This window comes from Buttiauxella sp. BIGb0471 (assembly GCF_024807715.1).
In the GTDB taxonomy this organism is placed as follows: Bacteria; Pseudomonadota; Gammaproteobacteria; order Enterobacterales; family Enterobacteriaceae; genus Buttiauxella; species Buttiauxella agrestis.
In genome coordinates, this window is record NZ_JANUEU010000001.1 from 691580 (window position 1) to 749250 (window position 57671).

At 51.4% G+C, this 57671-nt stretch carries 54 protein-coding genes (2 of these 54 running past the window's edge); 44 read left to right on the forward strand and 10 right to left on the reverse strand.

Annotation, left to right across the window (positions count from 1 at the left end):
* The 3 genes in view from M2371_RS03240 to M2371_RS03250 are tightly spaced (each overlapping or abutting the next) and all read left to right on the forward strand, a layout consistent with a single transcriptional unit that may run on beyond the window.
* A protein-coding gene (locus tag M2371_RS03240) for an ABC transporter permease (protein WP_115628091.1) crosses the window boundary here: on the forward strand, positions 1-586 show its 3' portion. 260 nt of this gene lie to the left of the window's left edge; the window shows 586 of its 846 coding nt (coding positions 261-846); its start codon lies beyond the left edge, outside the window; it ends in the stop codon at positions 584-586.
* Positions 579-1562: an ABC transporter ATP-binding protein gene (locus M2371_RS03245; RefSeq protein ID WP_172893838.1), complete on the forward strand. Its 984-nt coding sequence runs from the start codon at positions 579-581 to the stop codon at positions 1560-1562. Before M2371_RS03240 ends, M2371_RS03245 begins: the two co-directional genes overlap by 8 nt.
* Positions 1549-2535: an ABC transporter ATP-binding protein gene (locus tag M2371_RS03250; protein ID WP_259266875.1), complete on the forward strand. Its 987-nt coding sequence runs from the start codon at positions 1549-1551 to the stop codon at positions 2533-2535. Before M2371_RS03245 ends, M2371_RS03250 begins: the two co-directional genes overlap by 14 nt.
* Here M2371_RS03250 and nadS read toward each other — a convergent pair.
* Together nadS and M2371_RS03260 are read right to left on the reverse strand one after the other, a co-directional pair.
* The gene (gene nadS / locus M2371_RS03255) at positions 2532-2825 is read right to left on the reverse strand and encodes a NadS family protein (RefSeq protein WP_259266876.1); all 294 of its coding nucleotides are present in this window, start codon (positions 2823-2825) and stop codon (positions 2532-2534) included. The genes M2371_RS03250 and nadS overlap by 4 nt on opposite strands.
* Positions 2826-3137 carry a type II toxin-antitoxin system RelE/ParE family toxin gene (locus tag M2371_RS03260; protein ID WP_259267260.1) on the reverse strand — a complete coding sequence of 104 codons (312 nt, stop codon included), beginning with the start codon at positions 3135-3137 and terminating at the stop codon, positions 2826-2828. It lies immediately after the preceding gene.
* Positions 3138-3345: 208 nt separating this feature from the next.
* Here M2371_RS03260 and M2371_RS03265 point away from each other — a divergent pair, with 208 nt between their 5' ends.
* Positions 3346-3597 carry a DUF2766 family protein gene (locus M2371_RS03265; protein WP_034496127.1) on the forward strand — a complete coding sequence of 84 codons (252 nt, stop codon included), beginning with the start codon at positions 3346-3348 and terminating at the stop codon, positions 3595-3597.
* A gap of 58 nt (positions 3598-3655) precedes the next feature.
* Here the strand turns inward: M2371_RS03265 and M2371_RS03270 are convergent, their stop codons facing one another.
* The 3 genes from M2371_RS03270 to M2371_RS03280 form a co-directional block, all read right to left on the reverse strand.
* A complete protein-coding gene (locus M2371_RS03270; protein WP_172893841.1) occupies positions 3656-4999 on the reverse strand; it encodes an anaerobic C4-dicarboxylate transporter in 1344 nt (447 codons plus the stop codon).
* A gap of 145 nt (positions 5000-5144) precedes the next feature.
* Complete coding sequence (locus M2371_RS03275; RefSeq protein WP_259266877.1) at positions 5145-7163, reverse strand: heparinase II/III-family protein; 2019 nt, start codon at positions 7161-7163, stop codon at positions 5145-5147.
* Between the two features lie 20 nt (positions 7164-7183).
* Positions 7184-8398 carry an alginate lyase family protein gene (locus M2371_RS03280; protein WP_404979379.1) on the reverse strand — a complete coding sequence of 405 codons (1215 nt, stop codon included), beginning with the start codon at positions 8396-8398 and terminating at the stop codon, positions 7184-7186.
* A gap of 520 nt (positions 8399-8918) precedes the next feature.
* Here M2371_RS03280 and M2371_RS03285 point away from each other — a divergent pair.
* From M2371_RS03285 to M2371_RS03305, 5 genes are all read left to right on the forward strand, one after another.
* A complete protein-coding gene (locus tag M2371_RS03285; RefSeq protein ID WP_259266879.1) occupies positions 8919-10214 on the forward strand; it encodes a sugar ABC transporter substrate-binding protein in 1296 nt (431 codons plus the stop codon).
* Between the two features lie 114 nt (positions 10215-10328).
* Positions 10329-11207: a carbohydrate ABC transporter permease gene (locus M2371_RS03290; protein WP_034496117.1), complete on the forward strand. Its 879-nt coding sequence runs from the start codon at positions 10329-10331 to the stop codon at positions 11205-11207.
* Positions 11208-11217: 10 nt separating this feature from the next.
* The gene (locus M2371_RS03295) at positions 11218-12057 is read left to right on the forward strand and encodes a carbohydrate ABC transporter permease (RefSeq protein ID WP_172893845.1); all 840 of its coding nucleotides are present in this window, start codon (positions 11218-11220) and stop codon (positions 12055-12057) included.
* A 10-nt stretch (positions 12058-12067) separates the two neighbouring features.
* Entirely contained in the window at positions 12068-13156 is a 1089-nt protein-coding gene (locus M2371_RS03300) for an ABC transporter ATP-binding protein (RefSeq protein WP_259266880.1), read from the forward strand.
* A gap of 13 nt (positions 13157-13169) precedes the next feature.
* On the forward strand, positions 13170-14306 hold the full coding sequence (locus M2371_RS03305; RefSeq protein WP_172893847.1) for an alginate lyase family protein: 1137 nt from the start codon (positions 13170-13172) through the stop codon (positions 14304-14306).
* 84 nt (positions 14307-14390) lie between these two features.
* Here M2371_RS03305 and M2371_RS03310 read toward each other — a convergent pair whose 3' ends face one another.
* Positions 14391-14894, reverse strand: coding sequence for a non-heme ferritin-like protein (locus tag M2371_RS03310; protein WP_034496110.1), 504 nt, complete (start codon positions 14892-14894; stop codon positions 14391-14393).
* Between the two features lie 256 nt (positions 14895-15150).
* Positions 15151-16020, reverse strand: a complete 870-nt coding sequence (locus tag M2371_RS03315; protein WP_172893848.1) for an AraC family transcriptional regulator — start codon at positions 16018-16020, stop codon at positions 15151-15153.
* Between the two features lie 228 nt (positions 16021-16248).
* On the opposite strand from M2371_RS03315, the gene M2371_RS03320 reads away from it, so the two are divergent.
* The 6 genes from M2371_RS03320 to M2371_RS03345 all read left to right on the forward strand — a co-directional run bounded on the left by M2371_RS03320 (position 16249) and on the right by M2371_RS03345 (position 22730).
* The gene (locus M2371_RS03320) at positions 16249-18084 is read left to right on the forward strand and encodes a DUF2264 domain-containing protein (RefSeq protein ID WP_259266881.1); all 1836 of its coding nucleotides are present in this window, start codon (positions 16249-16251) and stop codon (positions 18082-18084) included.
* Positions 18081-19361 carry an oligosaccharide MFS transporter gene (locus M2371_RS03325; protein ID WP_259266882.1) on the forward strand — a complete coding sequence of 427 codons (1281 nt, stop codon included), beginning with the start codon at positions 18081-18083 and terminating at the stop codon, positions 19359-19361. Before M2371_RS03320 ends, M2371_RS03325 begins: the two co-directional genes overlap by 4 nt.
* Before the next feature lie 14 nt (positions 19362-19375).
* Positions 19376-20581 carry a glycoside hydrolase family 88 protein gene (locus M2371_RS03330; RefSeq protein ID WP_259266883.1) on the forward strand — a complete coding sequence of 402 codons (1206 nt, stop codon included), beginning with the start codon at positions 19376-19378 and terminating at the stop codon, positions 20579-20581.
* A 45-nt stretch (positions 20582-20626) separates the two neighbouring features.
* Positions 20627-21184, forward strand: coding sequence for a DJ-1 family glyoxalase III (locus tag M2371_RS03335; RefSeq protein ID WP_172893851.1), 558 nt, complete (start codon positions 20627-20629; stop codon positions 21182-21184).
* Between the two features lie 230 nt (positions 21185-21414).
* Entirely contained in the window at positions 21415-21894 is a 480-nt protein-coding gene (locus M2371_RS03340) for an Hcp family type VI secretion system effector (protein ID WP_172893852.1), read from the forward strand.
* Positions 21894-22730, forward strand: coding sequence for a DUF4225 domain-containing protein (locus M2371_RS03345; RefSeq protein ID WP_259266884.1), 837 nt, complete (start codon positions 21894-21896; stop codon positions 22728-22730). Before M2371_RS03340 ends, M2371_RS03345 begins: the two co-directional genes overlap by 1 nt.
* A gap of 33 nt (positions 22731-22763) precedes the next feature.
* On the opposite strand, the gene M2371_RS03350 is transcribed toward M2371_RS03345, so the two are convergent.
* Entirely contained in the window at positions 22764-23174 is a 411-nt protein-coding gene (locus M2371_RS03350; protein WP_259266885.1) for a hypothetical protein, read from the reverse strand.
* Between the two features lie 231 nt (positions 23175-23405).
* Between M2371_RS03350 and M2371_RS03355 the strand changes: the two genes are divergently transcribed.
* From M2371_RS03355 to otsA, 6 genes are all read left to right on the forward strand, one after another.
* The gene (locus M2371_RS03355; RefSeq protein ID WP_259266886.1) at positions 23406-23906 is read left to right on the forward strand and encodes a cupin; all 501 of its coding nucleotides are present in this window, start codon (positions 23406-23408) and stop codon (positions 23904-23906) included.
* 273 nt (positions 23907-24179) lie between these two features.
* Positions 24180-25169: an arabinose ABC transporter substrate-binding protein gene (locus M2371_RS03360; protein ID WP_034496091.1), complete on the forward strand. Its 990-nt coding sequence runs from the start codon at positions 24180-24182 to the stop codon at positions 25167-25169.
* A 95-nt stretch (positions 25170-25264) separates the two neighbouring features.
* Positions 25265-26779, forward strand: a complete 1515-nt coding sequence (gene araG, locus M2371_RS03365) for an L-arabinose ABC transporter ATP-binding protein AraG (protein ID WP_259266887.1) — start codon at positions 25265-25267, stop codon at positions 26777-26779.
* 14 nt (positions 26780-26793) lie between these two features.
* On the forward strand, positions 26794-27828 hold the full coding sequence (gene araH, locus M2371_RS03370; protein WP_259266888.1) for an L-arabinose ABC transporter permease AraH: 1035 nt from the start codon (positions 26794-26796) through the stop codon (positions 27826-27828).
* A gap of 164 nt (positions 27829-27992) precedes the next feature.
* Positions 27993-28796: a trehalose-phosphatase gene (gene otsB, locus M2371_RS03375; RefSeq protein ID WP_115628112.1), complete on the forward strand. Its 804-nt coding sequence runs from the start codon at positions 27993-27995 to the stop codon at positions 28794-28796.
* Positions 28771-30195: an alpha,alpha-trehalose-phosphate synthase gene (gene otsA, locus M2371_RS03380; RefSeq protein ID WP_172893858.1), complete on the forward strand. Its 1425-nt coding sequence runs from the start codon at positions 28771-28773 to the stop codon at positions 30193-30195. The genes otsB and otsA overlap by 26 nt, the downstream gene beginning before the upstream one ends.
* 130 nt (positions 30196-30325) lie before the next feature.
* Here otsA and uspC read toward each other — a convergent pair whose 3' ends face one another.
* Positions 30326-30748, reverse strand: coding sequence for a universal stress protein UspC (gene uspC, locus M2371_RS03385; RefSeq protein ID WP_034496083.1), 423 nt, complete (start codon positions 30746-30748; stop codon positions 30326-30328).
* 806 nt (positions 30749-31554) lie between these two features.
* Here uspC and flhD point away from each other — a divergent pair.
* From flhD to cheW, 6 genes are all read left to right on the forward strand, one after another.
* On the forward strand, positions 31555-31905 hold the full coding sequence (gene flhD, locus M2371_RS03390) for a flagellar transcriptional regulator FlhD (RefSeq protein ID WP_197969184.1): 351 nt from the start codon (positions 31555-31557) through the stop codon (positions 31903-31905).
* 4 nt (positions 31906-31909) lie between these two features.
* Positions 31910-32488: a flagellar transcriptional regulator FlhC gene (gene flhC / locus M2371_RS03395; RefSeq protein ID WP_115628115.1), complete on the forward strand. Its 579-nt coding sequence runs from the start codon at positions 31910-31912 to the stop codon at positions 32486-32488.
* 127 nt (positions 32489-32615) lie between these two features.
* Positions 32616-33509: a flagellar motor stator protein MotA gene (gene motA / locus M2371_RS03400; RefSeq protein WP_172893860.1), complete on the forward strand. Its 894-nt coding sequence runs from the start codon at positions 32616-32618 to the stop codon at positions 33507-33509.
* Complete coding sequence (gene motB, locus M2371_RS03405; RefSeq protein WP_259266889.1) at positions 33506-34435, forward strand: flagellar motor protein MotB; 930 nt, start codon at positions 33506-33508, stop codon at positions 34433-34435. The genes motA and motB overlap by 4 nt, the downstream gene beginning before the upstream one ends.
* Positions 34436-34445: 10 nt before the next feature.
* Positions 34446-36434, forward strand: a complete 1989-nt coding sequence (gene cheA, locus M2371_RS03410) for a chemotaxis protein CheA (protein WP_259267261.1) — start codon at positions 34446-34448, stop codon at positions 36432-36434.
* 27 nt (positions 36435-36461) lie between these two features.
* Positions 36462-36962: a chemotaxis protein CheW gene (gene cheW / locus M2371_RS03415; protein WP_172893862.1), complete on the forward strand. Its 501-nt coding sequence runs from the start codon at positions 36462-36464 to the stop codon at positions 36960-36962.
* Positions 36963-37084: 122 nt separating this feature from the next.
* On the opposite strand, the gene M2371_RS03420 is transcribed toward cheW, so the two are convergent.
* Positions 37085-38347: a dicarboxylate/amino acid:cation symporter gene (locus tag M2371_RS03420; protein WP_259266890.1), complete on the reverse strand. Its 1263-nt coding sequence runs from the start codon at positions 38345-38347 to the stop codon at positions 37085-37087.
* 427 nt (positions 38348-38774) lie between these two features.
* On the opposite strand from M2371_RS03420, the gene M2371_RS03425 reads away from it, so the two are divergent.
* The 17 genes from M2371_RS03425 to lpxA all read left to right on the forward strand — a co-directional run.
* The gene (locus M2371_RS03425) at positions 38775-39323 is read left to right on the forward strand and encodes a spore coat U domain-containing protein (protein ID WP_259267262.1); all 549 of its coding nucleotides are present in this window, start codon (positions 38775-38777) and stop codon (positions 39321-39323) included.
* A gap of 86 nt (positions 39324-39409) precedes the next feature.
* Positions 39410-39883 carry a spore coat U domain-containing protein gene (locus M2371_RS03430; RefSeq protein ID WP_259267263.1) on the forward strand — a complete coding sequence of 158 codons (474 nt, stop codon included), beginning with the start codon at positions 39410-39412 and terminating at the stop codon, positions 39881-39883.
* A gap of 15 nt (positions 39884-39898) precedes the next feature.
* Positions 39899-40651 (forward strand): molecular chaperone, encoded by a 753-nt coding sequence (locus M2371_RS03435; protein ID WP_259266891.1) that lies wholly within the window; start codon positions 39899-39901, stop codon positions 40649-40651.
* Complete coding sequence (locus M2371_RS03440; RefSeq protein ID WP_259266892.1) at positions 40627-43023, forward strand: fimbria/pilus outer membrane usher protein; 2397 nt, start codon at positions 40627-40629, stop codon at positions 43021-43023. The genes M2371_RS03435 and M2371_RS03440 overlap by 25 nt, the downstream gene beginning before the upstream one ends.
* On the forward strand, positions 43020-43991 hold the full coding sequence (locus M2371_RS03445) for a spore coat U domain-containing protein (protein WP_259266893.1): 972 nt from the start codon (positions 43020-43022) through the stop codon (positions 43989-43991). The genes M2371_RS03440 and M2371_RS03445 overlap by 4 nt, the downstream gene beginning before the upstream one ends.
* A 177-nt stretch (positions 43992-44168) precedes the next feature.
* Positions 44169-45842, forward strand: coding sequence for a methyl-accepting chemotaxis protein II (tar, locus tag M2371_RS03450; RefSeq protein ID WP_259266894.1), 1674 nt, complete (start codon positions 44169-44171; stop codon positions 45840-45842).
* Between the two features lie 42 nt (positions 45843-45884).
* Positions 45885-47489 (forward strand): methyl-accepting chemotaxis protein, encoded by a 1605-nt coding sequence (locus M2371_RS03455; RefSeq protein ID WP_172893868.1) that lies wholly within the window; start codon positions 45885-45887, stop codon positions 47487-47489.
* 19 nt (positions 47490-47508) lie between these two features.
* Positions 47509-48375: a protein-glutamate O-methyltransferase CheR gene (gene cheR, locus M2371_RS03460; protein WP_034496061.1), complete on the forward strand. Its 867-nt coding sequence runs from the start codon at positions 47509-47511 to the stop codon at positions 48373-48375.
* On the forward strand, positions 48372-49421 hold the full coding sequence (locus M2371_RS03465) for a chemotaxis response regulator protein-glutamate methylesterase (protein WP_115628126.1): 1050 nt from the start codon (positions 48372-48374) through the stop codon (positions 49419-49421). Before cheR ends, M2371_RS03465 begins: the two co-directional genes overlap by 4 nt.
* A 17-nt stretch (positions 49422-49438) precedes the next feature.
* Positions 49439-49828: a chemotaxis response regulator CheY gene (gene cheY, locus M2371_RS03470; protein WP_034496057.1), complete on the forward strand. Its 390-nt coding sequence runs from the start codon at positions 49439-49441 to the stop codon at positions 49826-49828.
* A gap of 10 nt (positions 49829-49838) precedes the next feature.
* Positions 49839-50483, forward strand: a complete 645-nt coding sequence (gene cheZ / locus M2371_RS03475; protein ID WP_259266895.1) for a protein phosphatase CheZ — start codon at positions 49839-49841, stop codon at positions 50481-50483.
* Positions 50484-50649: 166 nt separating this feature from the next.
* Positions 50650-51801, forward strand: coding sequence for a flagellar biosynthesis protein FlhB (gene flhB, locus M2371_RS03480; RefSeq protein ID WP_172893875.1), 1152 nt, complete (start codon positions 50650-50652; stop codon positions 51799-51801).
* The gene (flhA, locus tag M2371_RS03485) at positions 51794-53875 is read left to right on the forward strand and encodes a flagellar biosynthesis protein FlhA (RefSeq protein WP_115628136.1); all 2082 of its coding nucleotides are present in this window, start codon (positions 51794-51796) and stop codon (positions 53873-53875) included. The genes flhB and flhA overlap by 8 nt, the downstream gene beginning before the upstream one ends.
* Positions 53875-54267 carry a flagellar protein FlhE gene (locus tag M2371_RS03490; RefSeq protein WP_172896111.1) on the forward strand — a complete coding sequence of 131 codons (393 nt, stop codon included), beginning with the start codon at positions 53875-53877 and terminating at the stop codon, positions 54265-54267. The genes flhA and M2371_RS03490 overlap by 1 nt, the downstream gene beginning before the upstream one ends.
* 267 nt (positions 54268-54534) lie before the next feature.
* Complete coding sequence (locus M2371_RS03495; protein ID WP_259266896.1) at positions 54535-56124, forward strand: MFS transporter; 1590 nt, start codon at positions 54535-54537, stop codon at positions 56122-56124.
* Positions 56124-57263: a glycoside hydrolase family 105 protein gene (locus M2371_RS03500; RefSeq protein ID WP_172893877.1), complete on the forward strand. Its 1140-nt coding sequence runs from the start codon at positions 56124-56126 to the stop codon at positions 57261-57263. The genes M2371_RS03495 and M2371_RS03500 overlap by 1 nt, the downstream gene beginning before the upstream one ends.
* A gap of 148 nt (positions 57264-57411) precedes the next feature.
* Positions 57412-57671 carry the 5' end (the start) of an acyl-ACP--UDP-N-acetylglucosamine O-acyltransferase gene (gene lpxA / locus M2371_RS03505; RefSeq protein ID WP_259266897.1) on the forward strand. 532 nt of this gene lie beyond the right edge of the window, so only the first 260 of its 792 coding nucleotides appear in the window; its start codon is at positions 57412-57414; its stop codon lies off the right edge, out of view.

The following is a 57671-nucleotide window of genomic DNA, read 5'->3' on the forward strand; positions in this document are numbered from 1 at the left end:
GATGGTGTTTTCAACGCTGATTGGTACGCTGGTCGGCACCGTAAGCGGCTATTTTGGCGGGCGAATCGACAACATCATGATGCGTGTAGTCGATGTGCTGATGTCGATTCCCGCGTTCTTCCTGCTGCTGGTTTTGAATGCTTATCTGAAGCCGGGGATCGCGAATATCATCATGATTATCAGTGCATTGACGTGGATGAGTATGTCGCGTCTTGTGCGCGCAGAAACCTTATCTGTGAAAGAGCGTGAATACGTGGTGTATGCCCGCGCCTGCGGTGAACACCCGTTAATTATCATTGCCCGCCATATTATCCCGAATATTTTGCCGACCATTATGGTGGCGGCGACGCTGAATATTGCCTCGGCAATCCTGATGGAATCGACGTTGAGCTTCCTCGGCCTTGGCGTCCAGCAGCCGAATGCGTCATGGGGCAGTATGCTCAACAACGCACAATCTTTTATTGGCGAAGCGACGTGGCTGGCGATGTTCCCAGGCGTGCTGATTTTACTGACGGTATTGAGTTTTAACGTGCTGGGCGATGTGTTACGTACCGCTTTCGAGCCAGGAGCGAACCGCGATGAATAACTTACTGGAACTCGACAATCTGCAAACCTCATTCTTCACCCGCGAAGGTGAAGTTAAAGCGGTACGCGGCGTCAGCTTTGCGGTAAAACGCGGCGAAGTGGTGGGCATCGTCGGTGAATCGGGCTGTGGCAAAAGCGTCACCTGTAAATCAGTGCTCAAATTGCTGGGTAGCAACGGTAAAGTGGTTGGCGGGCACGTGCATTTTATGGGCGAAGATCTGGCCCGGAAAACGCCGGAGCAAATGCGCCATATTCGCGGGAATGATATCGCGATGATTTTCCAGGACCCGATGACCGCGCTCAATCCGGTGCTGACGATTGGCAAACAGATGAGCGAAATTCTGATTCGTAATCAGAATCTGGGCAAAAAAGCGGCAAAAGAGAAATCTATTGCCATGCTGCAACAGGTCGGAATTGGCAACGCAGAGCAGCGTTATCACCAATATCCCCACGAGTTTAGCGGCGGTATGCGTCAACGCGTGATGATCGCCATTGCGCTGTCCTGCCACCCGAAGCTACTGATTGCTGATGAACCGACCACCGCACTGGATGTGACCATTCAGGCGCAAATTTTACGTCTGCTTAAACAGCTTCAACAGCAAACCGACACCGCCATCATGTTGATCACGCACGATCTCGGCGTCGTCGCGCAGGTCTGTTCTCGCGTGGTGGTGATGTACGGCGGATTGGTGATGGAGCAGGGAAGTGTGGAGGATATTTTCTATCGCCCGGCACATCCTTACACACGCGGATTACTCGCCTCGTTGCCACGTCAGGGAGAAGCGGGCGCACGTTTGTCGCCTATCGAAGGCTCGCCCCCGGGCTTACTCAACCCGCCGCCAGGCTGCCCGTTTGCCGAGCGCTGCCCGCAGCGAATGGAACGTTGCAGCAGCCTGCCGCCGATGTATCAAATCAAAGAAGATCATCAGGCGATGTGTTGGTTATGGGATTCGGAGGTGAAGCATGCAGGACGTTAAGCCATTGGTCCGCGTGAAAGGACTGCGCAAATACTTCCATAGCCAGCAGGGATGGTTTAACAAAACGCCCCCGGTTAAAGCGGTGGATGGCGTGAGTTTTGACATTTATCCAGGCGAAACCTACGGGCTGGTGGGCGAATCGGGTTGTGGGAAATCAACGCTTGGCCGCAGCGTGTTACGCCTGTTCGATATCACCGACGGTGAATTAGAGTTTGCCGGGCAGGACATCGCCCACATGAGCGACAAGCAACTCAAGCCGTTGCGCCGCCGTATGCAGGCTATTTTTCAGGATCCTTATTCGTCACTGAACCCAGGGATGACCGTCGCGCAGTTAATTGCTGAACCGATGAAAATCCACGGTTATGGCAAAGAACAGCGCGCAGAACGCACGCTCGAGCTACTGGAAAAAGTCGGGCTGAAACGCGAGCATTTGAACCGCTTCCCGCATGAGTTCAGCGGCGGTCAGCGCCAGCGTATTAGCATTGCGCGTGCGCTTTCGGTTAACCCGGAATTTGTGTTGTTCGATGAACCGCTCTCGGCGCTGGATGTTTCGGTGCAGGCACAAGTCGTGAATATTTTGCAGGATTTGCAGCAGGCATTCGGGCTGACTTACCTGTTTATCGCGCACGACTTATCAATGGTGCGCCATATTTCCGACCGAATCGGCGTGATGTATCTCGGTTCTCTGGTTGAAGAAGCACCCGCTGAAACGCTTTACACCGAGCCTGCACACCCGTATACCCGCGCGCTGCTGGCTTCTATTCCGGTAGCCGATCCGCACGTACAAATGCTCGACCAGGGTGGCATTAAAGGCGAATTACCTGGTGCGATGAGCGACTGGCCGGGCTGCAAGTTTTGCAACCGCTGCCCACGGGCGATGGAGAAATGCCAGAACCTGGCGCCGGTCATGCAGGAAATTTCACCTGGGCATCGGGTGGCATGTTGGCTGTTTGAAAAGCAGAAAAGTAGTTAGCGTGGCGCCAGTGCGAGAATGACATGAACCGGGTCATTCTCTATCGCACGCAATAATGCTTTAGCAGGGCCTGTCGGTTCGCGGCGGCCCTGTTCCCAATTTTTTAACGTATCTACACTTACGGAAATAAGCCTGGCAAAACCGGCTTGTGACAATCCTGTTGCCTGGCGAATCGCTTTGACCTGAGTTGCAGTGACTTCCGTCACACGAGAGGCTGCGCACTGACCTTCTACAATCTCATTCATTTGCGTCATGCTTTTGGACAGACGCTCGAATAATTGCTTATCCATTTACCACCTCTCGTTCATTTGCCGCAAAAAACGCTTTTCGGCCTCATTCAGATCGTCTTTGACCCCTTTCGGATAAATCAGCAACAGTCTGATGATGCTATCCGCGTTCTTATGGAAATAGATGACTCTGACGCCACCTCGCTTTCCTTTGTTTTTCGCCAGCCAGCGTACCTTACGCAGACCGCCAGAATGAGGAATCACATCGCCACTTTCCGGTGAACAGGTGAGGAATACCTGAAACAGCCTGTATTCTTCATCCGTGAGCAGGGCACTGACATCCTCTGTAAAAATGGGCGTTTTAATAAAAAGCATAATATCCGCCATTGGCGTATAGCCAGGATCAGGTTAACAGGATTAAGGGGTAAGTCAATGGCGTACTTTAATAGCATGCAATTCCTGGGACGCTTACTCAGTTTTCAAAGTTGTTATCCGTTCTTCGGGATACATTCCAGAATGGATTATTGCCTCAGGGATAGAGGCGCGAGTACTATGACGCCCATTACGAAACAGGAGAGAAATAATGTCTGAACAATTATCTGCCGATCAGGAACTGGTTTCCGATGTCGTGGCGTGCCAGTTAGTGATTAAACAAATTCTGGATGTGATTGATGTGATTGCGCCGGTAGAAGTACGTGAAAAAATGGCGAACCAGTTAAAAACGATTGATTTCGCTACCCATCCGGCAGCGGCAGATCCTGTGACCCGCCGCGCGATTCAAAAAGCCATTTCTTTGATTGAGCTGAAATTCACGCCGCAAAACGAAGCGCATTAATTTCCGAAGTTGTAGGGTGGATACGCGTTTAGTGCCATCCACCATTTACATCATTGGCTTAGAAGAACGTCATCACCAACAAATAACTTGCCGCACACGCACAGCTCACGCCAATCAAACCTGGCAAAATGAAACTATGGTTAATGATGAATTTACCTATTTTCGTGGTGCCTGAACGGTCAAAACCAATACACGCCAAATCGCTCGGGTAAGTCGGCAGCACAAAATAACCGTACGACGCCGGGAAGAAGGCAATCAGCATTTTCGGTTCAACGCCTAACATCAACCCCATTGGTGCGACAGCGGTTAATGCTGCGGCCTGGCTATTCACCAGTTTCGAGACCAAAAACAGCACGATGGCATACGTCCACGGGTGACTTTTCACCACGCCTTCCAGCGCCATTTTCAACTCTTCCAGATGCGCCTGGAAGAAAGTATCGCTCATCCATGCCACGCCAAATACCGAGAAAATCGCCACCATCCCGGCTTTAAACACCGCGCCGTTAGAGATTGCTGAAGCATTCACTTTGCACACCATCAGCATCACGGCACCGGCAATCAACATCATCATCTGGATAACCAGATTCATTGATAACGGCTTGAGCGCACCTTTGATCTCAAACGCCGGGCGCAGGGCGGGAATCGCTCCTAATAACACCACCACTAAAATCCCGGCGAAGAAAATCCACGTTGACCAGTAGGCCTGTTTTGGGAACACCTGGTTCATCAGCGTTTCGCTGCTGCCGTAGATAAACTCACGCTGTTTGGGATCTTTGAGCTTTTCCTGGAACTCTTTGTCGTCTTTCAAATCTTTACCGCGGCGTAAACTCCATAGCGCGGCAATCAACACGCCAAATAAAGAGGCGGGCACTGAAATACAAAGAATATCGAGAATGCCCCACGCGCGCCCGACGCCATGATTAGCTGCCAGAATAGAAATCAGCGAAACCACCGCAACCGAAACCGGAGAGGCCGTAATCGCCATTTGCGAAGCAATCGACGCGACCGCCATTGGGCGCTCCGGGCGAATACCTTTTTTGAGCGCGATATCGGCGATAATCGGGAACATGGTGTACACCACATGCCCGGTTCCGCACAGGAACGTCAGCATCCAGGTGGTGAACGGAGCGAGCAGAGTAATGTGCTGTGGGTGTTTACGCAGCAGCCGTTCGGCGAACTGCATCATGACGTTCAATCCGCCAGCCGTTTGTAATGTCGCTGCGCAACCAATCACCGCCAGAATGGTGAGCATGACATCAACCGGCGGTTTGCCAGGTTCAAGACCGAAGATAAACGTGAGGATAAACAGGCCGATACCGCTGATTAAACCCAGGCCCATCCCGCCAAAACGCGTCCCTACCAGCAAGCATAAAATGATGACAATAAATTCAATGGTAATCATGGCAATCCCTTGGAGTTTTACATGTAATTAGCATTACAGAATGTAAGGATTACCATTGAGACATAGATCTTGTTTGTTAAAATTCAATGAAAACAGATGGTTAATAACATTTTATTAACACCCCGCCCGGAAGCGGAGTGGTGGTTTATAGCGGGCAATGTGAGCGCTGGAGGCGAGGAAGACTGGTGTCGTCATCTGCGATATCAATCATCAGCACATTTTCGCCACGTTTAAGTGCGATGCGCATGCCTTCACCATCGGGCATGACCTGCATATCGGTGATCGGCTGCTGATTGTCAAAATCCCACGCGCAAACAAATTCAGGGCTTTTTTCAGCGCTACGCAATACCAGGTAACTTAAATCCTCAATAGCCGGATTATCAGGAGCCTTGCCTTGCCAGAGTTCGGCCTGCCCGTGTAGCCACAACGCCTGCCCATTCAGTGCCGTGCCAAAATTGCGCGGCTGGCTGTTAGTCAGTTGAGCGCAATGCGCATCCTGCATGATCGCAAGCGGCCCGGTGTGGCTGAATGTCGCCAGTTCACCTTCGATATCAAGCGCTTTGCCATGAAGATGAAGCGTCCAGTCAATCTGCTGGCGATGCGGATTTTGCACGTTGCTGATGTCAATCAGGGCGTTGTCCAGCCACAGCAAACGGCGACGGAAACGCACATCGCGCCAGGCATCGCTATCCCACTGTACGCGCGTATGGCTATCCAGTTCCGGTGGGGGTTGCCGCCAGTCCACTTCCGTATCGAGCCAGCAAAACGCCTCGCTTTCATGGTACTGGCGCACCACGGGAATCGCAGGCGGTTGGTTCGTCTGGTTAACGGTAATCGTATTGTGCGTGGCGCTGTTTTTGTAATACGCGTAATGCATTGGCGCGCCGTAACCGGTCGTTCCCAGGTCGGGTAAAATTTCTTCCGCACCATTAAACAGCACAAGATTCAGGCGATCGTAGTGGTCATGTTCGCCACCGTAAGGCGTATGTTTCACCAGCAGAGCACGCTGCTTTGCTGCGTTGCGCCAGAGGGTCAGCCCGCAATGCGGGGCATGTAAATGCCCGGTGGGAATCAACTCCGGAACCTGTTCTGGCAATGGACGAGTGTAGAGAAATGCATCCAGATTAAGGCGCAGATGATGCTGATTAATCGCCTTCAGCGCGGCGGCATATTGGCTATCCTGGTAGTAATACCACGCAAATTCATAAAGATGGCCGTGATCGAGTTTTTCCTGGCCGTAGATACAATCATTGATGCGTGGGAAGGTGCCGTCTGGCATCAACAACGTCAGTGGGAAACTGAGCATCTTTTTATAATAGGGTTCATCGAGCAGGCTCCAGCGTGTGCCCATCGCCAGCTTTTCAAACGCCAGAAAACCTTGCAGGGCGTAGAAATGGTAATGAACCGAGCCTTCAAACCACAACCCTTCTTCAAACAGACCGTGTTCCAGTTGATAACGCAGCCCGTAAGGCTGGTTTACGGCAAACTCCAGCAGCGAATCATCTTCCAGAACCAGACCCATCACACCCACCGCGCAGCCGATTTTGACCTCATGGTTATGTAATTGCGCAGTGCGGTGAGCCATCAAAAATTGCGCACCTTCTCGCAGCAGGCGCGTGATGATGTACTCGCGTTGCTCTGCAGTCAGTGCTTGCGCGATGCAATCAAACCCGAGGGTGAAATCCAGCAGGCAGTTGGCTTCGCACAGCGTCTGGGCGTTCATTTTCCCCGGCCCGTTATAAGGAATATCACCGTGAATGGCATAGCCCGGATAAAACTCCGCGTAGCGCATCAGCAAATCACGGACTTTCTCGAAATAAATGTGCTCGCCGGTTAATTGCCATAACACACCAAGCTGGTGGCAGGCTTTGGCATTCAGCCCATTTAGCTCGCGCCACCATGCGCCGTCGTAAGGCTCACCGCTAAACTGCCGCCCGTCTACCGGGCAGCAATGAGAGGCTGGGGAGTGTCTGTCCCACATCAGCCTGACTCCGTGGTCGGGGCAGTAATAATAGAGATTCCACGTTGCCAGTGCTGTTTCAGGCACGTGCAACGGGTTGTTCAGGACCACCGAATTATCGGCAATCAATTGTTCAATGATTGCTGGCTGCTGTTTAATCTGTTGCCGAAGAAGAATAAGTTGTTGCGTGGTAAACTGCTTCATCGCTCGATCCTTATTCTCATTCAATGTTGTTTTAACGGGGTAATAAGATGAGAAATATCGTCAGGATATTTCGCCATTAACCACTCCGCTTTTTCAGTAAACAGCTTGTCGTCTGGCCACGCGCGAGCGGCGCTCACCATATTCACCAACGCTTTTTTATCATCCATTTTATCAATATCCTTCCATGGCCAGGTTTCATTGCTATCCACGAAGTGCGCGACGTAGGTATAACCCTTGCGCAGGCTGTGATAGTCAAGGTTGAAATTCCACACATCAACCCCGGTCACTTCCCCTAAACGCCCCAGCTTGTTGTAAGCCTCGAGGTGGAAATTGCTGTAATGCCAGGGGCGAGTGCGCTCAATTTCCGCCATCTGGCGGCCTTCTTTATCAAAATGGGAGGGGATACGGCGCAGTTGCGTGATTTGCAGCCGTTTTTTAGCCGCCTGCTCATCGCCACTAAACAGGGCAAATGACGCGGCCTGTAAATCAAAATAAGTGCCGTGGTTGTTGTGCCAGTTGTCCTCTTCAAAACCGTTCTGGCTGGTGGTCATCCAGTGATAAAAATCGCCATACCATTGTTTTATCTGCCGATAGTCATCATCGCTCAGAACATTAGCCGGGCGTAACAATTCAACAGCATCAATCACTTCCACCAGGGCGCGACTATCAATCAGGCCGATTCCTCGTCCATCGTTAATGCCTGGAATAGCCTGCGCATGTTGCAGATTCGGGTTCATGCGCGTTTCGGGTTTCACAAACCAGTTCAAAAGCTGATCGCGGGCTTTTTCAGCATAGGCCGGTTTTTGCGTAAATTGCCACGCCAGCGCCAGCGTCCAGACATCATTGCTCATGTTGACCAGGCGTTTTTTGTCTGTGGCATCACTGTTGGCATCAGGGTTTGTCTGGCCGTCTTTGCGGATATACGGCAGCCCATCTTTGGTCGTTGGGTCTGGCCACCAGTACGGCGGGAAACTGTAGTAATCATGCTTATCCCCGCTGGCGGCGGTAAGGGTTTTATCCATCACGGAGTACAGCGGTTTGGTTAGCGCTTTATCCGCTCCGGCAATCAGTTTTTGATATGCGCCGATAAACTGCGGATTTTGTGCCTTTAACTGTTGTTGGCTGTAGCGTAAATCATCCAGTTTTATTTGCAGCGGATGCGCATCGGCGGCATACAACGATGAAGTCGTTAATACTCCTGCAACCGCCAGTGAAATTAATGACAGGCAGGACAATAAAGTGGGTTTGCTCGGACACATATTTTCTCCGTCCATCGGCAGAATGAATTTAGGGTGATAAAAGCCATCACCTTATTAATTGTCGGTGTTATTAGTATTCATCAATTGTGAGAGTGGAAATAATATTATTGATGTTGCCTGCGCAGTGTAAGAGGCGGAATTAATTTTTGTGTGATGCACTTCAAACTCTTGTTTATGATGCTAAATAACCCCTGAAAGCGAGTTATAGATCACGAAAAACAGCAGTTTTAAATCTATTTTTATAAGTTGCTAAATTTGTTTAGATTTATATCTTTATGTTTTTATTGGGTATTTTTTATTTTGTGTTTTGTGTCGCATTTTGAAATGTGATTGATGACACATTTTTGCATTGTGAAACGGTATTTCTGTTTTAGGTCGTTGTGTTTAACCCAACCATTCTATTTAATTATCGGGCAGCTTTTCTTTTATCGAAAATAATCTGCTTCACTCCATTTATTCAATTATCAAACCTCTTAAAATAAGGATGTGAAAATAAATGTTCTCTACAAAATTAAAATCCGTATTTCTGATATCCGCACTGGGGTTAAGTGCTTCACAAGCATTTGCAGCCCAAACGCTTAATGTCTGGATTCGTGCCAGCAACGACTCAAAAAATATCTACAAGCAAGAAGCGGAAACCTTTGAAAAAAAGACCGGCATTAAAATCGAATATTTTAATGCCACGACTGATTTTGAGCAGCGCCTGGCGCGTGCGGCGGCGGGGAATGCACTGCCGGATCTTATCTTCAATGATGCGGTCGCCATTGGGCAATTCATTCAGCTTGGCATCGCAGAAGAAATCGACCCGAAAACCATCGCCGGGGGCGACAATATTTACCCGACCGCCTGGGAAAGTACCCGCTACACCGACGGGAAATACTATGGCGTGCCAACATCCGCTCAAACCTTCGCCTTATTTGTGCGCAAAGACTGGCGTGAAAAGCTGGGAATGCCTGCACCAAAAACCTGGAGCGATGTCGAGAAACTGGCAAAAGCCTTCACCACGCAAGACCCTGACGGCAATGGCAAAAACGATACCTACGGTTTTCTGTTGCCAGGCTCTACCACTCGCGGATATGCCAGCTGGTTTATGAGTGCCTTCCTGTGGCAAGCCGGCGGCGATTTTATCCGTGAAGGGGCGATAAAAGGCACATTCAAAGCCTCGCTTGATGAACCCGCTGCGACGGAAACCTTGCAGTTTATGCGCGGTATGTTGTGCGAAAAGGTGGTCCAGCCGGGCGCTATCAATGCCACGACGGCCGATATCATCCCTTCATTCCGCTCCAGCCAAACCGGCATGTTCTTCACCGGGCCGTATCACATCGCGTTATTTGATAAAGACCCCGGCAAAGACAAGTTTGAAGTGGTGACGCTCGAAGGCCCGAAAAACAGCGCCACGCTGGCTGAAGGCACCACGGTCTTCATGATGAAAAGCAGCAAGAACAAAGAGGCAGCCCGCAAGTTCATCGAATTTATGATTTCCCAGGAAGGGCAAGAAATCGGCATGGGTAAAGGCAGCAAACATATGCCGGTGGTGCGTTTACCCGTGAACAAACAAGTAGACACGCAAGCGGTGTATGACGACGCACGCTGGGCGACTTTCGCCAGACTCTACGCCGAACAAGGGCGTTATGTGCCGCAAGTGCCGAACTGGACGCCAATCCGCCAGATCACCGCCGATGGTTTTAACCGTGTTCTGGCTGACTGCAATAGCGATATCAGTGCGGAGCTGAAAGCCACTAACGAGAAGGTCAACGCTGAACTTGCTAAACAGCAGGTGCTGGCGAAGTAGGTTTGGTGCCAAACGGTGGATGACGCTGCGCTTATCCACCCTAAAAAAACCAAGCGTAGGGCGGATAAACGAAGCGCCATCCGCCACTTAACTTCAAAAAAGAGCAAAAAAACGATGTTAACTTCTCGCCAGAAACGAAACCTGGTGCCGTGGATATTTTTGGCTCCGGCACTGGTCATTTTTACCTGGTTTAAATTCATCCCCATGCTGCAAGGGTTGGTGATGAGTTTTTACAAGGTGAACTTCAATCAACCAGATGAATGGGTTGGGTTTGCCAACTTCGCCCGCGCTTTTGCCGATATCGAACTGCATTCAGCCGTGTTCAACACCTTCCTTTATGTCGTGGTGACGATGGTGGTTGGGGCGGTGCTGGCATTCTTCCTGGCGATGTTGCTTGAAGGTCCCGCCCGCCATTTGCGCTTCATCCGTACTGCGATTTTCCTGCCTGCGGTAACAAGTGCAGCTATCGTCGCTGAAATGTGGCGCATCCTGTTTAACCCAACGCCGAACGGGGTGGTGAACCATATTCTGAGTTGGTTTGGCGTGGCCGACCAGGGTTTCCTCGCCAGCTCCGATCAGGCGCTGTGGGTGATCATGCTGCTGCATATCTGGAAAGCGGTGCCGTACAACATGGTGATATTTATCGCCGGCCTGGCGGGTATCAGTCGTGATTTATATGACGCCTCAAACGTTGATGGCGCGAACTGGTGGAACCGCCTGCGCTACGTCACGCTGCCTGGCATGATCCCGGCTATTTCCGTGGTGTTGATGCTCTCGTTTATCCGTGGCTTCCGCGTGTTTGCCGAAGTGTACGCCACCACCGGCGGCGGGCCGTCTGGCGCGACAGAGATGATCATGACCCACATCTATAAACTTGGTTTTGAGCAATTTGACTACGGCTATGCTTCGGCGGTGTCGTTCCTGTTATTCGCCTTCACCGTGGTGCTGACGATTTGTCATCTCACGCTGAAAAAGCGCATTGCCCGCTATTAAGGAGCTGCCCATGTTAGGTAAACGTTGGGATACCGTAGGCCGCTGGATGATTTATGGCCTGCTGTTAATTGTATTTGTCGGGCCGTTCTGGGGCATTGTCGCCACCGCATTCAGCGGTGCGCCCGTGAAGCCTGGTGAACTGTTGGCCTGGCCGAATGAGTTTTCAATGGAGAACTTTATCTTTGCCTGGCAGGACATTGGCGTCTGGCAATACCTGTTGAACTCGATGGTGGTGGTGTTTTTCGGCACCATTTTGCAGGTCTCAGTCAGTGCGCTGGCGGCCTACGCCTTAGCACGCAAAAAGTTCGTCGGCGTCTCGTTGGTCAGTTTGATCATACTTTCCACCATGATGCTGCCGGAAGAGGTGATCGCCATTCCGCTGTACATGATTATCAACTGGCAACTGCCGCTGATTGACTCGTCACTCTATAACACCTATCTGGGCATGATCATGCCGGTGGTGGGCTGGGCGTTCTCCATCTTCGTACTCAGCGAATTTATGGCGGCGATCCCCAAAGAACTCGAAGAAGCTGCGCGTATAGATGGCGCGAATGAATGGCAGATTTTCTTCCACGTTATCTTGCCTCTGGTCAAACCGGCGCTCGGGACGGTCGTGACCTTCGGTTTCATCATGATTTGGGACCAGTACCTGCTGCCGCTAATTGTGGTGAACCACGACAGCCTGAACACCATTCCGGTGATCCTTGGCCGCTTGCGTACTGATGAAAGCATCACACCAAACATCTTTATTGCCATCACCTTACTGGCGATGTTGCCGAGCATCATTGTGTATCTCGGTCTGCAAAAACATTTCAATCGCGGGATTATGTCCGGCGCGGTCAAAGGATAAGGAGCGACACATGGGGTCTGTAGTGCTTAAAAATGTCTGTAAATCATATGGCGACGCACACGTTATTAAAGATGTCTCGTTGACCATTCCAGACGGTGAGTTCTGTGTGTTGGTTGGCCCGAGTGGCTGCGGCAAATCTACCTTGCTGCGCATGATTGCCGGGCTTGAAGAGATTACCGGCGGCGAGGTGGCGATTAACCAGAAAGACGTCACTGACGTTGAGCCGAAGCTGCGCGATATTGCGATGGTGTTCCAGAGTTACGCGTTATATCCGCAAATGACCGTGCGCGAAAATATGGGCTTTGCTCTCAAGATGGCAAAGCTGCCAAAAGCGGAAATCAGCCAGAAAGTGGAAGCGGCGGCAGACCTTCTCGGCCTGGGTGTGTTGCTCGACCGTCTGCCAAAAGATTTATCCGGCGGCCAGCGCCAGCGTGTGGCGATGGGGCGCGCCATTGTGCGTAATCCGCAGGTGTTTTTATTTGATGAACCGCTCTCGAACCTCGACGCTAAACTTCGCACCCAGGTGCGGGGCGAAATTCGTGAACTGCATCGCCGCCTGAAAACGACCTCGGTCTACGTCACTCATGACCAGATTGAAGCCATGACCATGGGTCAGATGATTGTGGTGCTACGCGAAGGGCGAATCGAACAGGTCGGCAGTCCACTGGAATTATACGACCGCCCGGCAAATCTATTTGTTGCCGGTTTCATCGGTTCGCCTGAAATCAATCAGTTAAAAGGTGAAGTGGTACTACAAAACGGAGAGATGACGTTACGTCTTGCCGATGGCTCTTTGTTAAGCTTGCCGCCGGGCGTGCAGGTGAAGCCGCAGCAAAAAGTGGTGTACGCGATACGCCCTGAACAGGTCAATGTTGTGGATGAAAGCGAGCAAAACGGGGCGCTGAAGGCAACCATCACCGCCATCGAAAACACCGGTTCCGATATGCAGTTGTTCTGCAACACTGGCGGGGGATCCTTTACCTCGGTTTTTAAGCAGCGATTAAATGTACGGGAAGGTGAAACGGTATGGTTGCAGCCCAGAGTGACGGGTATCCACATTTTTGATGCCGACAGTGGGCAGCGCGTAGCGTGTCATTAAGAAGGAGCGATTGATGAAGTTATACACCCTGGATGTTACGTGCCTGGAGAATGCCCGCCGTGGCTTACAGCAACCTTTTTCGCCGCTGCAACTGGCGTTGGGGAGGCTGGTTAGCGAGGCGGATAAACTCCGGGGGCAACCCCCTGAAAGCGTAGTGCATAAAAAGCTGCGCCCGGTGAGTGGCGACCCGCACGACTACTACAGCCTGGGGACTTACTGGTGGCCCAATCCACGCAGGCCAAATGGCCTGCCGTATATCCGCCGCGACGGGCACACCAATCCGCAATGCCAGAACAATGACACCGACACCACGCGCATTATTCGCATGTGTGAACGTAGCCTGACGCTAGGGCTGGCATGGTATTTTACGGGGCATCGCAAATACGCGCTTGCGGCGGCAGAGCAAATCAAGTGCTGGTTCCTTGATGAACAGACGCGCATGAACCCGCATTTGAATTACGGCCAGGCGATCCCTGGAATAGTGTCCGGGCGCGGCACGGGGCTTATCGACACCCGCTTATTGTGGATGGTTATCGACACCATCGGGTTGATAAGCGATGCAGGCGTACTGGACACCGACGACATTATCGGCTTGCATCAGTGGTTCCGGGACTTCAACCACTGGATGTTCTTTAGCGATGTTGGCCATTCGGAATACGTCTGGCACAACAACCACGGCACCTGGTATGACGCGCAACGCGCGGTGAATGCGCTGTTCTACGGGGATAAAGGGCTGGTGGCGCGCATTATCCAGCAGGGAATCACGCAACGCATGGCGGCGCAAATTGACCAGGAAGGTAAACAGACCATGGAACTGGAGCGCCCGGTGCCGTTCCACTATTCCTTGTTCAATCTCGAAGCCCATTTGCTACTCAATCGCTATGCCGAACACGTCGAGTTCGACCGCTGGAATGCGGTGCAAGATGGCCGAAGCGTGAAGCTCGGGATTGATTATTTGATGCCGTTTATCGCTGACCCGGATTTGTGGCCATATCGTGATTTAGACGGCATTGTCTGGGATAGCGCATTGCGCCTGTTGTTGCAATCCATGCGCGGTTATCCAAAAGACGCGACGCGCTACAAAACGGTACTGGCGAGTTTCCCGGAAGATACGCTGAGTTTGCGTGAGCAACTGATGTGGTGTGCCTGAAACGTGGGTTTTTGTCGGATAACGCTGTCGAAATGGGTTTTGTAGGGTGAATAAGCGCAAGCTTCATCCACCCTATAGGCATAATCAATGCTGCTGATGGTTCACTAAATTGGTCAGATGCACGTCAGTCTGGCTCATACATAACCCGGCTTTGCGTGCATTTCGCACTTCGTCGAGAATCGTATTGAGTAAAACGCCTTCTTCTTCTTGTTCGCGATCCATGGTCTTCAGGAAATTCAGCGTCGGGTAATCCTTTAACTCCGTCGCTTCAGCGGTCAATTTATTTAAAGTGGCACAACGCTGTTGGTAATCTTCTACCGTTTTTTCAAACAGCATTTCCAGAGAGTCGCATTCGCTTTGTGGTGATTCAATCGCCCCCACAATGGGAGTGCCGCCCGCTTGCTTCATAAAATTAAATATACGCATCATCTGCGTCACATTGCACTGCGCCTGATTTCTTAAAAATGTCGCGGTACCCGTCAGGCTTTTTTCAGAACACCAGCTGCTTAATCGTAAATAGAGATTGGAAGAGTAAAAATCGCGGTTAATCTGCAAGTTGAGTCTTTGAACCATGCCGGAGGTTGCCATAATCATTTCCTTATTGAAGCGGAACATCGGGTAAAGGTCGGGGAGAAGCTTTTAAATAATACCTCTTTTGGGTTATTTGCAATACGTTTAATTCTGCCGTTTTACCCTTATTTACAACATGCTTCACGATGAAATATTAAAAACAAAAAATGAAATAATTATTAGACTTGAGGTTTATCTTGGGTAATTAAAATTTCATGATCAATGTTGTGATTCACCATCGAAAAATGAATATCGGAACTGACGTCTTTTTGTTTTAGATCATATTTTGTTCACCGGCTAATTTCGCCCGCGATTGTTTTCGGTATTGCAGCGGCGTCTGGCTCATCATTTTTTTGAAACAGGTAATAAAATAAGTCACCTCGATAAAACCGACTTCCTGCGCGATAGCATCAATGCTTAACGGCGAAGTGCGCAATAAATCGCAACTTTTCTTGATACGCCGCGTCAGCAAGTATTCATGAATGCTGCCCCCGGTTTGCTGGCGAAAAATACGCGAGGTATAGCTGCGTGATAAACCGATGGACTGTGCCAGCTCATCCAGCGAAAACTTGCCACTGTAATTGCTTTCCACCCACTGCATGATGCGTGACGCAACTGTCTGTTGAGGCTGAATAAATTTCTGCGGTTGCTCGGGCAGGAAAGCCATGATTTGCATCACCATCAGCGCCACATCGCTGGCGGTCGAATGCCCATTAAGACAAAGTTTGTCGAACTGCTCGAGAATGACCTCCATAAACTCTCCCTGTTCACTTAAATCGTAAACCTGCGCCGGGGCATTGCTGGCCGCAAGGGCCGAAAATTGTGCCAGCTGGCGCGGGAAAGCGTGCAGGGTGCTCATTATTGACGTGTGCTCAATATGCATAGTGGTGCGGTGGTAGTGATTAGTATCGCTGGCATCGACGTGAACCTTATGCAGGCGAAACGCCGGGAAGATAAATAACCGCCCAGGCCTGGCCGTGTAATGCTGGTTATCGACCACGACTATTCCATATCCTTTTGAAATATAGAGAAACTCAGCACACTGATGCCAGTGATAATACTGTGCGCTGGAGGCTCGTAGGCGATGAAATGAGATAACCTGACTATCGAGGGTGATCCGCTCCATAAATTGTTGTTCGCTCATTTCCCCTCCAGGACAATAAATTTAAGTTTTTACGCCATGATTTGTAATTTATTGCCCCTGAATTTAGAAAAAGCCAGTGAAAGTGAAATAACGGTTTAGTTTTGTGATGCGGCTCACTCTGACTCAGGAATAAAAGCGACTACTCTTTGCATCAACGCGCAAACTGAGCGCACAGAAAATATGAATAACAACAACTTACAATATTCTCGTGTCTGACGGGAGGAAATCTTGCAACCTGAAAACATCACTCTGAATAACCCTCTGGAAAACAGGGACGATCTTCATAAATTGGTGAATCAATTATTGAATGCCGTTTCGCCATTCTTTAAAAAAGATGCCAGTCGCGTCGATCTTGCTAATTTCACCGCTCATTACGGGCAGCAAATTGCAAATATGGAAACATTCTCGCGTTTGCTGTGGGGCGTCACCCCACTTTTGGCGGGAGGGCATGAACCGGAACAATTCTCTTTTTATATTCAGGCAATAAAAAACGGCACCAACCCGGAACATGCAGATTACTGGGGGGAAGTCGCACCTTACGATCAGCGTATTGTGGAAATGGCGGCCTACGGATTAATGCTGGCGGTGGCGCATAAACCGCTGCTGGCGCACTTTAGCGAGCAAGAAAAACACCATCTTTGGCAATGGCTCAAGCAGAGTGAAAACCAGGATATCCCGGATAATAACTGGCATTTCTTCCCGATTCTCGTGCAGGTCGGTTTCCACCATTGCGGCATGCCGAATAATGCCGAAGCGCTCGAAAAGCATTTTGCGGCGATGGAGCACTACTACCTCGGCGACGGCTGGTATTCAGATGGTCCAGGTCGCCCGCGTGATTACTACATTTCGATGGGATTCCATTTCTATGGGCTTATCTACGCTAAATTAATGGCCGAGGTTGACCCGCAACGTTGCCGGACATTGCGCCAGCGCGCCACATTGTTTGCCGCCGATTTCATCCATTTCTTCGCCGATGATGGCGCGGCGATTCCTTTTGGCCGCAGCCTGACTTATCGCTTCGCGCAGGCTGCGTTCTGGAGCGCTGCGGCCTTTGCAGATCTTGAGGTTTACGAGCCTGGCGTTGTGAAAGGTATCGTGCTGCGACATTTGCGCTGGTGGCTGCAACAGCCGCTGTTTGACCGCGATGGCGTGTTGAGCGTGGGTTATAGCTACCCTAACTTAATTATGGCCGAAGATTACAACGCGCCCGGTTCGCCTTATTGGGGACTGAAAACCATGCTGGTGCTGGCGCTGGGGGAAAACGATAAATTCTGGCAGGCCAAGGAATTACCGTTACCTGCACGGGAAGCGGAACACAGCATTCCTCACGCCGCTCAAATTCTGGTTCATCAGGACAACCATTTATGGATGGTGACATCAGGCCAGCTGGAGCTGAATAACTTCGTTAATACAGAAGCCAAATACTGCAAATTCGCTTATTCCACTCGCTACGGTTTCACCATCGAACGCGGACGTTACGGCCTGAATCACGCCGCCCCCGATTCAATGCTGCTGCTTTCGGAGAAAGACGATTACTGGCGCGGGCGTCGGGCATGTCAGCAAGTCACCACTGCCGACGGCATGATTTATAGCCGCTGGCAGCCGTGGAATGACGTGACTATCGACACCTGGCTGGTGCCGCTTGGCGACTGGCAAGTGCGGGTGCATTACCTCAAAACCGATCGTGAACTCGATTGTGCCGAAGGCGGTTTTAGCCTGGCCAATCGCCCCTTGCCGCAAACCGAACTGGCGGCGTCGAAAAGTGTTCTGCGGACGGCGACCGATACCAGCGCTATCTACTGTTTAAGCCCGCAATCGCGTACCGGAGAGCAGGTTTTAACGCCGCCAAACAGCAACTTACTGTTCGCCGAACGAGCGGCTGTCCCGCTGCTGCGCGGTGAATTAAACGTGGGTACACATCTGTTAATCAGTGCCGTTTGGGCAGGGGATACTGATGACTTTAACGAACAATCTTGCCCGCAAGCCATTATCAGCGAGGGCGCTGTACGCCTGGTGATGAGCCACCACCAAAAGCACGTATTGTTTCTGGAGAACCATCAATGAATAGTTCAACACCAACGCGTACTGCTCAAATAAAAATGAGCACTTTCATCTTCCTCTACTTTTTCACCTGGTCTTCAAGCTTTGGGCTGTATGCCCTGTGGTTGAGCCAGAAAGTAGGGTTGGACAGCATTACCATCGGCAGCGTTTTCGCCATCAACGGCGTCTTTGCGGTGGTGATGAAACCGGTCTACGGCTACATCATGGACAAAATCGGGATGAGCAAATGGCTGCTCTATTTTGTCTGTGCTATCTCCGCGTTAATGGCGCCGTTTTTCGTCACGGTTTATCAACCGCTACTGCTCACGCACACCACTATTGGCATCGTCATTGGCGCGTTTTATCTGAGCCTCGGCTGGTACGCTGGGGTTGCGGCGTCCGAGTCGTACGCGGATAGATTCAGCCGCTTGTATGGCCTGGAGTTTGGGCGCATCCGTATGTGGGGATCGCTCGGCTGGGCGATGGCCGCATCGGTGTCCGGTTTGCTGTTCAACTACACGCCGCTGGCAAACTTTTTGGTCAGCAGCACCACTTCCGTCTTAATGTTGGTGGTGTTGGTCAGCCTCAAAATTGGCGATGAACAGCTACGCAATAACAACGTGATTTCAGCGAATAAGATTGTGTTTTCCGATGTCATCATGTTGCTGAAAAATCGCAAATTCTGGATGTTCAGCCTGTATGTGGCCGGTGTGGCATGGATGATGTTTGTTGCCGAACAGCAGTTCCCGCGCTACTTCGTTTCGTTCTTTGATACCAAAGAGCAGGGCAACGCCTGGTACGGCTACTTGAGCACCGTTCAGTCCGGCATGGAATTCGTGATGATGATGTTCATTCCGGTGCTGGTTAATCATTTCGGTGCGAAAAAGGGGTTGCTGCTCTGCGGCTGTGTGGTGGGTTTGCGCCTGATTGCCTCAGGCCTGACATCCGATCCGCTGGTGATTTCAATCATCAAGCCGTTCTACGGCGTGGAAATCGCACTGTTGCTGATCTCCGTCTTTAAATACATTGCCGAGCATTTCCACAAAAAGGTCAACGCCACCATGTACTTACTGGGTTATCAGGCGATGATTTATGTCGGTTCTGTGGTCGTCGCACCGCCAGCCGGTTATCTGTACGACAAAATCGGCTTCGCGCACACCTACTTATTGATGGGCTGCTGCGCGCTGGTCTTCACCCTGATTTCCGCTTTCACACTCTCGCGCTGCCAGTCAACACGCGCGGAGTCTCAAACCTTCTCACCCGCTTTAGACACTTCACCGGTCGAGCCGGTAAAACATTAATTAAAGGAGACGTTATGACCCGTTCTGTAGTCACTGAAAAAATTGTGACCGAGCCACTGCGCCCTATTGAATTGCATCAAGTAGACCGCCTGGCCCTGAAACATAAGCTGGATAAGGCGATGCAAAGCGTTACTAAGAAGCTAGATAAGACGATTGTTCTGGTAGGGGATAAATTCCCTAACGAAGCCTGCGAAGGCGGCAAATGGAAACCGACTGACAACGTTGAATGGACAACCAGCTTCTGGCCCGGTCAATTATGGCTGGCGTGGGAGATGACGGGCGATGAAAAATATCGCCAGGCGGCAGAGCGTTATTTGCCATCTTTTAAACAGCGTTTAGACCAGCGTATCGAAACCGCGACTCACGATTTGGGCTTCCTCTATACGCTGTCGTGCGTCAACGCCTGGCGCTTAACCGGCAATGAAACCGCTCGCCAGACCGCGCTGCAAGCGGCAGATATTCTGATGGAGCGTTTTAACCCGGTGGCGAAGATCATTCAGGCATGGGGCGATTTGAATGATCCAGAACAACAGGGGCGGATGATTATTGACTGTAATATGAACCTTCCGCTGCTTTATTGGGCAAGCCAACAAACCGGTGATGCTCGTTACGCCGAGGCGGCAACGGCGCACGCAGAGCAGGCGGCGAAGTACATTGTTCGCCCGGATGCCTCCACATTCCATACCTACTATATGAATGTGGAAACTGGCGAACCCCGTTTTGGAAATACGCACCAGGGTTACAGCGACTCTTCATGCTGGTCGCGTGGGCAGGCGTGGGGCATTTACGGTTTCTTGCTCACGTATCTGTATACCGGCGATAAAGGTATGGTGGATCTCACGCGCAGCCTGGCGCATTACTTTATCAACCGTTTGCCGGAAGATGACGTTTGCCACTGGGATCTGGCGTTGCTGGGCACTGATGCGGTGCGCGACAGCTCAGCCGCGGCGATTACTGCTTGCGGGCTGCTGGAACTGGTGAAAGTCCTGCCGGTTCTGGATGAACATCGCGCCCACTACGAAGAGATGGCGCTGCGCATAATTCAGTCGCTGACCGATAACTACCTGGCGCGGGACGATGAGCCATGCGAAGGCTTGCTGAAACATTCGGTTTATCACATGGCAAGCGGAAAAGGTGTGGATGAATGCTGTAGTTGGGGAGACTATTTCTACCTTGAAGCACTGGCACGCGTGCGCCAGGTGTGGAGTCTCTACTGGTAATTTTCTCGCCCCCGTAATGTTGCGGGGGCAACATGGAGAGTCGTGATGAAAACCGTTGCAGTCTTACTGGCGCCTGGTTTTGAAGAAGCAGAAGCCATTGTAACCATTGATATTCTGCGTCGTCTTAAAATAAATGTGCGTACACTTTCTTGTATTGATTCGCGCGCCGTTGTGAGTTACCACGATATACCGATGGTCGCCGATGCCACCTTGAGTGAATGTTTCGACGACACATTTGATGCCGTTGTTCTGCCCGGAGGCCCAGAAGGCAGCGTATTCCTTGCGAAAAGCGCCAGCGTGATTGCCTTCGTCCGCCGTCACGATGAGCTCGGGAAATTTATCTGCCCGATTTGTTCCGCAGCCGCGCGCGTGTTGGGCGGGAACGGTTTACTAAAAGGACGTCGCTATGTTTGTTCCGGTGATTTATGGCAGCAGGTTGGCGACGGCGTTTATGTCGACGCCGATGTCGTCGAAGACGGCAACCTGATCAGCGGTAAAGGATTGGGGAAAGTGTTTGATTTTGCCCTCACCGTAGCGGCTCGCCTGGAAGGTGATGAAGCTGCCGCCCGCGATCATGCGGAGCATATTTATTATCCGTGGTAGTAGTGAACACTCAGGGAATATATCATTCCCTGAGTGGGTTTATTATTATGCATGATATACATTTCGTTAATCATTATTAAAACCTCTAATTATAATTGAGAATGACATCTTCTGAATACCTTCGGAACCTGGAAAGTATGATTCCGGTTGTTCGTGTGTTTTAAATGGTTATTTATTGTTCCCGGCGTTTTAATTCTTCGTGATTTAATACTAATTACGGAGAAAACAAAATGGCAAATGTCATTTATATGACGATTAATGGTGAAAAGCAGGGCATGCTTTCTCAAGGATGCGGGACTGCAGACTCCATTGGCAACAAATATCAGTTTGGACATAAAGATCAAATTTTAATCTATGAGTTGTCGAACGTAATAACCCGAGAGCAAAATGCCGTTCATCACCCGCTAGAAATAAGAAAACCCATCGATAAATCAACACCTCTTTTGGGTGTGGCCATCTCTAATAATGAAAAAGTAGAATGTGATTTTTTCATGTATCGTACTTCAATAGCGGGCGGGATGGAGCTTTTCTTTAAAGTTAAACTCACCGGCGCGACGCTGAGCCAGATGCGATTTTTCTACCCAAACTCCTTGACCCACAATGATGTACAACCCCAGGAAAGTATCGCCATTCGCTATGAAACAATAACCTGGGAACACATTTCTTCAGGAACAAGCGGTTGGAGTTTATGGAATGATCGGGTGAATTAATGGGAACTTCCGCAATTTCTCATTTGAAATATGACATGGATAACTATGTTGTCGCGCTAAAGCGAGTCGCCAATCTTGCTGCCAGCTTCTTCCTGGAAGATGCCATAATCAGGATGAACTATTTGAAGGAAATCGATGACTATATAATTGAGATGAATTATCGATTCCATCAGACCTTAGATCCTAATGAAAGGATGCGAATAGTCAATGATGTGAAAGCCGAAGCTGATATGGCTGAGCGGGAATATCAGATTTTGAGGCTTGGAGACTATACAAAATATTTTTCGACTGAAATCTTTGAAGAACAAGGTGTTTTGAAATATGTCAAAATTGCCGGTGGGGTGGTAGCAGGCGGGGCACAAATTTTATCAGGATATTTTTTAAATAAAACGGGTAGCCAACTTAATAGTAAATTATTTAAAACCGTTGGAGTTACCTTGGCCGCACATGGTGCTAACAATGTATATGAATCTATATCACCGATTTTATTTGAACATGCAGAGGCTGGTTATTTGCGAAAATTCTATAGAAAAGGTGCAAATGTTTTAGGCTACGATAATGATACGGGGGACTGGGTTTATAGTGCTGCTGATCTTGCTGTAACAATTTTTGCAGCCTTTGAATCACCTGTATTAATACAAAACCGTAATCGGTTGGTACCAAAAGGGTGGTTCGAAACACCAGGCTCAGGACGGTTATTTAGAATGGTTGAACAGGATAACATACCTAAGTGGCAGAATATGACGAAACCAATGAGGTTATTTCAAAAGGGTAATGCTGGCTATAAAGTAACAACGGAATTATTACTTGGAGGGTATAAATATCAGGGTGATTAGTTAGTTTGATTCTTTCTGATATTTATGGGTAGACTAGTTTTTAAAAGAAAACTTGCGGATGCAGGTTTTCATTTTTACTTTGTAATGTAAAAAAATTAATTTGACCAGTATCAATGGTTTTAAATGTTGATTATTGTTGAAATAAATAATGACTGGAAGTATGACTAAAAAAATTGCAAAAGCAACAGCGGGATGTTTAAAGTCATGATGTTCATAACGAAGATATATGGCTTGAGTTGCATTAATGATGAAAAAAATAAATATAAATGCTGATGCATCGTTTGCAGTCAATAGTATATGTCCAATTAAATCCGTAGGTTCAGATTCAGGAATCGGTTTCCTTTCCAATCGGTACCATTTTCTCATCGCATGGAAGTTATTTTTCATAGTCAATAGTTCGCGGTAGGTAAAACCACTGCTTAATATTAATTCTTTTTTATTCATTGTTAACTTTACATCCATGTAGAGATAGGGTTTTTACAAAGGGTGAATGATACTCGTTATTCTACGGGATGGGTAGATAACAATTTATATAATAGCATTATATAAACGGTGAATTCATTAGTTGATTTTCATATCTAAAAGTAATTAATTCACGATTATATTCCCCTCTTTTGATGATCTATTAATAAAGTAAACTCTTCTATACTTACCCCTTTACCCAAGGAGTAAGCCATGGCTATCGAACTGGAAACCCTTAACCTGACTCAACCAAGCGGCGGTGTGCCTAACAATATGCTGCCGCTTGTGCTTTATCATCATGTTTCCCATGAACCACCCCTCGCCGAATATTTTGAACAGCTTTTTGCCAAAAACGGCTGGCCGCCGCGCTGGCGTTATCCCGTGTTTACCTACACCCACTTTCATTCCAATACCCATGAAGTGTTGGGCGTGTATGCCGGAAATGCCAAAATTCAGTTTGGTGGCGAGGACGGGCCGATTGTAGACATTTCTCGGGGTGAGGCGGTGCTTATTCCCGCAGGTGTAGGCCACAAGCAGATTGCAGCGTCGGAAGATTTTATGTGCGTTGGGGCATACCCTGTAAACCACGAGCCGGACAAGTTTGTTGATAAATCGGGGCAGCTTGAAAAAGTGCAGGGCAATATTGCAAAAGTCGATAAACCCAAAACCGATCCCGTTCTGGGAGAGCAGGGAGGGATCATTAAAGTCTGGTAGCTAACTAGCCGCAGGGAGGCGCTGGCTGAACTTATGGACAAATAAGCTATTCGCTTATTCATTTGTCTGACATATGCCTCTATTTTTATGTCTTTAATTGCTAAATACATGCACGGTTTTACTGTATTTCTGCTGTGTGATTGCGCTCTCCTATGGATTATTAATTTCCCGCTACAACTATCCCAAGCCTAAAAAGCTAAAAGTCAGCAGTGCTAATGGCTTGTTTTAACTAAATCTTACCCTACATAAAATAAAATCGAGCGGGAGTATTCCATGCACAAATTTACTAAAGCGTTGGCGGCCATTGGTATCGCTGCCGTTATGTCACAATCCGCTATCGCAGAAACGATGAAACTCGGCTTTCTGGTCAAACAACCAGAAGAGCCATGGTTCCAGACTGAATGGAAATTTGCCGATAAAGCCGGGAAAGATCTTGGTTTTGAAGTGATCAAAATTGCGGTTCCGGACGGCGAAAAAACGCTGAATGCCATCGACAGCCTGGCGGCCAGCGGCGCGAAAGGCTTTGTGATTTGTACGCCTGATCCAAAACTTGGTTCAGCGATCGTCGCCAAAGCAAAAAGCTACGACATGAAGGTGATTGCTGTTGATGACCAGTTTGTTACTGCCAAAGGTAAGCCAATGGATACGGTGCCATTGGTGATGATGGCGGCGACCAAAATTGGCGAACGTCAGGGGCAAGAGCTTTATAAAGAGATGCAAAAACGCGGTTGGGATGTGAAAGATTCTGCCGTGATGGCGATTACCGCTGACGAACTCGATACCGCTCGCCGTCGTACTTCGGGTTCAATGGAAGCCCTGAAAGCCGCCGGATTCCCGGAAAAACAAATCTACAAAGTCCCCACCAAATCTAACGACATCCCAGGCGCATTCGACGCCGCAAACTCCATGCTGGTTCAGCATCCGGAAGTGAAACACTGGCTGATTGTTGGCATGAATGACAACACGGTGCTGGGCGGCGTGCGTGCTACGGAAGGTCAGGGCTTCAAAGCGCCAGATGTGATTGGTGTGGGTATCAACGGCGTGGACGCGATCAGCGAACTGTCGAAAGCGCAGGCGACAGGCTTCTACGGTTCCTTGCTGCCAAGCCCGGATGTACACGGTTATAAGAGCAGTGAAATGCTCTACAACTGGGTGAGTAAAGGTGCGGAGCCACCAAAATTCACCGAAGTGACTGATGTGGTGCTGATTACTCGCGATAACTTTAAAGAAGAGCTGGCGAAAAAAGGCCTCGGCGGTAAGTAATCTGCGAATACACGGTGGATGAGCGCAAGCTTCATCCACCCAACCCAAACTGTAGGTCGGATAAGCGCAAGCGTCATCCGACATTGAGGTCTGTCATGCAGCATCAGACACCGTATCTCTCTTTCCGTGGTATAGGCAAAACTTTCCCTGGCGTGAAAGCCTTACAGGACATCAGTTTCGACTGCTATGCCGGGCAAGTTCACGCACTAATGGGGGAGAATGGCGCCGGGAAATCCACACTCCTGAAAATTCTTAGCGGCAACTACGCGCCGAGCGAAGGCAGCATTGTTCTGCGCGGCGAAGAAGTCACTTTTGCCGACACGCCTGCGGCCCTGAATGCCGGGGTTGCCATTATTTATCAGGAACTCCACCTGGTGCCGGAAATGTCGGTTGCCGAGAATATTTACCTCGGGCAACTACCGCATAAAGCGGGCTTCGTGAACCGTTCTTTATTGAATTACGAAGCGAAATTGCAACTTGAGCACCTCGGTTTGGATATCGACCCGAGCACGCCACTCAAGTATTTATCTATCGGCCAGTGGCAGATGGTGGAAATTGCCAAGGCGCTGGCGCGTAACGCAAAAGTGATCGCTTTTGATGAGCCAACCAGTTCGCTATCCCGCCGTGAAATCGACAATTTATTCCGCGTGATCCGTGAGTTGCGGGCAGAAGGACGCGTCATTCTTTATGTTTCGCACCGCATGGAAGAGATTTTCGCTTTAAGTGACGCGATCACCGTATTTAAAGACGGGCGTTACGTGCGCACTTTCGACGATATGCAGCAGGTGAATCACGATTCGCTGGTGCAGGCGATGGTCGGGCGGGATTTGGGCGATATTTACGGCTGGAAACCGCGCGAACACGGAGCCGAGCGCTTACGTCTGGATGGCGTAAAAGCTCCGGGCGTGCGCACCCCGATTTCCCTGACAGTACGCAGCGGTGAAATCGTCGGGCTGTTTGGCCTGGTGGGTGCCGGGCGCAGCGAGTTAATGAAAGGGATGTTTGGCGGCACGCGCATCACAGACGGTAAAGTGCTGATTGATAGCAAAGTTATCAACATCAATAAGCCCGCCGATGCGATTCGTGCTGGCATGATGCTCTGCCCGGAAGATCGTAAAGCCGACGGTATTATTCCGGTGCACTCGGTGCGCGACAACATCAACATCAGCGCGCGACGCAAGCATATCAGCGCCGGTTGCCTGATTGATAACCGTTGGGAAGCCGAGAACGCCGCCTCGCATATTCGCTCGCTGAATATCAAAACCCCGTCAGCCGATCAGCTCATTATGAATCTCTCCGGCGGCAACCAGCAGAAAGCCATTCTTGGGCGCTGGTTGTCAGAAGAGATGAAAGTGATTTTGCTGGATGAGCCAACGCGCGGCATTGATGTTGGCGCAAAACACGAAATCTATAACGTGATTTATGCCCTTGCGGCGCAAGGTGTGGCGGTGTTGTTTGCCTCAAGTGATTTACCCGAAGTGCTCGGCCTTGCGGACCGCATTATTGTGATGCGCGAAGGGGAAATAGCCGGTGAACTGCTGCATGGCGAAACCAACGAGCAGCAAGCATTAAGTCTGGCAATGCCAAAAACCAGCGCGTCTGCCGCATGAGCAGGGAGAGAAAAATGTCTGCATTGACTCCATCATCAACGAAAGCATCATCAACGAAAGCATCATCAACCAATACCTCATCTGGCGGCAGCAAGAAAACGTCGTCGCTAAGTCTTGGACGTATCTGGGACAACTACGGCATGTTAGTGGTGTTCGCAGTGCTGTTCCTCGCCTGCGCCATTTTTGTGCCGAATTTCTCTTCTTTTGTGAACATGAAGGGGTTGGGACTGGCCATTTCGATGTCGGGAATGGTGGCGTGCGGCATGTTGTTCTGCCTGGCATCCGGTGATTTCGATTTGTCAGTTGCGTCAGTGATTGCCTGCGCGGGTGTCACCACGGCGGTAGTCATCAACATGACCGAAAGCCTGTGGATTGGCGTGGCGGCAGGTTTACTGCTCGGTATGTTAAGCGGCCTGGTGAATGGTTTTGTTATCGCCAGACTTAAAATCAACGCCTTGATTACCACATTGGCCACCATGCAGATTGTGCGCGGCCTGGCGTACATTATTTCTGATGGTAAAGCGGTGGGTATCGAAGATGAGCGCTTCTTTGCCCTGGGTTACGCCAACTGGCTGGGGCTGCCTGCGCCAATCTGGTTGACGGTCGGCTGCCTGATCATCTTCGGTTTGCTGCTTAACAAAACCACGTTTGGCCGTAACACGCTGGCGATTGGTGGCAACGAAGAAGCCGCACGCCTGGCGGGTGTCCCGGTGGTGCGCACCAAAATCATCATCTTTGTTCTTTCAGGTTTAGTCTCGGCGGCAGCGGGGATTATTCTGGCATCGCGTATGACCAGCGGCCAGCCGATGACCTCTATCGGCTACGAGTTGATTGTGATTTCGGCTTGCGTATTGGGCGGCGTTTCGCTCAAAGGTGGGATCGGTAAAATTTCTTACGTCATTGCCGGGATTTTAATTCTCGGCACCGTGGAAAACGCCATGAACCTGTTGAATATTTCTCCGTTCTCGCAATATGTGGTGCGCGGTTTGATTCTGCTGGCTGCGGTCATTTTCGACCGCTACAAACAGAAAGCAAAACGTACCGTTTAAGCTTCTTCTCATCTCTGCCACACCGAAACGCCAGGCCATTCGCGGCCTGGCGATTTATCCTGGAAAATTGCGACACCCGTCACCCTGTCTATACTTACATGGCTAATCATAATTTATCGTTACCGTCACGGTGGCGCATTTAACTGTGTAAGGAGGAGCCGCTGGTGGCTGAAGTATCATCTGTACCGCCTCTAATTTCAGGGAATCTTGCCTTTTTCTTCGACCTCGATGGCACGCTGGCAGAAATCAAACCGCACCCGGATCAAGTCTACATTCCGGCCGCCGTGCGTACGCTGCTGCAAAAAATGTCTGTCATGAGTGACGGGGCACTGGCATTGATTTCAGGGCGCTCAATGTCAGAGCTGGATAAGCTCGCGACTCCTTTTCATTTCCCGCTGGCTGGAGTGCACGGGGCTGAGCGCCGCGATATCAATGACAAAACCCACATCGTTACCCTTCCTGAACCCATGGTTGCGGCTTTGCATCAGCAATTGAGTGAGGCATTGCAATACCATCCGGGCACCGAACTGGAAGCGAAAGGAATGGCTTTCGCGCTGCATTACCGCCAGGCCCCTGAGGCAAAAGAAGCCATATTTGAATTGGCTCAGGCGATGATTCAGCGGTATCCGGAACTGGCTTTACAGCCGGGGAAATGTGTTGTGGAGCTGAAACCATTAGGAATCGACAAAGGAGCAGCCATTCGCGCGTTTATGCAAGAAGCCCCTTTTGCGGGGCGCAAACCGGTATTTATCGGTGATGATTTAACCGATGAAGCAGGGTTTAAACAGGTTAATGCTCTGGGTGGCTTGACCATCAAAGTTGGGAGCGGCGACACCATTGCCAATTATCGCCTGGCAAATGTTCGCATGGTGTATCACTGGCTTGGCAAATTAACGCAACACATAGAACAACAAAAGCCAGATATTTTACGGGGAGAAAATTATGAGTCGCTTAGTGGTAGTCTCTAATCGCATTGCGCCACCAGATGATAAGAAAAGTAGTGCTGGTGGCCTGGCAGTGGGCATTTTGGGGGCATTAAAAACGGCAGGAGGATTGTGGTTTGGCTGGAGCGGTGAGGTCGGTAGCCCCGATGCACCCTTAAAAAAGACCAAACGCGGCAACATTACCTGGGCATCTTTCAACCTGAGCCAGGAAGATTACGAAAGCTATTATCTGCAATTTTCGAATGCGGTGCTGTGGCCCGCCTTTCACTATCGTCTTGACCTGGTCGATTACCAACGTGAAGCGTGGGATGGCTACAGTCGCGTCAATACGCTGCTGGCAAATAAGCTAAAACCGCTGCTGGAAGAAGACGACATTTTATGGGTGCATGACTACCACCTGCTGCCGTTTGCTGCCGAATGCCGCAAACAGGGGCTTAATCATCGTATCGGCTTCTTCTTACATATTCCTTTCCCGACGCCGGAAGTTTTCAATGCGCTGCCGCCACACGACGAGTTACTCGAGGCGTTAAGCGAATACGATTTACTGGGGTTCCAGACCGAGAGCGATCGCCTGGCATTCCTCGATTGTATTGCCAGTCAGACGCGGCTTGACGATTTGGGCAAAAACCAGCATCAGGCCTACGGCAATACCTTCCGCACCGAGGTTTATCCGATAGGCATTGAGCCTGAGGAGATCAAAAAGAGTGCGCAAGGTCCGCTACCGCCGAAACTGGCGCAGCTCAAGGCGGAACTGGGCAGCATTAAAAATATCTTCTCAGTTGAGCGTCTGGACTATTCCAAAGGCTTACCTGAGCGATTTCTGGCATTCGAGGCGTTGCTGGAGAATTACCCGCAACACCACGGCAAAATACGCTATACGCAGATTGCGCCCACCTCGCGAGGAGATGTTCAGGCATATCAGGATATCCGTCATCAGCTGGAAACAGAAGCGGGGCGCATCAATGGCAAGTATGGGCAATTGGGGTGGACACCGCTCTATTATCTCAACCAGCATTTTGATCGCAAATTAGTGATGAAAGTGTTCCGTCACGCCGACGTCGGGCTTGTGACTCCGCTGCGTGATGGCATGAACCTGGTGGCGAAAGAGTATGTTGCCGCGCAGGACCCCGCTAACCCCGGTGTGCTGGTACTATCGAAATTCGCCGGTGCGGCTAATGAATTATCATCAGCGCTTATCGTCAATCCGTATGATCGTGATGACGTAGCCGCAGCGCTTGATCGGGCATTAACCATGCCACTCGCCGAACGGATTTCGCGCCACAGTGAAATGATGGCGGTGATTGAGAAGAACGATATTCACCACTGGCAGAAGAGGTTTATTGAAGACCTAAAGAAGGCCGAGCCGCGAAGCGATGAGTCACATTTAGATAAGAAGGTGGCGACATTTCCGAAATTAGCTTAGGGGCATTTGTTTTTTAAGGTGGATGGATAAGCGTGAGCGCCATCCACCACTTACATCTGTCGTCACGGATGAAAATGTCGGATGAGCGCTAATGCTAATCCGACCTACTTAAAGATTTCATTTTCAGTTTTTATCCGAGCGGCACCAACAACACATCAACCTGACTCGATGCCACTACAGCCTTCGCGGAGCAAATTATCTTGCTGAAAAAGCTTTGGTTATGGTTGCCGCAAATCACTAAATCCACCGAACCTTTATTACATATCGCCAGAATATGCTCACTTAATTCACCGGTTGTAATAACTGTTTCGACAATTGGATAATTGGCCTTCGCAATCAGCTCATCAATAAAAAGCTGAGTCTCTTCAAGCATTAATTCCCGTAGGTTCTCCATCATCGGTGCGGCAAATTGATTATAAAGTTCAGGATCTGATGCGAGTGAAATCAGAGTGATTTTTGCATTCGCTGGTCGGGCGATTGAAACGGCCTTTTCCACCAGTAACTGGCTTTCCGGACTGACGGCGACAGCAACCAATATATGTTGGTAACTCATTACAACCTCCTGTTGCCTGATAATCAGACGCTTAACATTTTTCCTACAACAATCTCCCGAAGAGCGCAAGGATAGTAACCGTAGAAAATGTGAGCCTGCTCATGAAAAAAGATTAATAACGCTAATGTAATGAACTTGTAACGGAATTGAGATGCAGACAACGCTTAAATTTCCATCAAACTTTCGTATTATTTTAATAAGATTTAATCGCTGACTGTGTTAAGTAAGAATTTATTCTTTTCCATCAACAAAAGGTAATTTTACAAGGTGTTATGTACTGAAAAAGGCGAGCAATTCAGTGTATTTGATGGTGGCAATAAAAATGCGATATAAATCACATAGCTAAGTGAGCTTATGGAAGCGATATTGATAGCAGGTCATGAGATTGTTAGTCAGAAGAAAAGGTTTTACCAGATAAACGTAACGGACATTCCGATTTTGGTTATAAAGCACTCAATTGAAAAGTCTTACTGATGTTTTAATGGGATGTATAAAGTAAATATATGTGATCTCCGTCACATAAATCCCAAAATTCAACGGCTACCGCATTGTATGTCTACAGGGCTACGAGTAGAGTTTGCCCGGAATTAAGAAAAATCTTAATTTCACCATAAGAATTTACTCTCGGATAAGAACGCACCAACAAGGAAGTCTCCACCGCATTTTTGTGTCGGTGGATTCAGTGCGTGTTATCAGTCAATTGATATTGGCTTTTTGCTTGTTTTAATTTTAACCGGAATTTTCCGGCGACTCACGGGGTGCGGCATCGCCGCATGTATAAAAGTTAGTTTTTCAGGATGATCCAAATGCATACATCCGAGTTGTTAAAACATATCTACGATATTAATTTATCGTACTTACTGCTTGCTCAACGCCTTATTAGCAGTGATAAAGCTTCAGCAATGTTTCGTCTGGGCGTGACTGAAGATATGGCCAATTCCCTGAGCGAATTAACCTTGCCACAAATGGTAAAATTAGCGGAAACGAATCAATTGATTTGTCAGTTCCGCTTTAATGATGAGCAAACAATTACCCGTCTAACACAAGACTCTCGTGTGGATGATTTACAGCAAATTCATACTGGCATTTTGTTATCCACCCGCTTATTAAATGAGGTGTCCGCGACAGACGAGGCACCGCGCAAAAAAAGGGCATAACAAAATGAGCGAGAAAAGTATTGTTCAGGAAGCCCGTGATATTCAACTCGCGATGGAGTTAATCACGCTGGGTGCAAGATTGCAGATGCTTGAAAGTGAAACACAATTAAGCCGCGGCAGACTGATCAAACTGTATAAAGAGCTACGTGGTAGCCCGCCGCCAAAAGGAATGCTGCCTTTTTCTACCGATTGGTTTATGACGTGGGAGCAAAATATTCACGCTTCTATGTTTTGCAACGCCTGGCAGTTCTTACTACGCACGGGTTTATGTACCGGTGTTGACGCGGTCATCAAGGCTTATCGTTTATACCTTGAACAGTGCCCTGCACAAGAGGGCGGCCCGCTGCTGGCGCTGACTCGCGCCTGGACGCTAGTGCGGTTTGTCGAAAGCAACATGCTGGAACTGAGCCGTTGCAACTGCTGCGACGGTAACTTTATTACACACGCACACCAACCCGCAGGCAGCTTTGCTTGCAGTTTGTGCCAGCCTCCATCAAGAGCGGTAAAAAGACGTAAACTTTCTACGAATACTGCCGATATTATTCCACAACTGCTGGATGAACAGGTCAAACAGGCCGTTTAACAGTTCGGTGTGGTAAACACTCCAGCAGCGATAAGCCATTATCGCTGCTTTTTTTTGCCCCGCATCTGACTGTTTTCCCCTTTGATTTGTGATTCCTCGTCACATTTAACAGCAGAAGGATGTACTCGTGCTGATTGTAATAGGTTATCTGGTCGTAATTGCGACAGTATTCGGCGGCTATATGATGACCGGGGGTCATCTTGGCGCACTCTATCAACCAGCTGAATTTGTCATCATCGGCGGAGCGGGGATCGGGGCCTTTATCGTGGGTAATAACGGTAAAGCCATAAAGGCGACGATAAAAGCGTTGCCTTTACTGTTTCGCCGCTCGAAATACACCAAAAGCATGTATATGGATTTGATGGCGCTGCTTTATCGCTTGATGGCGAAGTCGCGCCAACAAGGGATGTTTTCGCTTGAGCGTGACATTGAAAATCCAAAAGAGAGTGAAATCTTTGCCAGCTATCCGCGTATTTTAGCCGACACTCTGATGCTCGAATTTATTATTGATTACCTGCGCTTAATCATTAGCGGGAATATGAATTCGTTCGAAATTGAAGCGCTGATGGATGAAGAAATTGAAACCCACGAAAGTGAGGCGGAAATACCGGCTAATAGCCTGGCCATAATGGGAGATTCACTTCCGGCATTCGGTATTGTCGCGGCGGTAATGGGCGTGGTACACGCGCTGGCATCCGCTGACAGACCCGCTGCTGAACTCGGATCTTTGATTGCGCACGCGATGGTCGGCACATTCCTCGGTATTTTGCTGGCATACGGGTTTATTTCCCCGCTGGCGACCGTTTTACGCCAGAAAAGCGCGGAAACCACCAAGATGATGCAGTGCGTAAAAGTGACGCTGCTCTCGAGCCTTAATGGTTATGCTCCGCCAATTGCCGTCGAATTTGGCCGTAAAACGTTGTATTCCAGCGAACGTCCATCGTTTATCGAACTGGAAGAACACGTTCGTGCCGTTCGCTCGCCGAATGCGCAACAGCGCGCCACGGAAGAAGAAGTATGAAGCACAACGCGCGCCCCATTGTTGTCGTAAAACGCCGCAAGCATAAGGGCCACGGCGGCGGCGCGCACGGCTCGTGGAAAATTGCTTATGCCGACTTCATGACCGCAATGATGGCCTTTTTTCTGGTGATGTGGCTGATTTCCATCTCCAGCCCTAAAGAATTGGCGCAAATTGCCGACTACTTCCGTACACCACTTTCCGCCGCGATTACCGGCGGTCAGCGAATTGCGGATAGCTCCAGCCCCATTCCTGGTGGCGGTGATGATGTCACCCAGCAGCAGGGCGAAGTGAAACGACAGCCGAACATTGAAGATCTCAGAAAAAAGATGGAAACCAGTCGTCTTAAACGTCTGGGCGACAAGTTAGATCAGCTCATTGATGCCGATCCTAAATTGCGCGCGCTCCGTCCGCATCTGCAAATCGATCTGGTGCAAGAAGGGCTGCGAATACAAATCATCGACAGCCAGAACCGCCCGATGTTTAAAAACGGCAGCGCAGAAGTGGAACCTTACATGCGCGATATTTTGCGCAGTATTGCGCCGTTACTAAATGATTTTCCGAACAAAATTAGCTTATCAGGCCACACCGATGATTTGCCTTACGCCATGGGTGAGCGCGGATACAGCAACTGGGAACTTTCCGCTGACCGGGCGAATGCCTCGCGGCGCGAATTGATGTCGGGCGGGCTTATCGACGGCAAAGTGCTGCGCGTTGTGGGTATGTCCTCAACGATGCGCCTGTCCAATCGCGGGCCGGGTGACGCCATCAACCGTCGCATTAGTTTGCTGGTACTGAACAAACAAGCTGAAGAGGCCATCGTGCACGAAAACGCAGAAAGCGATAACCGGCCTCTCAGCATTCTCCAACAACCTGCCGCCGTGGAACCGGCGCAGAACACATTACCGCCACAATCCGGTACGAGGTGATAGCGTGAGTATGGATATCAGCGATTTTTACCAGACATTTTTTGACGAGGCCGACGAGCTGCTGGCCGATATGGAACAGCACCTGCTGAATCTGCTGCCAGAAGCGCCGGACTCAGAACTGCTGAACGCCATTTTTCGCGCCGCGCACTCGATTAAAGGGGGCGCGGGGACGTTTGGCTTCTCCGTTTTGCAGGAAACCACGCATTTAATGGAAAACCTGCTCGACGACGCACGGCGTGGAGAGATGCAACTCAGCACCGATATCATCAACCTGTTTTTGGAAACCAAAGATATTATGCAGGAACAGTTGGACGCGTATAAAAACTCACAGGAACCGGATGCTGAGAGTTTCGATTATATCTGCAAAGCGTTACGCCAACTGGCTCTGGAAGCCAAAGGTGAAACGCCTGCGCCGCCTGCAAAACTGACGGTCGTAGAGAAAGATACTCTTGAAGCGCCGCCTGCAAGTGATGGGAAACTGCGTATTGCCATTACGGGGCTGAAAGCGAGCGAACTCGATTTGCTGCTCGAAGAGCTGGGTAATCTTGGCACATTAAGCGATGTGGAAAAGGGGGCAAATTCTGTCACCGCCACCATGGAAACCACCGTCAGTGCTGACGACATTAGCGCGGTGCTCTGCTTTGTTATCGAGCCTGAGCAAATTGAGTTTCTGCCGCTGCCCGCTGCGTCTGCCGTTGAAGACATTGACGTCATTGAAGAACCGGTGGCGTTAGCCGTTAACGCGCCTCAACCGGTGGCAATGCCTGCTGCACCTCGTGTTGAACGTGAACCGAAACCTACGCGTGTTAACGAGTCGAGCAGTATTCGTGTGGCGGTCGAAAAGGTTGATCAGCTGATAAACCTGGTGGGCGAACTGGTGATTACCCAGTCGATGTTGGCTCAACGTTCTAACGAACTTGACCCGGTTGAACACGGCGAATTGATAACCAGTATGGGTCAGTTACAACGTAACGCCCGTGATTTGCAAGAGTCAGTCATGTCTATCCGTATGATGCCAATGGAATATGTCTTCAGCCGCTTCCCGCGTCTGGTGCGTGATTTGGCCGGAAAACTGGATAAACAAGTGGAGTTGACCCTGCAAGGTAGCTCCACAGAACTGGATAAAAGTTTAATCGAACGCATTATCGACCCGTTGACTCACCTGGTGCGTAACAGCCTGGATCACGGTATCGAAACGCCTGAAAAACGCCTCGCCGCTGGGAAATCGGCGGTCGGCAATTTGATTCTTTCCGCTGAACACCAGGGCGGGAACATCTGCATTGAAGTGTCCGACGACGGTGCTGGCCTTAACCGCGAACGTATCCTTGCCAAAGCGCTGTCGCAAGGCATGCCAGTGCATGAAAACATGTCTGACGACGAAGTGGGCATGCTGATTTTCGCCCCTGGATTCTCGACGGCAGAGCAGGTGACGGACGTGTCCGGGCGCGGCGTGGGTATGGATGTGGTGAAGCGTAACATCCAGGAAATGGGGGGCCACGTTGAGATCAAATCTCAGGCGAATGTCGGCACCACTATCCGCATTATGCTGCCGCTCACCCTTGCGATCCTCGACGGCATGTCAGTCAAAGTGTGCGATGAAGTGTTCATTTTGCCGCTCAATGCGGTAATGGAATCGCTGCAACCTAAAGAAGATGATTTGCACCCATTGGCGGGTGGTGAACGCGTGCTGGAAGTGCGCGGTGAATACCTGCCGCTGGTTGAATTGTGGAAAGTGTTCGATGTAAGCGGCGCAAAAACCGAAGCCACGCAGGGCATTGTGGTGATCCTGCAAAGCGCCGGACGCCGTTATGCGCTGCTGGTTGATCAACTCATTGGTCAGCATCAGGTGGTGGTGAAAAACCTTGAAAGCAACTATCGCAAAGTACCGGGTATTTCTGCCGCAACCATTCTTGGTGATGGCAGCGTGGCGCTGATTGTTGATGTTTCCGCGCTGCAAGGTTTGAATCGTGAACAACGTATGGCAGGCCACGCCGCCTGATCCCGGGTACTGAGGAAGGATAAGAAAATGACTGGATTGACCAATGTAACAAAACTGACCGGGGAAACGGTAGGGCAAGAATTCCTCGTCTTTACGCTCGGCGACGAAGAGTACGGCATCGACATTTTGAAAGTGCAGGAAATTCGTGGCTATGACCAGGTGACTCGCATCGCCAACACGCCTGCGTTTATCAAAGGGGTGACCAACCTGCGCGGTGTGATTGTCCCGATTCTCGACCTGCGCATTAAGTTTGAGCAGGATGGCGTGGAATACAACGACAACACGGTCGTGATTGTGCTGAATTTAGGGCAACGCGTGGTGGGGATTGTGGTGGATGGCGTATCCGACGTGCTGTCGCTGACCGCAGAACAAATCCGCCCGGCACCGGAGTTTTCCGTGACGCTGTCTACGGAATATCTCACCGGTCTTGGCGCGCTGGGCGAGCGAATGCTGATTCTGGTGAATATTGAGAAACTGCTCAATAGCGAAGAGATGGCGCTGGTGGATAGCGCGGCACGCGTGGCGTAGAAAACGAATATTAAGTAGGTCGGAAAAGCTTTGGTAGGGTGGATAAGCTATTAGCGTCATCCACCGTGTCCACCGATTTTGTCCGATGGCGCTGCGCTTATCCGACCTACGAAAGAAAAGGCTTAAGCTTCGATCTCTTCGCCAATCTCAGTTGGCTCTTCCATCTCACCTTCATTCTTCGACAGCATCGCCGTCGCAACACCATTCCCCAGCACGTTAATCGCTGAACGACCCATGTCGAGGAAGTGGTCGATACCCATCAGCAGCAAAATACCGGCTACCGGAATATTGAAGCTTGGAATCGTCGCCGCCAGCACCACCAGTGCGGAGCGTGGCACGCCTGCAATCCCTTTAGAGGCCAGCATCAGCGTCAGCATCAACACCACAATCTCAGAGAAGGTCAGGTGGATGTTGTAAGCCTGGGCGATAAACATCGAGGCGAAAGAGCAGTACACCATCGAACCGACCAGGTTGAACGAATAACCAATCGGCAGCACGAAAGACGCGATGTTGCGCGAGCAACCAAAGCGGGTCAGTTGGTCGAGCGTTTTAGGGTAAGCCGCTTCAGAACTGCTGGTGGTGAACGCCACCAGAACCGGGTCTTTGAGCATGGCAATCAGGCGGAACACATCACGCTTGAGCACCATATAACCGACACCAATCAGCACCATGCAGGTCAGGATAATCGCCAGATAGTAGCCGCCAATAAACGAGGCGTAATTCAGCAAAATACCCAGGCCTTCGGTCGCAACCACCGAAGAGATAGCCGCAAAAATTGCCAGCGGTGCCACATACATCACGTAGCCCGTCACTTTCAGCATGATGTGGGAAACCACATCCAGCGCGGCAACTAATGGCGTATTAAATTTCTCACCAAGAGAAGCGCCAGCAATACCGAAGAACAGGGAGAACACCACAATTTGCAGAATTTCGTTATTCGACATTGCGCCCGCGATACTGGTGGGAATGGTATGCGAGATAAACGCTTTCAGGTTCATACCGCTCACCGCAAGGCCGGTCTGAACGTCGCCCGCAGGCACCTGAAGATTCATCCCGGCACCGGGTTGCTGGAGGGTCACGATAAACAAACCCACCAGAATCGACAGGATGGAGGAGGACACAAACCACACCATCGCTTTGCCGCCGACGCGGCCAATGGTCGAGGTTTCGCCCATCTTCATGATACCTACCGTCAGGGTGCTGAACACCAACGGAGCGATAACCATTTTGATCAGACGTAAAAAGATGTCCGTAAACAGCGTGATATTTTCGGCATAGCTTTTGATGTTTTCAGCCGCGGCGTATTCATGGATTGCCGCACCGGAGAGAATCCCGGCAAACATGAATAGAAGAATAAATAGCGTGAGTTTGTTTGAACTAGACAATTACGTAATAACCCCGTCGATTAGTAACATTTAATTAACTTATTGAGCCATATATAATTTTTATGTTTGCCCAATTTATATTCGGCCCATAAATTGAATGAAAGCGCGGAAGGATTCAACTATTTTTTACTTTTTGTCGTATTTGTTAATGCAGAATCTCTTATGTAACACTGTGACAACAATCACGAAAATAATATTAATATCTCCCTCTATCTTCCGTGACAACCCCGCCACCTGGCGATTAACCCTCTGATTAAACAGCGTAATATTTTGCAATACGACGACAGGGTGATTTGCCGTTCAGTTTCTGGTCATTTCTCAATACCTAAACTAAATTTCAATAAGTTAGCGTATGCAGCGCCCAGGCAGTCATTGGGGATTGGATGTGCAAAATGAGGGCTTAAAGATGAAAGCACACGCACTCTTAATGCTTTGTGGAAGCGGTTTACTTTGTGGCATAAGCGGGGCGCAAGCGGTGACCCGCAATGGCACAATTAATGCGACACTCACCTTAACCAACGGCTGCCTGATAAACGGGTCGCCTGCTCAAAACGGCATTAACTTCGGTACGCTGGATTTCGGTTCTCACCCGGCAACATTCTCAACCCTGACGACTGAACTGGCTGGCGCTGCGGGCGGCAACAGTTTTGGTATTCAATGCACTAACGGCGCGACTTACACCGTGCAAGTGACCGGCAGCACCAACGGCGCACCGGGCACAACAGTCGGCACGCCAGGCACGCCCGCGCGTTATCTGGTGAACACCACAGATGCAACGCAAGGTGTGGCCTACAGCATCTACAGCGACAGCGCCTTCAATAATGTAATCGCCAACAATACGGCTATTCCGAAAGCATCCACCACCGACGGCGTAGACAACTACATTGTTTACGGGCGCATACAGGGCGGGGGAGAAAGCGTTACGGTGAAACCGGGAACGTATACGGATGTGATTAACGTCAGCGTCACGTATTAATTAATCGCTTTTTATCAATATAACAGCAGGCCAATGCCCCTGCTGAGGGCCGCGCTTTGCATAAAATTCACGCCTGGCTTTTGGGGATGATGGTGGCGCTTCCGGCAAGTGCTGTCACCCAGCAATCATTCCAGGTGGGCGCGACGATAACACCGGGGTGCTCGGTTGCCAGCGGCAGTGGCGGTTTATTTGGCACGTTGAATTTCGGCAGCCATAACGGCGTGGAAAGCGGGATCGCCAGCAACGCGTTTATTCCCAACACCTCGCTGGCACTGGCCTGCACCCCCGGAGTGGTGTTAAGCATGACCATCGATGGCGGCAAACATTACACCTCGGTGCGCAATATGGTACGCACCGGCGGCAGTGAAGCGGTGCCATACCGCCTCTACACCAGCGGGGCATTAACCGCCAACACGGAAATTCTGGTGAATCAGGCAGTGGCGATAACCTACAGCAACAGTAACAACATCACTTTGCCGATTTATGGTGCGGCGCAGTTAACGGGTTTTAGCCCGGCAGGAACTTATACCGACCAACTCACCGTGACGCTGTCATGGTAAAAAAGGGAGAAAATAATGACGCCATGGCTCACGCATAAACTGTTATTCGCGGCAGGTTGTTTCGCCAGCGCTCAGGCTCTGGCTGCCGGGAATATCCTGATTTGGCCTATTGATCCCTATTTGGCTCCCGACGCCAAAGCCGCAGAATTATGGATACAAAATCAAAGTAGCGAGGCCACGACCATGCAGGTGCGAGTGGTCGGCTGGCAGCAGCAGGATGGGCATGAAAAATACCAGCCGCAACAAGATGTGGTCGCCAGCCCGCCTATTGTACAAATCGCGGGCGGGGGTAAACAGCTGATTCGCCTGATTAAACAAAATGTTGTGCCACCAAACCAGGAGCAGGCTTACCGCATTGTGGTGGATGAAATTCCCCAGCCGCGGGATAACAACAAACCGCAAATGGGTTTGAAATTGCAGATGCGTTATTCCATCCCGCTGTTTGCCTATGGTGCGGGCATGGTCACTGAAGAGGCGGCAGGCAATCACGCCAATACCGAACCGGCGAAGTTGTCGTGGCGAGTGGTTGATGAAAGCGGCAAACCGACGTTGCAAGTCACCAATCGCGGAAACGTTCATGCCCGCCTGAGTAAAGTCACTCTGCGCCAGGGCAGCCAACAACGGGTGTTAGCCGACGGACTGATGGGCTACGTGCTACCCGGTAGCCAGCGAGAATGGCCGTTACCCGCATCACTTTCACGGCCTGACCAATTGTCTGCAACGATCAACGCTCGTTCCGAACAATGGCAAACCTCTCCGGTCAATTGAGCCGATTACCGATGGCGATGCTTCTTCTGTCTTTGCCGATATGCAGCCATGCCGCGCAAGAAGACGATGCTTTGCCTCCGCCGCCGGATGCGCAGGCGCTGAACCAGACCGCTCAGTTTCATTTATCACTGGTTTTTAACCAGTGGGACAGCGGCCAGGTGGTGCCTGTGACCCAGCGTGGCGGGCAGTTTTTTGTCAGCCGGGCCGATTTACAACGCGCCGGTTTGCCGGGCGATAAATTCCGCGATGAAGAAGTGAATGTCTCGTCGCTCAAAGACGTCAAAACTGAGTACGATAGCGCCGGGCAACGGTTGCTGATGCAAGTCCCTAACGAATGGCTTCCTCGGCAGGCGATTACACTTGGCACAAATGACGCCAGCTTTAAACCTTTGAGCGGCAGCGGGGCGCTGCTCAATTACGACTTCTACACCAGCCATGCCGATAACAGCGGCGGCCAGGCTTCGCTCTGGCATGAGTTACGCCTGTTCAGCGGCAATCTCAGTCTTTCGTCTACCGGCACCGTGCGCGAGGGTTTTTCTGGTTACGACTCAGGGAACGGCGAGGGTTATATCCGTTACGACACCACGCTCACTGGCACTGACGAAGACGACATTATCAGCTGGTCGGCGGGGGATGTGGTCAGCGATTCATTAAGCTGGAGCAACAGCGTGCGCATGGCCGGCGTGTCCATTGGCCGTGATTTCTCGTTGCGCCCGGATCTCATTACCTACCCGTTGCCCGCGTTTTCCGGCGAAGCGGCGGTGCCTTCCACGGTTGATGTGTTTATCAACGGCTATCGCAGCGGCAGTACCGAGCTGCAACCTGGCCCGTTCACCCTGACGAATCTGCCCTACATCAATGGTTCAGGCGATGCGGTTCTGGTGACGACCGATGCGCTTGGCCGCCAGGTTTCGACCACGCTGCCTTTTTATGTCGCCAGTGAATTGCTCAAGCCTGGCCTGAGCGACGGGGCGTTAACCCTCGGCGCCATGCGGCGTGACTATGGCATTGATAACTTTTCCTATGGTCCTGCGGCGGCCAGCGGTTCGTACCGCTATGGTGTCAACGAATACTGGACGCTGGAAAGCCATGCCGAGGGCGCACAATCTCTTGCGCTGGGCGGCGTCGGTTCCTTGTTAAAACTTGGCCGTTTTGGGGTGATCAATGGCGCGTATTCGCGCAGCGAAATGCGTGGCGAAGGCGGGCAGCAAATTAACTGGGGTTATCAGTACAGCACCAACAGTTTTAACATCGGCACCCAGCACAGCCATCGCGAGCGTGGTTTTGGTAATCTGGCACTCTATGACTCGCCCGATATGTACGACGAAAATAATCAGCCCATCGCCAGCCTCAGTCGCAGCACCGATCAATACTCGCTCTCTTTTAACCTTGGAAGCTACGGCAACGTCGGCGCGGCGTGGATTGACGTGCGCAGTTTTGACGACGAAAAAACGCAACTGCTCAACGTGTCATGGAGCAAGAACCTGTGGGGAGACAGCAGTTTTTATCTCGCCGCCAGCCACGATCCCGCGCAAAACGGCTGGAGCGTGGCGCTTTCACTCCAGGTGCCGTTCGGCGCGTCAGACTCCGCCGCATTCAGCGTAGAAAGCACGCCGGATGCCGGGAGTTCGCAACGGGTTAACTACAACCACGCGATGCCAGTCAACGGCGGTTTTAGCTGGAATATGGCCTACGCGCACCAAAGTGATAGCGACGATTATCAGCAGGCGACGTTGGGCTGGCGCAATAATAAAGTGGAATTGCAGGGCGGTGTTTACGGGCAGCGCAAAAACTACACCCAGTGGGGAGAAATGTCCGGCTCGCTGGTGATGATGGATAACACGTTTCTGGCAGCCAACCGTATCAACGACGCCTTTATGGTAGTTAGCACCCATGGTTATCGTGATGTCACGGTGAATTTTGAAAACCAGCCGATTGGCACCACCGATGACGACGGCTATTTGTTAATTAGCGGCGTCTCCTCTTATTACCCGGCAAACTACAGCATCAACACGCTGAATCTGCCTGCCGACACGCGTATAAAAGACACCGAACGGCGCGTTGCGTTACGCCGTCACTCCGGTTATTTACTTGATTTCCCTATGGAACAACAGCGTGTGGCCAGCGTTATTCTGCAAGACAGCCAGGGGAAAGTGCTGCCGGTGGCAAGCCAGGTTTATCGCCCATTACAGTCGCCAGTTCCTGTGGGATACGACGGGATTGTGTATCTCGAAAACCTCAGCGATGTGAATCCCCTGACGGTGAGCACGCCGGACGGCAAGCGTTGTCGCGCCACGCTTAAACTTGAAAGTAACCCCGATCGCAAACTGAAAACCTACGGCCCGCTGGTGTGTGTTGAGGGAGCAAAATGAAATGGCCCGGCGCGTGGCTACTGGTGGCACTGCTGCTGGCGATCGCCATGCCTGCCTGGTCGGCCTGCACTCAAGGCTCACAACCGGCGTCGTTTGGTAGCCAGAGTTCGTTTGTGGTGAATACCACGGTGCAGAATACCAGCGCCACACTGACGCTCGATTGCGACACCGTCCTTAACCTGCTGACTTCCGACTCCATAAAACTCACTTATCTGGGGGCCACACCAGCGGTTACGGGGATCCGCGGATTGTTACGCCGCACGGATGAACCCGCTAATCCGGATAACGTCCCGGTGGTGGTTTGCGTGCAGTCGGGCTGTGCCGGAAGCAGTGAAGTGCAGGCGGGAGGAACTTACACCTGGAGCGGCAGCACGCTGCTGAATCTGCTTGCCAGCAAGCGCTATGCGTTGCCGATTTACCTGCGGACCGTCGCCGGGCAAAACGTCAGCGCCGGGCCGTATCGCGTGGTGCTCAACTTTCGCCTCGACTGGAATATTTGCAGCCTTGGCGTGGCGGTGTGTCTCGCCTACCAGACGGGAAACGGCAGCGCGGATATGACGGTGACGCTCACCGTCACCAACGATTGCAGCACCATTTCTGCCCCGGCGGTAAATTTTGACAGCGCGCCGTTGGTGCAAAACTTTAAAAGCGTTTCGCAAAGTATCGCGATTACCTGCACCAAAGGCAGCACTTACACCGTTGGCGTCAGCAATGGTTCAAATGCCAGCGGCAACCTTCGGCGTATGAAAAGCGGCAACAATTACATGAGCTATGAACTCTATAAATCTAACGGCACCGACCGCTGGGGAAGCCTCGGCACAGAACGCTGGGCGAGCGCGGCATCGTCAGGATTGAGTAGCGACGGTTTACTGCGAAACTTTAACTACGTGGCAAAAGTGCTGACCAGCCAAACAACGCCGCCCGCAGGCGCGTATACCGATACGTTGGTCGTCGATGTGGCGTTTTAAATAACGGCCAGGTGTCGGATGACGCTGCGCTTATCCGACCTACGAAAACCCAATGCCAACGGGGGTGTAGGTCGGGCAAGCGCAGCGCCCCCGACACGGAATTGCACCAAAGTTTCACGTAAAGTTCCGTCACAACATGCCGATAACACCGATAAGAAATCATTAAAAGGGTGTTATATGTTGAACCGTATTCGCGTTGTCACCATGCTAATGATGGTGCTGGTGGTGTTCGCGCTGCTCCAGCTCATCTCTGGCGGAATGTTTTTTAACTCACTCAAACAAAATAACGACAGTTTTAAAGTTTCCAGGGAGTTACGCGTTCAGCAGTCAGAACTGGCAAACACCTGGGAGTTGATGCTGCAAACGCGCATCAACCTGAGCCGCTCTGCGGCCCGCATGATGATGGATGCCAGCAACGGGCAAAGTGCAGCAAAAACGGAATTGCTCAATAACGCCAAAAAATCCCTCGTTGAAGCGCAAAAGCATTACGCCGCGTTCAAACAAATTCCCGCCATTAATCCGGAGCTGGAAGCCCTGGTACAAGGCATTGATGACGACTACAAGAACTACAACCAGGCACTGAGCGAGCTGGTGGGGTATCTGGAAAGCGGCAACATGGACGCCTATTTTGCGCAGTCCACGCAAAGTCTGCAAAACGCCCTTCAGAAAGAATATAGCGACTACATTGCGCTCAATGACCGCATGTACGAGCAATCCTATATTGCCAGCGCTAACGACTATAACTTTGCCAAGTGGCAGATTGCCTGTCTCGCACTGGCGCTGTTCGCGGTAATCGTGCTGGTGTGGTTTGGAATGCGCCGCATTCTGCTGCAACCGCTGGCGGTGGTTATTGGTCATATTCGCGAAATCGCCAACGGCAATCTGACAGCAAATATCGTCTCAACCGGGCGCAACGAGATCAGCGAGCTGACCTCCAGCGTGCGCCACATGCAGCAAGAACTGATTATTACCGTGGGTAGCGTGCGTGACGGTTCGGACGCGATTTACAGCGGTGCCACCGAAATCGCCGCCGGAAACAATGATCTCTCTTCCCGCACCGAACAGCAGGCCGCATCGCTTGAGGAAACGGCCGCCAGCATGGAACAGCTCACCGCCACGGTGAAGCAGAATGCGGAGAACGCCCGTCAGGCTTCGCAGCTGGCCTTAAGCGCCTCCGAAACCGCCCAGCGCGGTGGCAAAGTGGTGGATGGTGTGGTGAAAACCATGCACGACATTGCGGGTTCCTCGAAGAAAATCGCTGATATCACCGGAGTGATTGACGGCATCGCTTTCCAGACCAACATTCTGGCGCTGAACGCTGCGGTAGAAGCCGCTCGTGCGGGTGAGCAGGGGCGTGGGTTTGCGGTCGTCGCGGGTGAAGTTCGCAACCTGGCGCAACGCAGCGCGCAAGCCGCCAAAGAGATTAAATCGCTGATTGAAGATTCTGTTTCCCGCGTCGATACCGGTTCAGTGCTGGTAGAAAGCGCCGGGGAAACCATGAGCGATATCGTCAATGCGGTCACGCGCGTGACCGACATCATGGGCGAAATCGCTTCCGCTTCTGACGAGCAAAGCCGGGGTATCGACCAGGTGGCGCTGGCCGTTTCAGAAATGGACCGTGTCACCCAGCAAAACGCCTCGCTGGTGGAAGAGTCTGCCTCTGCCGCCGCCGCACTTGAAGAACAAGCCAGCATGTTAAGTCAGCTGGTGGCAGCCTTCCGTTTAACCCCGGAATCTGCCGCGACGCCTGTAGTCAATATCCCCTCAACGCCTGCACCGACGCTCAAGTCAACACTGAAGCCGAGCCGTGCAACGACGAACGGGCAAGACGATAACTGGGAAACTTTCTAAGAATCTTTAATGGCCGGCAGACGTGCCGGCAGAGGGGCTGTGATGTTCAACCGTATCCGAATTTCGACCACGCTTTTGTTAATCTTGATCGTCTGCGGCGTTTTGCAGATTGGTAGTAATGGACTGTCCTTCTGGGCATTCAGGGATGATTTTCAGAATCTAAAAATGGTTGAAGTCGGAAACCAACAGCGCGACACCTTGACGCAAAGTCGCGCGGCATTGTTGCAGGCCAGCACCGCCTTGAGCCGGGCTGGAACGCTAACCGCGCTCAGTTATCCGGCGGAAGATATCAAACGTCTGATGGCGAATGCCCGTGGCAGCCTGAAACAAGCGGACATGCTGTTTAACCAGTTTCTGGAAATCCCACCTTTAAATAAAGAAGGTGAGGATATGGTGGCATCGACTAAGCAAAGCTACGCCGCTTATCGGGATGACTTACAGCATCAGGCGACCTGGCTTGAAAGCAATCAGCTTTCTGATTTCCTCAGTGCGCCGATTCAGAAATCACAGGATATTTTTGACGCCTATTTTAACGCCTGGCAGCAGAGTATTAATGACACCGTGGCGGCATCGAGTGCTGACAGCAAACTGAACTACCAAATCTCGGCGATTATTTTCGCCAGCGTGACGGTGATTGCCATTCTGATGCTGATAGGTTCGATCATCTGGTCGCGCAGAATGCTGGTACAGCCGCTGGAAATCGTGCGCAGCCACTTTGAGCACATCGCCGCAGGGGATTTAGCCCGTCCGATTAGCGTGTATGGCCGCAACGAAATCTCCGAGATTTTCCGCAGCCTGAAAAACATGCAGCAGGAACTTAAACAGACCGTTGCGCAAGTCCGTGAGGGCAGTGGCGCGATGCACACCGGCATCGCCGAAATTGCCGCGGGCAACAACGATCTGTCTTCGCGCACCGAGCAACAGGCCGCATCACTTGCTGAAACTGCCGCCAGCATGGAGCAGTTGACCGCAACCGTCAGCCAGAACGCCGACAACGCCCGTCAGGCTGCACAGCTTTCACGCACCGCAGCAGACACCGCGCAGCAGGGTGGACAACAGGCGGCAAACGTCGCCCGCACCATGCATGACATCGCCGGAAGCTCGAAGAAAATCGGCGATATCACCAGCGTGATTGACGGCATCGCTTTCCAGACCAACATCCTGGCGCTGAACGCGGCGGTTGAAGCGGCTCGTGCCGGTGAACAAGGGCGCGGTTTTGCGGTGGTGGCAGGTGAAGTGCGTAACCTGGCTCAACGCAGTGCGCAGGCGGCAAAAGAGATCAAAGTGCTGATTGAAGAGTCGGTTAGCCGTGTGCAGCAAGGCTCGCAACTGGTTGATACCGCGGCTACCACTATGGCGGAAATCGTCCGTTCGGTGACGCAGGTTAACGACATTATGGGTGAAATTGCTTCTGCGTCTGACGAACAGCGTCGTGGTATCGAACAAGTCGCGCAAGCCGTCAGCCAAATGGATCAGGTCACTCAACAGAACGCCGCGCTGGTCGAAGAAGCGGCTGCTGCGACGGATGCGTTGGCAAATCAGGCCGAACATCTGAGCGGCGTGGTCGCGGTATTTAATCTGGAAAGTGTCGACAATGAAGACGTCACCAGAGATTTAGTCACCAACGGGGTGCTGGTCACCTCCTGAAAGTAATTGAGAAGACGCTATGACATCACCGCTGCCCAACGGGCAAACGTCATTAATGTTACAGATGACACAGCGTCTACCGCTGTCCGACACGCATTTTCGTCGGATATGCCAGTTGATTTACCAGCGCGCAGGAATTGTGCTGGCCGATCACAAGCGCGACATGGTTTACAACCGCCTGGTGCGCCGTTTACGCACGCTAGGGCTGGAGGATTTTGGGCATTATCTGAGCATGCTGGAAGCTAACGGCAGCAATGCTGAATGGCAGGCGTTCATTAATTCCCTGACCACTAACCTGACGGCGTTTTTTCGCGAAGGTCACCACTTTCCGATCCTCGCAGAACATGCGCGTAAACGAAGTGGCGAATACAAAGTCTGGAGTGCGGCGGCATCGACCGGGGAAGAGCCGTATTCCATCGCGATCACATTGGCTGATGTGTTAGGCATGGCGCCTGGGCGCTGGAAAGTGTTCGCCAGCGATATCGACACCCAGGTGCTGGAAAAAGCCCAGAGCGGGATTTACCGCCAGGATGAGCTGAAAACGCTGGCACCGCTGCAAATGCAGCGTTATTTCATGCGCGGCACCGGGCCACACGATGGGCTGGTGCGGGTGCGCAGCGATGTGATGAGTCACATGGATTTTGCGCCGATAAATCTGCTGGACAAACAAGCGCCGATCCCCGGCCCGTTTGACGCCATATTTTGTCGCAATGTGATGATTTATTTTGATAAAGCGACGCAACAGCAAATTTTGCAGCGCTTTGTGCCGCTGCTTAAACCGGGTGGATTGCTGTTTGCCGGGCACTCGGAAAACTTCAGTAACCTCAGCCGGGAATTTTTGCTGCGTGGGCAGACCGTGTACGGACTGAGTAAGGAAAGGTCATGACAAAAATAACCGTGCTTTGTGTCGATGATTCCGCCCTGATGCGCCAGATCATGACAGAGATCGTTAACAGTCACGACGACATGGAAATGGTCGCAACCGCGCCTGATCCGTTGGTGGCGCGTGATTTGATTAAGAAATTTAACCCGGATGTGCTGACACTCGATGTGGAAATGCCGCGCATGGACGGGCTGGATTTCCTCGAAAAACTGATGCGACTGCGCCCGATGCCCGTGGTGATGGTGTCATCGCTCACCGGAAAAGGGTCGGAGGTGACATTGCGCGCGCTGGAATTAGGCGCGATTGATTTTGTCACCAAACCGCAGTTGGGGATCCGCGAAGGGATGCTGGCGTACAGCGAAACCATTGCGGAGAAAGTGCGGACTGCCGCGAAGGCGAAACTGGCGGCACGTGCGCCAGTCGCAGCCCCCATGGCACTGAAAGCCGGGCCACTGCTCAGTTCAGAAAAATTGATAGCTATTGGTGCGTCAACCGGTGGCACCGAGGCGATTCGCCATGTGCTGCAACCGCTGCCGCTTTCAAGCCCGGCGGTGCTCATCACCCAGCATATGCCGCCAGGGTTTACGCGATCGTTTGCCGACAGGCTCAATAAATTGTGCCAGATAGCGGTGAAAGAAGCCGAAGACGGCGAACGCGTCTTGCCGGGGCATGCGTACATCGCACCCGGAGATAAACACATGGAGCTTGCCCGCAGCGGGGCGAACTACCAAATCAAGATTCATGACGGCCCGCCCGTGAACCGGCATCGCCCGGCTGTGGATGTGCTGTTCCATTCCGTCGCGAAATTCGCCGGGCGAAATGCCGTGGGCGTGATTCTCACCGGAATGGGGAATGACGGTGCCGCGGGGATGCTGGCAATGCATAAAGCCGGGGCATGGACCATCGCCCAAAACGAAGCAAGTTGTGTGGTGTTCGGCATGCCGCGCGAGGCCATCAACAGCGGTGGCGTCAGCGAAGTGGTCGATTTAAGTCAGATTAGTCAGCAGATGTTGATGAAGATTAGTGCCGGACAGGCAATACGTATTTAACCGAAGGAACTCTATAAATGGCAGATAAAGAACTCAAATTTTTGGTGGTGGATGACTTCTCTACCATGCGTCGCATTGTCCGTAACCTGCTAAAAGAGCTGGGTTTCAACAACGTTGAAGAGGCTGAAGATGGCGTTGATGCGCTGAACAAACTCAACGGTGGTGGCTTTGGTTTTGTGATTTCCGACTGGAACATGCCGAACATGGATGGCCTGGAATTGCTGAAAACCATTCGTGCCGATGGCGGTATGGCGGCGATGCCGGTGCTGATGGTGACGGCAGAAGCGAAGAAAGAAAACATTATTGCCGCAGCGCAGGCGGGGGCGAGTGGCTATGTGGTGAAACCCTTTACCGCCGCAACACTTGAAGAGAAGTTAAACAAAATCTTCGAAAAGCTCGGCATGTAAGGAGAGGCTCATGCACTCATCGACTAATCCCGCGACAGAGTTACATTCAACCGGCGATATTATCGTCCGGATAGGCAGCCTGACCCGTATGCTGCGCGACAGCTTGCGCGAGCTGGGGCTTGACCAGGCGATAGCCGAAGCCGCGGAAGCCATTCCCGATGCGCGCGATCGCCTGGATTACGTGGTGCAGATGACCGCGCAGGCCGCCGAGCGTGCGCTCAACTGCGTGGAGCTGGCGCAACCGCACCAGAATAAACTGGAATCAGAAGCCAAAGCGCTGAATGGCCGCTGGGATGCCTGGTTTGAAAATCCCATCGAGCTGGGTGATGCTCGTGAACTGGTGACCGATACGCGCAGCTATTTGTCTGGCGTACCGTCGCACACCAGTTTCACCAACGCCCAGCTTCTGGAAATCATGATGGCGCAGGACTTCCAGGATTTAACCGGCCAGGTTATCAAGCGCATGATGGATGTTATCCAGGAAATTGAACGCCAGCTGTTGATGGTGTTGATGGAAAACATGCCGGAACTGGATGCCCGTGCAAAACGCCCGGCAGACAGCCTGCTCAACGGCCCGCAAATGAATGCGACAGCTGCTGGTGTTGTCGCAAGTCAGGACCAGGTTGATGATTTACTGGATAGCTTAGGGTTTTAAGTTTCGTATAAAAACGCCCCGGTCATCTTCTTCGCTTGAGGGGGAAGGCTGGGGCGAGCGCGCCTTAACGCCACAAACAAACCCACAAATCCCCCCGTTTTCCCGCCATTAGCTTTACCCCTCTCTGGCATGCTGTGCTGGTAAATGCGGCCACGAGATTGTTGCGGTGTCAGAAGAAAGCGACGACGATAAAACAGAAGCCCCCACAGCCCACCGACTTGAAAAAGCACGAGAAGATGGGCAGATCCCCCGATCCCGCGAATTGACCTCACTGCTGATGTTACTGGTGGGGATAAGCATCATCTGGATGGGTGGCGAACCTCTGGGGCGGCAACTTGCCGCCATGCTGTCTGCCGGTTTGCATTTTGATCACAGCATCATTAACGACCCAAATCTGATTGTTAGCCAAATTAGCCTGCTGATAAAACAGGCGGTCTGGGCGTTGCTGCCGTTGATCATGGGGCTGGTGATTGTGGCGATTGCCGCGCCCATGCTGCTCGGCGGCCTGCTGTTTAGCGGCAAATCGATACAGTTCAAATTCAGCAAAATGAATCCGATTGCGGGATTAGGGCGGATGTTCTCCGCACAGGCCGGTGCCGAGTTACTTAAAGCCTTTCTGAAAGCGATTCTGGTGGGCAGCGTGACCGTCTGGTACTTGCTGCATAAATGGCCGGAAATGATGCGACTGATCAGCGAACCGCCGCTTGCGGCGCTCGGGCATGCGCTGAATATGGTTGCGGTATGTGGGTTATTGATCGTGCTGGGGCTCACGCCAATGGTCGGCTTTGACGTTTTCTTTCAGATATTCAGCAACCTCAAAAAGCTGCGCATGAGCCGCCAGGATATTCGCGACGAATTTAAGCAACAAGAAGGCGACCCGCACGTTAAAGGCCGCATTCGCCAGCAACAACGTGCCGCCGCCCGCCGCCGCATGATGAGCGATGTGCCCAAAGCTGATGTGATTGTCACCAACCCGACGCACTATTCCGTGGCGTTGCAATATGACGAAAACAAAATGAATGCGCCGAAGGTTGTGGCGAAAGGCGCGGGGCTGGTGGCGCTGCGAATTCGTGAGATTGGCAACGAACATCGTATTCCAATGCTGGAAGCGCCGCCGCTGGCGCGTGCGTTATACCGCCACGCTGAAATTGGTCAGCAAATTCCTGGGCAACTTTATTCCGCGGTGGCAGAAGTGCTGGCGTGGGTCTGGCAACTGCGCCGCTGGCGAGTGGCTGGCGGCCTGATTCCGAAAAAACCTGAAAATCTACCAGTGCCAGAAGCGCTGGACTTTGCAAACGAGAAGGACTCCGATGGCTAACCTGTTGGCGCAACTGCGCCTGCCGAGCACCATGAAAGCCGGACAATGGCAGATTCTTGCCGGGCCGGTACTCATCTTGCTTATTTTGTCGATGATGGTGCTACCGCTGCCGGCGTTTGTACTGGATTTGTTGTTCACATTTAACATTGCGCTGTCGATTATGGTGCTGCTGGTGGCGATGTTCACCCAGCGCACGCTTGAGTTCGCCGCCTTCCCAACCATTTTGCTGTTTACCACCTTGCTGCGCCTGGCGCTGAACGTGGCTTCCACGCGTATCATTTTAATGGAAGGCCATACCGGTGGCGCGGCGGCGGGTAAAGTGGTTGAAGCCTTCGGCCACTTTCTCGTCGGCGGCAACTTCGCCATCGGTATCGTGGTGTTTATCATCCTCGTCATCATCAACTTTATGGTTATCACCAAAGGTGCCGGGCGTATCGCCGAAGTGGGCGCGCGCTTTGTGCTGGACGGGATGCCGGGCAAACAGATGGCGATTGATGCCGATCTAAACGCCGGGTTGATTGGTGAAGAAGAAGCGAAAAAACGCCGCTCGGAAGTGACGCAGGAAGCGGACTTTTACGGTTCGATGGACGGGGCCAGTAAGTTCGTGCGCGGTGACGCCGTTGCCGGATTAATGATCATGGTGATTAACGTGATCGGCGGGCTCTTAGTCGGTGTGCTCCAGCATGATATGGCCGTGGGTGCGGCGGCTGAAACTTACACGCTGTTGACCATCGGTGATGGTCTGGTCGCGCAAATCCCGGCACTGGTTATTTCCACGGCGGCGGGCGTGATTGTTACCCGCGTGGCAACCGATCAGGACGTCGGCGAGCAGATGGTGACCCAACTGTTCAATAACCCGCGCGTGATGATGCTGAGTGCGGCCGTACTGGGTTTGCTCGGTATGGTGCCGGGAATGCCAAACTTTGTGTTTCTGCTGTTTACTGCTGCATTGCTGGCGCTGGCCTGGTGGATGCGCGGGCGCGAAATGGAGGCTCCGGCTGCTCCGGCGGCACCCGCAAAACCACAGGAAAACCCGCAGGCGGTTGAAGCCACCTGGAATGATGTTCAGCTCGAGGACTCGCTCGGCATGGAAGTGGGTTATCGTCTGATTCCAATGGTCGATTTCCAGCAAGACGGCGAGCTTCTGGGACGGATACGCAGTATCCGTAAAAAATTCGCCCAGGATATGGGATTCCTGCCGCCGGTGGTACACATCCGCGACAACATGGACTTGCCGCCTGCGCGTTATCGCATTCTGATGAAAGGGGTGGAAATTGGCAGCGGTGACGCCTACCCAGGGCGCTGGCTGGCGATTAACCCAGGCACTGCCGCTGGCACGCTTCCGGGTGAAGCGACCACCGATCCAGCATTTGGTCTGGCCGCGACCTGGATTGAAAGCGCATTAAAAGAGCAGGCGCAGATTCAGGGCTTTACAGTGGTTGAAGCCAGTACCGTGGTGGCAACCCATCTTAACCATTTGATTGGTCAGTTTGCCCCGGAACTGTTTGGCCGCCAGGAAGCGCAACAGTTGCTTGACCGCGTGACGCAAGAAATGCCGAAGCTGACAGAAGATCTGGTGCCGGGCGTGGTGACGCTGACCACGCTGCACAAAGTGCTGCAAAACCTGCTCGCTGAGAAAGTGCCGATTCGCGATATGCGCACCATTCTCGAAACACTGGCAGAACATGCGCCGATTCAAAACGATCCTCATGAATTAACCGCCGTGGTTCGTGTCGCGCTGGGGCGCGCCATTACGCAGCAATGGTTCCCTGGCAACGGCGAAGTGCAGGTAATTGGCCTGGATGCGGCGCTTGAACGCCTGCTATTACAGGCATTGCAGGGCGGAGGGGGACTGGAACCCGGGCTTGCTGACCGCTTGCTGGAACAGGCGCAGGAAGCACTTAAGCGTCAGGAAATGCTGGGTGCGCCGCCTGTTTTACTGGTTAACCACGCGTTGCGTCCACTTCTGGCTCGTTTCTTACGCCGCAGTTTGCCGCAGTTAATGGTGCTTTCAAGTCTTGAACTCTCTGAAAACCGCAATATCCGTATGACTGCGACCATCGGAGCGAAATGATGAACCGACTGTTGATGCTGATGTTATTGCCTTTTATGACGTACGCCAGCGGCGAAGGGGCGTGGCAGGCGAGCGGGGTGGGCGCGACGCTTAGTCATCGCGGGGTGGCAGCTTCGTCACGCGCTCTGGCACCGTCTCAGCCCGTCACAGGCGTGATGACGATGGTCGCGTGGCGCTATGAACTGATTGGGCCGACGCCTGCGGGTCTGAACGTCAGGCTTTGCTCGTCAACACGTTGTGTCGAGATAGAAGGGCAGAGCGGGACGACGCGTGGGCTAACGAACGTTGCGGCAAACGAGCCGCTGCGGTTTGTCTGGCAAGTCCCCGGTGGCGGAGCGCTGTTTCCGGCGCTGAAAGTGCAAAGCAATCAGGTCATTGTTAATTACAAATAGCCCTAACAGCCGTAATTTGTGCGGCTTTTTCCTTCCTGCATCTCATTTCCAGTCCAATCTTTTGATAAAAACAAACCACTGTTTTATAAATCGGTGAAGCTAGTGCCGGGACTCTTTGTAATTTTGCCAACATTCGCCCGTCCGTGGCAAAAATGGAAAGGTAACATCAGCCCCGTCCTTCTACCTTAACGTTGTAAGGTTCCTCGCAGGCCCGATACGCACGGGACGTGCAGTCTCCAATAACAAAAGCAACGGGGTTTGACGGCAATGAAAACACGTAAGATTGGACTGGCAAATTATCTTGCCTATGGCTCAGGTGATTTCCTCGGAGCGGGAACCACGGCATTAACTGCCGCCTGGCTACTCTATTTTTATACCACCTTCTGTGGACTCACACCGATTGAAGCGACCTTCATTTTTGCCATGGCAAGGGTGCTGGATGCTGTCGTTAGCCCGTTGATGGGCTTCCTCACTGATAACTTCGGTTCAACCTGGCTTGGCAAGCGCTTTGGCCGCCGTAAGTTCTTTATTCTGCTCGGTATTCCGTTGGTCTTCAGCTACAGCTTTATGTGGGTTGGAGAGATGAGTTACTGGTATTACCTGGTGACGTACCTGATCTTTGATGTGGTTTACACCATGATTCTGGTGCCATACGAAACGCTGGTTCCAGAAATGACCGATGACTTCAAACAGAAAACCAAGTTCTCGGGTGCGCGTATTTCAATGGCGCAACTCTCGGCAATTCTCGCCGCATTCCTGCCGGGCATTTTGTTAAATCACTTCGGTAAAGACAACGCGGTTTCCTTCTTCTATTCAAGCCTGGTGTTCGCCACGTTATGCGCCATCGTGCTGACCTTTGTCTGGTTCTTTACCTGGGAGCGTCCGCGTTCCGAATGGACTGAAGCTGCATTGCGTGCAGAAGAAGAGAAGAAAACGCTGACCTTCGCTCAGAGCATGAAACGCCTGAACGTTGAGCTGACTTCAACACTCCGCGTGAAGATTTTCCGCCAGCATCTGGGTATGTATCTGGGGGGCTATATTGCGCAGGACGTGTTCAACGCCGTGTTTACCTATTATGTAGTGTTTGTTCTGATGCAAAGCGCGAGCATGGCATCGAGCCTGCTTGGCACCATGGCGATTCTGCAATTTATTGCGGTGATCGGCATGATTCCACTGTGTATTAAATACGGCCCGGCACCGTCTTATCGTATGGTCGTTGTGCTGTTTGGTCTCAGTTCTGTCTCCTACGCGGTGCTTTATTACGCAGGCTTAAGCGATGTGTTCTCGCTGCTGATGCTGGTTTCAGCTGTCGCGGGTCTGGGTCGTGGGGGTATCAACTATGTGCCGTGGAATACCTATACCTACATTGCTGACGTGGATGAAGTGATTACCGGGCAGCGCCGCGAAGGTATCTTTGCCGGGATCATGACGCTGACGCGTAAAGCGTCGCAGGCGGGAGCGGTGATGCTAGTCGGTATCGTGATGCAGCTTTCTGGTTTCGTTTCCGGCCAGACCACGCAACCGCCAGCGGTAAGCCACACCATTTTGATGATTTTAAGTTTCGGTACGGTTGCGGTGCTGGCATGCGGTTTCCTGGTTTCCCTGCGCTTTAAACTGAATTTGCAAACGCACAGCGTCCTTCGTGAAGAGACCGCGAAAATGCGTGAAGCAGGCCGTCCGGTTCCGGAAGCGACCACGCCAGAAGCTCGCGCGACGGTCGAAATGCTCGCGGGTATGCCGTACGACACACTGTGGGGCAACAACAATATTGGTTATCTCAATCGTAATAAGCCGGCCGCCCCATCGTTAAAAGAGGCTGCTGCAATGAATTCGAATACATCACAGAGGTTAAGCTAATGATTATTTATCCCGTCAAACACAGCCCTTTACTGTGCCAGCCGGAGCATTTTATTGCCCGGGATGAACTGAAATCCCTGATCCACAAGGTGACGGACAACCTGATTAATATTAAGGATGAAACGGGGCAATTTTTGCTGCGACTGGATGACGGACGAGTCATTGATACCAAAGGTTGGGCGGGCTGGGAGTGGACGCACGGCGTCGGTTTGTACGGTATGTATCAGTATTATCGCCAGACCGGCGATAAGAAAATGTGTGAGATTATTGATAGCTGGTTTGCCGATCGTTTTGCCGAAGGGGCAACCACCAAAAACGTGAATACCATGGCGCCGTTCCTGACGCTGGCTTATCGCTTTGAGGAAACGCGCGACCCATCGTATTTGCCGTGGCTTGAAAGCTGGGCGGAGTGGGCGATGTACGAAATGCCACGCACCGAACACGGTGGCATGCAGCATGTGACGCTCGCCGAAGAAAATCATCAGCAAATGTGGGATGACACGTTGATGATGACGGTGTTGCCGCTGGCGAAAATAGGCAAACTATTGAATCGCCCGGAATACGTGGAAGAGGCCACTTATCAGTTCCTGCTGCATGTACAGAATCTGATGGATAGAGAAACCGGGCTGTGGTTCCACGGCTGGAATTATGAAGGCAATCATAATTTTGCGCAGGCGCGTTGGGCGCGGGGTAACAGCTGGTTGACGATCGTTATTCCTGATTTCCTTGAGCTGGTAGATTTACCCGAAAACAATGCGGTGCGCCGTTATCTGGTCCAGGTGCTGGAAAGCCAGGTCGCTGCGTTGGCGAAATGTCAGGATGACAGCGGTTTGTGGCACACTTTGCTGGACGATCCCCATTCTTATCTCGAAGCGTCGGCCACCGCCGGTTTTGCTTACGGGATACTCAAAGGCATTCGTAAACGCTATATCGGCAAGCAATACGCCGAAGTTGCTGAGAAGGCGATGAAAGGGATTGTGAAAAATATCTCGCCTGAGGGCGAGCTGCTGCAAGTTTCGTTTGGGACTGGAATGGGCAGTAATCTGGAGTTTTATCGCCAGATCCCGCTGACGTCGATGCCGTACGGTCAGGCGATGGCAATTCTGTGTCTGGGTGAGTATTTACGTATTTATCTCTAAGCACATTTTCATCACAAAAGGCCTGTCTAATCAGGCAGGCCTCTTTTTTCTGAATGGTTCCCAAAAAATAAGAAATTAAATAAGGAGTATTCGAGAGCACAATTCATTATGCTCCGCGCTGTTGCTTGTCCCCCACCAGGATCACCTTTTGTCCATTTCTCCTTTTGCTCGTATTGCCGCCAACAGTTTGGTGGAAGCGGGAGCCGTTATTGGTGCCAATGTCACCATTGGCCCATTTTGTGTTATTTCCGCCGGTGTCGTGATTGGTGAGGGAACGACTATTGGCTCTCACTCGGTTATCACCGGTCTGACAACCCTGGGTTGTGACAATAATTTTGGTTCGTATTCATCTATTGGCGAGGTGAATCAGGATCTTAAATATGCCGGTGAACCGACGACATTAGTCAT

Bases quoted from the DNA above. Each gene is read 5' to 3' on its own strand.
- M2371_RS03245 (WP_172893838.1), top strand. From the start codon at position 579: ATGAATAACTTACTGGAACTCGACAATCTGCAAACCTCATTCTTCACC.
- M2371_RS03250 (WP_259266875.1), top strand. From the start codon at position 1,549: ATGCAGGACGTTAAGCCATTGGTCCGCGTGAAAGGACTGCGCAAATAC.
- nadS (WP_259266876.1), bottom strand. From the start codon at position 2,825: ATGGATAAGCAATTATTCGAGCGTCTGTCCAAAAGCATGACGCAAATG.
- M2371_RS03260 (WP_259267260.1), bottom strand. From the start codon at position 3,137: ATGCTTTTTATTAAAACGCCCATTTTTACAGAGGATGTCAGTGCCCTG.
- M2371_RS03265 (WP_034496127.1), top strand. From the start codon at position 3,346: ATGTCTGAACAATTATCTGCCGATCAGGAACTGGTTTCCGATGTCGTG.
- M2371_RS03270 (WP_172893841.1), bottom strand. From the start codon at position 4,999: ATGATTACCATTGAATTTATTGTCATCATTTTATGCTTGCTGGTAGGG.
- M2371_RS03275 (WP_259266877.1), bottom strand. From the start codon at position 7,163: ATGAAGCAGTTTACCACGCAACAACTTATTCTTCTTCGGCAACAGATT.
- M2371_RS03285 (WP_259266879.1), top strand. From the start codon at position 8,919: ATGTTCTCTACAAAATTAAAATCCGTATTTCTGATATCCGCACTGGGG.
- M2371_RS03290 (WP_034496117.1), top strand. From the start codon at position 10,329: ATGTTAACTTCTCGCCAGAAACGAAACCTGGTGCCGTGGATATTTTTG.
- M2371_RS03295 (WP_172893845.1), top strand. From the start codon at position 11,218: ATGTTAGGTAAACGTTGGGATACCGTAGGCCGCTGGATGATTTATGGC.
- M2371_RS03300 (WP_259266880.1), top strand. From the start codon at position 12,068: ATGGGGTCTGTAGTGCTTAAAAATGTCTGTAAATCATATGGCGACGCA.
- M2371_RS03305 (WP_172893847.1), top strand. From the start codon at position 13,170: ATGAAGTTATACACCCTGGATGTTACGTGCCTGGAGAATGCCCGCCGT.
- M2371_RS03310 (WP_034496110.1), bottom strand. From the start codon at position 14,894: ATGGCAACCTCCGGCATGGTTCAAAGACTCAACTTGCAGATTAACCGC.
- M2371_RS03315 (WP_172893848.1), bottom strand. From the start codon at position 16,020: ATGAGCGAACAACAATTTATGGAGCGGATCACCCTCGATAGTCAGGTT.
- M2371_RS03325 (WP_259266882.1), top strand. From the start codon at position 18,081: ATGAATAGTTCAACACCAACGCGTACTGCTCAAATAAAAATGAGCACT.
- M2371_RS03330 (WP_259266883.1), top strand. From the start codon at position 19,376: ATGACCCGTTCTGTAGTCACTGAAAAAATTGTGACCGAGCCACTGCGC.
- M2371_RS03335 (WP_172893851.1), top strand. From the start codon at position 20,627: ATGAAAACCGTTGCAGTCTTACTGGCGCCTGGTTTTGAAGAAGCAGAA.
- M2371_RS03340 (WP_172893852.1), top strand. From the start codon at position 21,415: ATGGCAAATGTCATTTATATGACGATTAATGGTGAAAAGCAGGGCATG.
- M2371_RS03345 (WP_259266884.1), top strand. From the start codon at position 21,894: ATGGGAACTTCCGCAATTTCTCATTTGAAATATGACATGGATAACTAT.
- M2371_RS03350 (WP_259266885.1), bottom strand. From the start codon at position 23,174: ATGAATAAAAAAGAATTAATATTAAGCAGTGGTTTTACCTACCGCGAA.
- M2371_RS03355 (WP_259266886.1), top strand. From the start codon at position 23,406: ATGGCTATCGAACTGGAAACCCTTAACCTGACTCAACCAAGCGGCGGT.
- M2371_RS03360 (WP_034496091.1), top strand. From the start codon at position 24,180: ATGCACAAATTTACTAAAGCGTTGGCGGCCATTGGTATCGCTGCCGTT.
- araG (WP_259266887.1), top strand. From the start codon at position 25,265: ATGCAGCATCAGACACCGTATCTCTCTTTCCGTGGTATAGGCAAAACT.
- araH (WP_259266888.1), top strand. From the start codon at position 26,794: ATGTCTGCATTGACTCCATCATCAACGAAAGCATCATCAACGAAAGCA.
- otsA (WP_172893858.1), top strand. From the start codon at position 28,771: ATGAGTCGCTTAGTGGTAGTCTCTAATCGCATTGCGCCACCAGATGAT.
- uspC (WP_034496083.1), bottom strand. From the start codon at position 30,748: ATGAGTTACCAACATATATTGGTTGCTGTCGCCGTCAGTCCGGAAAGC.
- flhD (WP_197969184.1), top strand. From the start codon at position 31,555: ATGCATACATCCGAGTTGTTAAAACATATCTACGATATTAATTTATCG.
- flhC (WP_115628115.1), top strand. From the start codon at position 31,910: ATGAGCGAGAAAAGTATTGTTCAGGAAGCCCGTGATATTCAACTCGCG.
- motB (WP_259266889.1), top strand. From the start codon at position 33,506: ATGAAGCACAACGCGCGCCCCATTGTTGTCGTAAAACGCCGCAAGCAT.
- cheA (WP_259267261.1), top strand. From the start codon at position 34,446: ATGGATATCAGCGATTTTTACCAGACATTTTTTGACGAGGCCGACGAG.
- cheW (WP_172893862.1), top strand. From the start codon at position 36,462: ATGACTGGATTGACCAATGTAACAAAACTGACCGGGGAAACGGTAGGG.
- M2371_RS03425 (WP_259267262.1), top strand. From the start codon at position 38,775: ATGCTTTGTGGAAGCGGTTTACTTTGTGGCATAAGCGGGGCGCAAGCG.
- M2371_RS03430 (WP_259267263.1), top strand. From the start codon at position 39,410: ATGATGGTGGCGCTTCCGGCAAGTGCTGTCACCCAGCAATCATTCCAG.
- M2371_RS03435 (WP_259266891.1), top strand. From the start codon at position 39,899: ATGACGCCATGGCTCACGCATAAACTGTTATTCGCGGCAGGTTGTTTC.
- M2371_RS03440 (WP_259266892.1), top strand. From the start codon at position 40,627: ATGGCAAACCTCTCCGGTCAATTGAGCCGATTACCGATGGCGATGCTT.
- M2371_RS03445 (WP_259266893.1), top strand. From the start codon at position 43,020: ATGAAATGGCCCGGCGCGTGGCTACTGGTGGCACTGCTGCTGGCGATC.
- tar (WP_259266894.1), top strand. From the start codon at position 44,169: ATGTTGAACCGTATTCGCGTTGTCACCATGCTAATGATGGTGCTGGTG.
- M2371_RS03455 (WP_172893868.1), top strand. From the start codon at position 45,885: ATGTTCAACCGTATCCGAATTTCGACCACGCTTTTGTTAATCTTGATC.
- cheR (WP_034496061.1), top strand. From the start codon at position 47,509: ATGACATCACCGCTGCCCAACGGGCAAACGTCATTAATGTTACAGATG.
- M2371_RS03465 (WP_115628126.1), top strand. From the start codon at position 48,372: ATGACAAAAATAACCGTGCTTTGTGTCGATGATTCCGCCCTGATGCGC.
- cheY (WP_034496057.1), top strand. From the start codon at position 49,439: ATGGCAGATAAAGAACTCAAATTTTTGGTGGTGGATGACTTCTCTACC.
- cheZ (WP_259266895.1), top strand. From the start codon at position 49,839: ATGCACTCATCGACTAATCCCGCGACAGAGTTACATTCAACCGGCGAT.
- flhA (WP_115628136.1), top strand. From the start codon at position 51,794: ATGGCTAACCTGTTGGCGCAACTGCGCCTGCCGAGCACCATGAAAGCC.
- M2371_RS03490 (WP_172896111.1), top strand. From the start codon at position 53,875: ATGAACCGACTGTTGATGCTGATGTTATTGCCTTTTATGACGTACGCC.
- M2371_RS03495 (WP_259266896.1), top strand. From the start codon at position 54,535: ATGAAAACACGTAAGATTGGACTGGCAAATTATCTTGCCTATGGCTCA.
- M2371_RS03500 (WP_172893877.1), top strand. From the start codon at position 56,124: ATGATTATTTATCCCGTCAAACACAGCCCTTTACTGTGCCAGCCGGAG.